The sequence below is a fragment of the Nocardiopsis metallicus genome (assembly GCF_014201115.1).
Taxonomy (GTDB): Bacteria; Actinomycetota; Actinomycetes; order Streptosporangiales; family Streptosporangiaceae; genus Nocardiopsis; species Nocardiopsis metallicus.
This window is the reverse complement of the sequence record NZ_JACHDO010000001.1, coordinates 57672-115342: the sequence shown is the minus strand read 5'-3', so window position 1 is coordinate 115342 and position 57671 is coordinate 57672. Positions and strand designations below refer to the sequence as shown.

At 71.5% G+C, this 57671-nt stretch carries 44 protein-coding genes and 1 riboswitch (2 of these 45 cut by a window edge); of the genes, 18 read left to right on the top strand and 26 right to left on the bottom strand.

What is annotated here, in order from left to right:
- From HNR07_RS35375 to HNR07_RS00440, 6 genes are all read right to left on the bottom strand, one after another.
- A protein-coding gene (locus HNR07_RS35375; protein ID WP_184360424.1) for a glycosyltransferase crosses the window boundary here: on the bottom strand, positions 1-587 show its start. The gene continues 1168 nt to the left of window position 1, outside the view; only the first 587 of its 1755 coding nucleotides appear in the window; the start codon lies at positions 585-587; the stop codon falls past the left edge of the window.
- Positions 584-2707, bottom strand: a complete 2124-nt coding sequence (locus tag HNR07_RS00460; RefSeq protein WP_184360421.1) for a glycosyltransferase — start codon at positions 2705-2707, stop codon at positions 584-586. The genes HNR07_RS35375 and HNR07_RS00460 overlap by 4 nt, the downstream gene beginning before the upstream one ends.
- A 184-nt stretch (positions 2708-2891) precedes the next feature.
- A complete protein-coding gene (locus tag HNR07_RS00455; protein WP_184371176.1) occupies positions 2892-4535 on the bottom strand; it encodes a glycosyltransferase in 1644 nt (547 codons plus the stop codon).
- A gap of 38 nt (positions 4536-4573) precedes the next feature.
- Positions 4574-6598: a glycosyltransferase gene (locus tag HNR07_RS00450; RefSeq protein ID WP_184360417.1), complete on the bottom strand. Its 2025-nt coding sequence runs from the start codon at positions 6596-6598 to the stop codon at positions 4574-4576.
- 121 nt (positions 6599-6719) lie between these two features.
- Positions 6720-7754 (bottom strand): class I SAM-dependent methyltransferase, encoded by a 1035-nt coding sequence (locus HNR07_RS00445; protein ID WP_184360414.1) that lies wholly within the window; start codon positions 7752-7754, stop codon positions 6720-6722.
- Between the two features lie 242 nt (positions 7755-7996).
- Positions 7997-10069: an acyltransferase family protein gene (locus HNR07_RS00440; protein ID WP_184360412.1), complete on the bottom strand. Its 2073-nt coding sequence runs from the start codon at positions 10067-10069 to the stop codon at positions 7997-7999.
- Between the two features lie 526 nt (positions 10070-10595).
- Here HNR07_RS00440 and HNR07_RS00435 point away from each other — a divergent pair.
- Positions 10596-11210: a superoxide dismutase gene (locus tag HNR07_RS00435; protein ID WP_184360409.1), complete on the top strand. Its 615-nt coding sequence runs from the start codon at positions 10596-10598 to the stop codon at positions 11208-11210.
- 93 nt (positions 11211-11303) lie between these two features.
- Here HNR07_RS00435 and HNR07_RS00430 read toward each other — a convergent pair whose 3' ends face one another.
- Positions 11304-12773: an aminotransferase-like domain-containing protein gene (locus tag HNR07_RS00430; protein WP_184360406.1), complete on the bottom strand. Its 1470-nt coding sequence runs from the start codon at positions 12771-12773 to the stop codon at positions 11304-11306.
- 120 nt (positions 12774-12893) lie between these two features.
- Between HNR07_RS00430 and HNR07_RS00425 the strand changes: the two genes are divergently transcribed.
- Complete coding sequence (locus tag HNR07_RS00425) at positions 12894-13385, top strand: DUF3291 domain-containing protein (RefSeq protein ID WP_184360403.1); 492 nt, start codon at positions 12894-12896, stop codon at positions 13383-13385.
- Positions 13386-13592: 207 nt separating this feature from the next.
- Here HNR07_RS00425 and HNR07_RS00420 read toward each other — a convergent pair whose 3' ends face one another.
- The 4 genes from HNR07_RS00420 to HNR07_RS00405 all read right to left on the bottom strand — a co-directional run bounded on the left by HNR07_RS00420 (position 13593) and on the right by HNR07_RS00405 (position 17004).
- On the bottom strand, positions 13593-13784 hold the full coding sequence (locus HNR07_RS00420) for a hypothetical protein (protein WP_184360400.1): 192 nt from the start codon (positions 13782-13784) through the stop codon (positions 13593-13595).
- A gap of 177 nt (positions 13785-13961) precedes the next feature.
- On the bottom strand, positions 13962-14759 hold the full coding sequence (fabI, locus tag HNR07_RS00415) for an enoyl-ACP reductase FabI (RefSeq protein ID WP_184360397.1): 798 nt from the start codon (positions 14757-14759) through the stop codon (positions 13962-13964).
- A gap of 188 nt (positions 14760-14947) precedes the next feature.
- Positions 14948-15661, bottom strand: a complete 714-nt coding sequence (gene bioD, locus HNR07_RS00410; RefSeq protein ID WP_184360394.1) for a dethiobiotin synthase — start codon at positions 15659-15661, stop codon at positions 14948-14950.
- Positions 15658-17004, bottom strand: a complete 1347-nt coding sequence (locus HNR07_RS00405) for an adenosylmethionine--8-amino-7-oxononanoate transaminase (RefSeq protein WP_184360391.1) — start codon at positions 17002-17004, stop codon at positions 15658-15660. Before HNR07_RS00405 ends, bioD begins: the two co-directional genes overlap by 4 nt.
- A gap of 341 nt (positions 17005-17345) precedes the next feature.
- Here HNR07_RS00405 and HNR07_RS00400 point away from each other — a divergent pair, with 341 nt between their 5' ends.
- The 3 genes from HNR07_RS00400 (at position 17346) to HNR07_RS34555 (ending at position 20281) form a co-directional block, all read left to right on the top strand.
- Positions 17346-18593, top strand: a complete 1248-nt coding sequence (locus HNR07_RS00400) for an 8-amino-7-oxononanoate synthase (RefSeq protein ID WP_184360388.1) — start codon at positions 17346-17348, stop codon at positions 18591-18593.
- A gap of 74 nt (positions 18594-18667) precedes the next feature.
- Complete coding sequence (locus tag HNR07_RS00395) at positions 18668-20035, top strand: SGNH/GDSL hydrolase family protein (protein WP_184360385.1); 1368 nt, start codon at positions 18668-18670, stop codon at positions 20033-20035.
- A gap of 78 nt (positions 20036-20113) precedes the next feature.
- Positions 20114-20281, top strand: a complete 168-nt coding sequence (locus tag HNR07_RS34555; RefSeq protein WP_246420012.1) for a hypothetical protein — start codon at positions 20114-20116, stop codon at positions 20279-20281.
- Between the two features lie 116 nt (positions 20282-20397).
- Here HNR07_RS34555 and rocD read toward each other — a convergent pair whose 3' ends face one another.
- Entirely contained in the window at positions 20398-21672 is a 1275-nt protein-coding gene (rocD, locus tag HNR07_RS00385) for an ornithine--oxo-acid transaminase (protein WP_184360382.1), read from the bottom strand.
- 376 nt (positions 21673-22048) lie between these two features.
- Here rocD and HNR07_RS00380 point away from each other — a divergent pair, with 376 nt between their 5' ends.
- From HNR07_RS00380 to thiD, 3 genes are all read left to right on the top strand, one after another.
- Positions 22049-23770: an acyl-CoA synthetase gene (locus tag HNR07_RS00380; RefSeq protein WP_184360379.1), complete on the top strand. Its 1722-nt coding sequence runs from the start codon at positions 22049-22051 to the stop codon at positions 23768-23770.
- A 342-nt stretch (positions 23771-24112) separates the two neighbouring features.
- The gene (locus HNR07_RS00375; protein ID WP_184360376.1) at positions 24113-25039 is read left to right on the top strand and encodes a DUF368 domain-containing protein; all 927 of its coding nucleotides are present in this window, start codon (positions 24113-24115) and stop codon (positions 25037-25039) included.
- Positions 25040-25110: 71 nt separating this feature from the next.
- Positions 25111-25211: riboswitch (TPP riboswitch) on the top strand.
- Complete coding sequence (gene thiD / locus HNR07_RS00370) at positions 25200-26003, top strand: bifunctional hydroxymethylpyrimidine kinase/phosphomethylpyrimidine kinase (protein ID WP_184360373.1); 804 nt, start codon at positions 25200-25202, stop codon at positions 26001-26003. Its footprint overlaps the riboswitch before it by 12 nt.
- 153 nt (positions 26004-26156) lie before the next feature.
- Here thiD and HNR07_RS00365 read toward each other — a convergent pair whose 3' ends face one another.
- Both HNR07_RS00365 and HNR07_RS00360 read right to left on the bottom strand, forming a co-directional pair.
- The gene (locus HNR07_RS00365; RefSeq protein WP_184360370.1) at positions 26157-27575 is read right to left on the bottom strand and encodes an alanine/glycine:cation symporter family protein; all 1419 of its coding nucleotides are present in this window, start codon (positions 27573-27575) and stop codon (positions 26157-26159) included.
- Between the two features lie 203 nt (positions 27576-27778).
- The gene (locus tag HNR07_RS00360) at positions 27779-28042 is read right to left on the bottom strand and encodes a DUF6457 domain-containing protein (protein WP_184360367.1); all 264 of its coding nucleotides are present in this window, start codon (positions 28040-28042) and stop codon (positions 27779-27781) included.
- 212 nt (positions 28043-28254) lie between these two features.
- On the opposite strand from HNR07_RS00360, the gene HNR07_RS00355 reads away from it, so the two are divergent.
- A complete protein-coding gene (locus tag HNR07_RS00355; protein WP_184360364.1) occupies positions 28255-29436 on the top strand; it encodes a glycosyltransferase family 4 protein in 1182 nt (393 codons plus the stop codon).
- Between the two features lie 94 nt (positions 29437-29530).
- Here HNR07_RS00355 and HNR07_RS00350 read toward each other — a convergent pair whose 3' ends face one another.
- Entirely contained in the window at positions 29531-30856 is a 1326-nt protein-coding gene (locus tag HNR07_RS00350; protein ID WP_184360360.1) for a pyridoxal phosphate-dependent aminotransferase, read from the bottom strand.
- A gap of 147 nt (positions 30857-31003) precedes the next feature.
- On the opposite strand from HNR07_RS00350, the gene HNR07_RS00345 reads away from it, so the two are divergent.
- Positions 31004-31954 carry a LysR family transcriptional regulator gene (locus tag HNR07_RS00345; RefSeq protein WP_184360357.1) on the top strand — a complete coding sequence of 317 codons (951 nt, stop codon included), beginning with the start codon at positions 31004-31006 and terminating at the stop codon, positions 31952-31954.
- A gap of 134 nt (positions 31955-32088) precedes the next feature.
- On the opposite strand, the gene HNR07_RS00340 is transcribed toward HNR07_RS00345, so the two are convergent.
- The 3 genes from HNR07_RS00340 to HNR07_RS00330 all read right to left on the bottom strand — a co-directional run bounded on the left by HNR07_RS00340 (position 32089) and on the right by HNR07_RS00330 (position 34659).
- Positions 32089-32418, bottom strand: a complete 330-nt coding sequence (locus HNR07_RS00340; protein WP_017579492.1) for a hypothetical protein — start codon at positions 32416-32418, stop codon at positions 32089-32091.
- A 92-nt stretch (positions 32419-32510) separates the two neighbouring features.
- A complete protein-coding gene (locus HNR07_RS00335) occupies positions 32511-33746 on the bottom strand; it encodes a glycosyltransferase (RefSeq protein WP_184360354.1) in 1236 nt (411 codons plus the stop codon).
- Positions 33747-33762: 16 nt separating this feature from the next.
- Entirely contained in the window at positions 33763-34659 is an 897-nt protein-coding gene (locus HNR07_RS00330) for a DMT family transporter (RefSeq protein WP_184360351.1), read from the bottom strand.
- Positions 34660-35094: 435 nt separating this feature from the next.
- Between HNR07_RS00330 and HNR07_RS00325 the strand changes: the two genes are divergently transcribed.
- Positions 35095-36732 carry a beta-N-acetylhexosaminidase gene (locus HNR07_RS00325; RefSeq protein ID WP_312893498.1) on the top strand — a complete coding sequence of 546 codons (1638 nt, stop codon included), beginning with the start codon at positions 35095-35097 and terminating at the stop codon, positions 36730-36732.
- 399 nt (positions 36733-37131) lie between these two features.
- Here the strand turns inward: HNR07_RS00325 and HNR07_RS00320 are convergent, their stop codons facing one another.
- From HNR07_RS00320 to HNR07_RS00310, 3 genes are all read right to left on the bottom strand, one after another.
- Positions 37132-37737, bottom strand: coding sequence for a mycothiol-dependent nitroreductase Rv2466c family protein (locus HNR07_RS00320; RefSeq protein WP_184360347.1), 606 nt, complete (start codon positions 37735-37737; stop codon positions 37132-37134).
- 33 nt (positions 37738-37770) lie between these two features.
- The gene (locus HNR07_RS00315; RefSeq protein ID WP_184360344.1) at positions 37771-39009 is read right to left on the bottom strand and encodes an alanine racemase; all 1239 of its coding nucleotides are present in this window, start codon (positions 39007-39009) and stop codon (positions 37771-37773) included.
- 147 nt (positions 39010-39156) lie between these two features.
- On the bottom strand, positions 39157-40221 hold the full coding sequence (locus tag HNR07_RS00310) for a glycerophosphodiester phosphodiesterase (protein WP_184360341.1): 1065 nt from the start codon (positions 40219-40221) through the stop codon (positions 39157-39159).
- Positions 40222-40531: 310 nt separating this feature from the next.
- Between HNR07_RS00310 and HNR07_RS00305 the strand changes: the two genes are divergently transcribed.
- The gene (locus tag HNR07_RS00305) at positions 40532-42028 is read left to right on the top strand and encodes a hypothetical protein (RefSeq protein WP_184360338.1); all 1497 of its coding nucleotides are present in this window, start codon (positions 40532-40534) and stop codon (positions 42026-42028) included.
- Positions 42029-42322: 294 nt separating this feature from the next.
- The gene (locus HNR07_RS00300; RefSeq protein WP_184360335.1) at positions 42323-44131 is read left to right on the top strand and encodes a gamma-glutamyltransferase family protein; all 1809 of its coding nucleotides are present in this window, start codon (positions 42323-42325) and stop codon (positions 44129-44131) included.
- A gap of 522 nt (positions 44132-44653) precedes the next feature.
- Here HNR07_RS00300 and HNR07_RS00295 read toward each other — a convergent pair.
- On the bottom strand, positions 44654-45856 hold the full coding sequence (locus tag HNR07_RS00295) for a C40 family peptidase (RefSeq protein WP_184360332.1): 1203 nt from the start codon (positions 45854-45856) through the stop codon (positions 44654-44656).
- 196 nt (positions 45857-46052) lie between these two features.
- Positions 46053-47741: a bifunctional 3'-5' exonuclease/DNA polymerase gene (locus HNR07_RS00290; RefSeq protein WP_184360330.1), complete on the bottom strand. Its 1689-nt coding sequence runs from the start codon at positions 47739-47741 to the stop codon at positions 46053-46055.
- Here HNR07_RS00290 and HNR07_RS00285 point away from each other — a divergent pair.
- Entirely contained in the window at positions 47740-47961 is a 222-nt protein-coding gene (locus tag HNR07_RS00285; RefSeq protein WP_184360327.1) for a type II toxin-antitoxin system RelE family toxin, read from the top strand. The genes HNR07_RS00290 and HNR07_RS00285 overlap by 2 nt on opposite strands.
- A 39-nt stretch (positions 47962-48000) precedes the next feature.
- On the opposite strand, the gene HNR07_RS00280 is transcribed toward HNR07_RS00285, so the two are convergent.
- The 3 genes from HNR07_RS00280 to HNR07_RS00270 all read right to left on the bottom strand — a co-directional run bounded on the left by HNR07_RS00280 (position 48001) and on the right by HNR07_RS00270 (position 50520).
- Complete coding sequence (locus HNR07_RS00280) at positions 48001-48921, bottom strand: 2-hydroxyacid dehydrogenase (protein WP_184360324.1); 921 nt, start codon at positions 48919-48921, stop codon at positions 48001-48003.
- Positions 48922-49044: 123 nt separating this feature from the next.
- Positions 49045-49887 (bottom strand): TrmH family RNA methyltransferase, encoded by an 843-nt coding sequence (locus HNR07_RS00275; RefSeq protein ID WP_184360321.1) that lies wholly within the window; start codon positions 49885-49887, stop codon positions 49045-49047.
- 45 nt (positions 49888-49932) lie between these two features.
- Positions 49933-50520, bottom strand: a complete 588-nt coding sequence (locus tag HNR07_RS00270) for a hypothetical protein (RefSeq protein WP_184360318.1) — start codon at positions 50518-50520, stop codon at positions 49933-49935.
- 508 nt (positions 50521-51028) lie between these two features.
- Here HNR07_RS00270 and HNR07_RS00265 point away from each other — a divergent pair.
- The 4 genes from HNR07_RS00265 to HNR07_RS35370 form a co-directional block, all read left to right on the top strand.
- The gene (locus HNR07_RS00265) at positions 51029-52762 is read left to right on the top strand and encodes a substrate-binding domain-containing protein (RefSeq protein WP_184360315.1); all 1734 of its coding nucleotides are present in this window, start codon (positions 51029-51031) and stop codon (positions 52760-52762) included.
- Positions 52763-53046: 284 nt separating this feature from the next.
- On the top strand, positions 53047-54807 hold the full coding sequence (locus tag HNR07_RS00260; protein WP_184360312.1) for a substrate-binding domain-containing protein: 1761 nt from the start codon (positions 53047-53049) through the stop codon (positions 54805-54807).
- A gap of 368 nt (positions 54808-55175) precedes the next feature.
- On the top strand, positions 55176-55904 hold the full coding sequence (locus tag HNR07_RS00255; protein ID WP_184360309.1) for a hypothetical protein: 729 nt from the start codon (positions 55176-55178) through the stop codon (positions 55902-55904).
- A gap of 99 nt (positions 55905-56003) precedes the next feature.
- Positions 56004-57671, top strand: the 5' portion of a protein-coding gene (locus HNR07_RS35370; RefSeq protein WP_184360306.1) for a DUF2510 domain-containing protein. The gene runs 444 nt beyond the window's last position; the window shows 1668 of its 2112 coding nt (coding positions 1-1668); the start codon lies at positions 56004-56006; the stop codon falls past the right edge of the window.

Below are 57671 nucleotides of genomic sequence, written 5' to 3'. Positions count from 1 at the left end.
TCGTACACGTACTCCGGGGCCATGGCGGCCGGGTCGAAGTCCACGAACATCTTGTGGCCCATGACCACGGCGTAGTCCACCTGGTGGTGCCAGCGCATCTGGGACTCCACGTGCTCGCGGTAGACCAGCATGTCGGCGTCCAGGCGCAGCACCACCTGCCCGGAGGAGGCCGCCACCCCGGTGTTGACCGCGTGCGCCGAACCCCAGCCGCCCGGGGCCGAGGGCACCAGCAGCGTGTTCCCCGGCCGGACCCGGGGCAGGGTGAGGGGTTCGGGGGAGCCGTCGTCCACCACGACCACCTCGGTGAGCTCGGCGGGGTAGCTCTGCGCGGCCAGCGAGGTCAGCACCAGGTCCAGCTTGTCCTGGTGGCCGTGGGCCGGGATCACCACGCTCACCGACAGCGTCGGCGTCCACTCCCCCAGCGGCGGCGGGGTGAGCGGGGCGTAGTCGTTGCGGAACACCCGGGGCTGGCCCGGTGGGTCCCGCCGGTCGGGGCTCCCGGCCTGGGCCGGAACCGTCCCGACCCGGACCCGGGTGTCCGGGCGCGATCCCTGACCGCGCTCTGAGACGTTGTCCGCACTGGTCACGACTGTCCTCCCTGGTAATCGGTGGTCCGCAGCAGCGCCCGTCCCGCCTGTGGGCCGGGCTTCCCCAACGGGTTCGGCCGGCCCAGCGGGGCGGGCTCGCCCTCCAACAGGGAGCTCGGCCGCCAGCCGGACCACTGCCGGGTACTCCTGCGCAGGAAGTAGCCCATGTCCGCCCCCCAGGTGTGTCCCTGTCCGGCGCGGCGCAGCAGGTAGCCGAGGCCGTGGGTGCGGTAGATCCGGCCGCTGTCGCGGCGGACCGCCAGGAGCAGCTGGCTGTCGATCGCGCGCGGCAGCGGACGGAAGCCCCCGACGTCACGCAGCACGGAGCGGTCGACCATGATCGTGCTGCCCACCACGTCCGGGGAGGGCTTCTCCGTCTGGTAGCTCCGCCACACGGTGAGGTCGAGCTCCTCCAGGTAGACGAGGTCCTGGGTGACCCCGACCAGGTCGGCGCAGGAGTAGGCCCGGGCCATCAACAGGTCGGCCAGGTGCTCGGGGCCGTACCAGTCGTCGTCGTCCCACTTGGCGACGATGCTGCCGGACGTGCGGTCCACGGCGTCGTTGAGGACCGCGCCGAACACCTGGTCGGCGGGGGCCTCGTGCACCGTGACCGGGATACCGGTAGCGGCGAGGTCCGCCACGGCCGCGCGGACCTCGGGCAGGTCGGCGGAGAACCCGTGCAGGGCCAGGACCAGCTCGAACCGCACCCCGCGCTGGCGGGCGACCTGGGCCAGGGCGAAGCCCACCAGTTCGGGCCGCCGGGTGCAGAGCATCACCGACACCAGGGGGTCGGGCGGTACCGGCACGCCCGCCCGCGCGGCCAGGGTGCGCCAGCGGACCAGCTGGCCGTGCACGCGCAGCGAGGCGCGGCGCAGCCGGACGCTGTGCTCCTCCCGGCGCAAGGGGTCGGCGAGTTCGCTCTCCGCCGGCCCGGTGAGGGTTTCGGTGAGCGCGGGGCCCAGCCCGGCGGCCCAGTCGGGGACCGGCCCGCTGATCACGGGGACTCCCCCGGCGGCCAGGGCGATCACCGCGCGGACCACGGTGACCGGCGTGGCGGGCCCGGACCAGTCCACCCGGACCCCGCGCAGGTAGCGCGCCCGCCCGATGTCCAGGTCGGTGACCGTGCCGTCCTCGGGTACCACGCAGAGGATCTTCGTACCCTCCCGCAGGACGGTGCGCCCGTCCCGGGTGCACAGGTCCCCCATGGGACCGCCCGCCTTCTTGGTGAAGCCGATCGGGTTGACGGTGTGCTCGTCGAGGGGCGCGAGGGGGTGCACCGGGTCGGGCTCGGTGACCCGGGCCCCGGCCTCCGGCCTTCGGGACTGGGTTGTCGGGGACTGGGTTGTCGGGGACTGGGTTGTCGGGGGTTGGGCTGTTCGGGACCGGGGCGCGTTCCGGCCGGGCGACTGCGGGCCGGGCACGTCCAGGTGCGGCACGACCCCGTCCTCCCAGAGCGGGAGACCGCCGTCGTCGGTGCGGACCACGAGGTCGGCCACGGGCGAGACCCGGCGCAGCGGCACCGGTCCGGTCGCGCTCACCCCGGTGGCGGCGGCGTCGCCGGACCGCCACAGCGCCGCGCCCCGCCCGTGCACCCCGGCCAGCGGAACGGGGCGCGGACCCCGCCGCCCGCCGTTGGTCCCGTGCAGGACGCAGTCGAGCGCCTGGCCGGTCTCGACGGAGTCGGGGAAGTACAGCTCGCAGATCCACCCGCGTTTGCCCAGGCGGCGCACGCGCATCTCGAGCAGGTCGTTCCACTCCTCGAGCCCCGGCGGACTGGGGACGAGGGGGCCGTGGTGGCCAGGGGTGTCCGCGACCACCACGACCAGGTGGACGGCGGGCGGCAGCGCGTTGGCGGCGGTCAGGCTGCGCCGCAGGTCGGTGAGGCTGGCCGCGACCACCGCCACCAGGCCGACCGCCTCGGGCTGGCCCTCCGCGCCCACCGAAGCGACCTCGAACGGCTCACCCAGGGTGTGGGCGTCCAGGTCGACCAGCAGGTCGTCGCGGCGCAGCCGCAGACGGGTGAGTTCCTTACGGGTCGACTCGTGGGATCCGGTGTGGCAGAGGATCGCTGGTTCGTCGCCGCGTGTGTGCAACGCCTGGCGTAGGACTGAGTGGATCATCGGGCGACCCCGGGGTCGGAGCGGGCGAAGGCGCAGGTGGGAACCGATCCTGATCGGTCACACCGGCCACCCTAGCCAATCCGGTTACACAGGGTTACACACCGTTGCGGCGTGTCTGTTTCGCGCGGTGTGCGACCGGGTGCGCAACCGCCCGCTCCCATCCCGGGGCCGATCCGGGCAGACTTCAGCGCGCCAGCTTGCGCAGCACCCTGCGGGCCAGACCGGGGGTGAACCAGCGCAGCTTGCGCTCGGCCCGCTCGGCTCGGGCCCGCAGCCGGTCAGCCTCGGCCAGGGCCTTGTCCAGTCGCTTCTGCAACACCTCGGGCTTGGTCTTGGCCTCAGGCTCCTCCTCTGCCCCCTTCACGAAGGCCTCCCCCGGGATCCAGTGGGTCCCCGCGGTCTCCTCCACCACCCGGTCCAGCTCCCGGCCCCGGGCCCGCGGCTCCAGGTGCAGCGCGCGGGCGTAGGCCGCGGTGCGCTCCAGGCGCAGCACCCCGTCGCCCCTGGTCGCCCCGGGCAGCGGTGCGCACAGCAGCCCGGCGCCCTCGCGGTCGATCTCCTTGATCAGGTCGTGCAGGGCCTCGGCGCCGGGGACCGCGCCCGCGGCGACGGTGAGCCGGAAGGGCACGCGCGGGTCGCGGTCGGGCTCGGCCTCGGCCAACCGCACCCGCGGGTCGCCGCGGAAGGTCTCGTGGATCAGCCGCAGGTCCAGGAGGTCCTCGTCCAGCGGGGAGCGGCGGTCCCCGTGCAGCTCGCCCCACGGACCGACCAGCCACAGGCGCAGGTCCGGGGTGGTCCCGGACAGCAGCGCCGAAGCGGTGGCGTCGACGTCCTCCAGGGTGTGCCCGCCGACGGTCAGGAGCACGTCCGCCAGCGGAACCTCCCACTGCCGCTCGGGGCGCTTGCGGCGCAGGTGGAAGTCGGGGACGCGGTTGGACACGTACGGCATCCGGTAGCGGGTCCCGGCATCGCGGCGGGTCTGCATCTGGGAGCGGCCCAGGTGCCAGCTGCTGGTGTCCAGGTCGGGCACGAACACCGCGCCCTGCTGGGCGACCCGGTAGGCGAACTCGGTGTCGCCGCCCAGGATGAGGGCGGCGTCCAGCCCGCCCGCGGCGTCGAAGAGGGTCCGGTGCAGGGAGCCGGTGGCGCCGATGAACACCTTGTAGGACAGGCGTCCGGCGGTGCGCAGCCGGTCGTTCTTGTTGATCAGGCGTTCCACCCAGTGCGGGTCGGCGCTCGCGAGGTCGAAGAGCTTCTCCGCGCGGCCGGCCGCGACCTCGTCACGCACGTGCTCGGGGGTCATGGCGGCCGGGTCGAAGTCCACGAACATCTTGTGACCGAGGGCGACCCCGTAGTCCACCTGGTGGTGCCAGCGCATCTGGGACTCCACGTGCTCGCGGTAGACCAGCATGTCGGCGTCCAGGCGCAGGATGACCTGGCCGGAGGAGGCGGCGACCCCGGTGTTGACCGCGTGCGCCGAGCCCCAGCCGCCGGGGGCGGAGGTGAGCAGGCGGGTGTTGCCCGGGCGGACCTCGGGCAGGGTGAGGGGTTCGGGGGAGCCGTCGTCCACCACGATCACCTCCATGAGGTGCGCCGGGTAGCTCTGCGCGGCCAGCGAGGCCAGCACCAGGTCCAGCTTGTCCTGGTGGCCGTGGGCCGGGATCACCACGCTCACCGACAGCGTCGGCGTCCACTCCCCCAGCGGCGGCGGGGTGAGCGGGGCGTAGTCGTTGCGGCGCAGCCGGGGCTGGGCGCCGAAGTCCACCTCGCCCCGGGGCAGGGGCTCCCCGGGTACGGGCGACGGTGCGCGGTCGGGCACCGGGGCCATGGCCGGTGCGGCGGTCGCGGTGTGCTCTTCGGTACTGGTCAAGGGTGTCCCCCCGTGTGCTGTGCGGCCCCGACCGGCTGCCCGGTGTCGGCCTCGCTCCCCAGCGGGGCGGGTTCGCCCTCCAGGAGGGAGCTGGGCCGCCAACCGGACCACTGTCGGGCGTAGTTGTGCAGGAAGTAGGCCATGTCCTCGGACCAGGTGTGGCCGCCTCCGGTGCGGCGCAGCACGTAGCCCAGCCCGTGGGTGCGGTGGACGCGGCCACCGCCCCGGGTGACGGCGATGAGCAGTTGGGTGTCGATGGCGCGCGGCAGCGGGCGGAAGCCCCCGGTCTCCTCCAGCACCACGCGGTCGGTGAGGATGGTGCCCCCGGCGATGAACCGGGTGGAGGTCTCCGACTCCCGGCTGCGCCAGACCATGAGGTCGATCTCCTGGAGGAAGACGAAGTCCTGGCCGGTGCCGACCAGCTCGGCGCCGGAATAGGTGCGGGCCAGGACCAGGTCGGCCAGGTGCTCGGGGCCGTACCAGTCGTCGTCGTCCCACTTGGCGATGAGGTCGCCGGAGGCGCGGGCCACGGAGTCGTTGAGCACCGCGCCGAAGACGCGGTCGGCGGGCGCCTCGTGCACGACCAGCGGCAGGCCGGTGGCGCGGTAGGCGTCGATCGCCGACCGCACCTCTGGCAGGGAGGCGGGGAAACCGTGCAGGGTGAGGACGGTCTCCGGCTCCACGCCGCGCTGGCGGGCGATCTGGGCGAGCGCGAACCCCACCATGTCGGGTCGGCGGGTGCACAGGATGACCGAGACCCGGGGGGCGGGCGGGACCGGCACCCCGGCCTCGGCGGCCAGGGCGCGCCAGCGCGAGCGCAGGCCGTGCGTGTACAGGGCGGCACGGCGCAGCCGGACGCTGTGCTCCTCTCGGGACAGGCGGTCGGACAGGTCGGCTTCGGTGGCGGCGGTGAGCAACCGTGTGAGCTCGGTACCCAGCCCGGCGGCCCAGGCGGGGACGGGGCCACTGACCAGGGGGACGCCACCGGCGGCCAGACCGGCCACGGCGCGCACGGCGGCGTGCGGGCCGGTGGGTCCGGACCAGTCCACCCGGATCCCGCGCAGTCGGCGCAGTCGGGAGAGGTCCACGTCCGTGATCGTGCCGTCCGGGGCGACGGTCACCAGGTTCTTCTTCCCCTCCCTGATCACCGCGCGGTCACCGTGCAGGGTGAGGTGGCCGAGCGGGCCGTTCTCGGCCTTGCCGAAGCCGGTGGGGTTGACGGTGCTCTCGTCGACGGGCGCGATCCGTTGGACCGGGTCGACCGGCCGGTCGGCGGCGCGCGCGTAGCCGGTCGGTCCGATGAGCTCGTCCCAGGAGTCGGTGCCGGTGGTGGTCCGGTCCAGGGCGGGTACGGCCTCGTCGGTCCAGGCGGACGGCCGTTCGCTGTCGTGTACCCGCAGGGCGAGGTCGGCCACCGGGGTGACCCGGCGCAGCGGGACCGGCCCCTCGTCCGGCACCCCGTTGGCACCGGTGTCACCGGGGCGCCACAGGGCCGCCTCGTGTCCGTTGAGGGCGACCAGGGGCGCCACCGCCGGTCCGCGGCGGCGGCCGCGGGTGCCCTGGAAGACCGCGTCCAGCACCGAGGCGGACTCGATGGCGTTGGGGAAGAAGAGCTCACAGATCCAGCCGCGGCTGTCCACCCGGCGCAGGCGCAGTTCCTGGAGGTCGCGCCACTGGCCCATGCCGGGGCCCACCGGAAGCGGGGGCTCCTGGTGACCGGGGGTGGCGACCAGGGCGACCACGACGTGCACGGCCCGGGGCAGGTGGACGGCCGAGGTGAGGACCCGGTGGAGGTCGGTGGTGGTGGCCGCGACCACCGCCACCAGACCGGCGACCGGCTCCTCGGCCGTCCCGTCCAGGATCGGCCGTCCCAGGGGCTGGGCGTCCAGGTCCAGCAGGACGTCGCCCGGGGCCGTGGGCAGACCGGCCAGGTCCGCCCGGGTGTCGGCGCCGGTGTGGCAGAGCACGGCCGGTTCCCTGCCGCGGGCGCGCAGGGCCTGCCGAAGGACGGTGGTGATCATCGTGTGGCCTTCGATCTCGGGCGGCGGCTGGGGGGCGGCTGCCGGGACTCGGTTCGGGGTCGGGACTCGGTGGTGGGCCGGGGACGGGCTCGGGCGGGCAGTGGGCCAGACGGGCAGTGGGTCAGGCAGTCTGGCGGGTGAACACGTGTGCGCCCTTCTCCGCCGGCTCCTCGGTGCGGTGCAGGCGGTGTTCGGCGACCCAACGGTCCCCGAGGGCGCGTTCGTCGGGCCGGTCCGCGTCGTCCAGGACGATGACGGCGTCGTCGGTGCAGTGCGACAGCAGGGCGGGGACCGCGGGGTACCTGGCCTGCGCGCCGGTGGCCTGCGGCGGGCCGTCGACGAACAGCAGGCCGATGCGTTTCAGGTCGCCCAGGCGGGAGAGGTCGTACCAGAGCGGGGCGGACTCCACCGGCCCCTCCCGTTCGTCCCCGACCAGATCGGGCTTGACCTCGGTGAGCGGGGCGTGCCGGACCTCGACGACGTCGTCGAGCCCGTGCGCGGCGATCAGGTCGCGGCTGAGTTCGGCGTAGCGGGCCTCGTGCTCGATCGCGACGAGTCGGCCGCTGCCCGCGCGGCGCAGCGCATAGCCGATCCACACGCTGGAGGCGCCGCTGCCGCACTCCACCACCAGCTCGGGGCGGTGGCGGTCGATCAGTTTCACGAGCAGGCGCAGCACGTCCGGAGAGGCGGCCCAACCGCGCAGCGGCGGCATGAACGGGGCCACGTCCAGGTACTCGCGCAATTCGGCCCAGGCCACCTGCTGCTCGTAGTCGTGTCGGCCCTGCGCGGTGACGGTCCGCTGGATCTCCCGGCTGACCCTGGGCAGGGCGTGGTCCTGGAGACGGGTAATGCGCTCGCCCACCCCGTCCAGGGAACCGGTGATCTCCAACCGGTCCTGGCCGAGCACCTCGGTCACCCTCCGGGTGTGGCCGTTGACACTGGTGGCGAGGGCGCTCACCGAGCGGCGGAGCAGCCACAGCCCGGCGCCGAGCGCGCACACCAACCCGCCGAGCAGCAGCACGGCTGTGGCGATCACGGCCTCTGCCCAGCTCAGCACGGCCAGGACACCCAACACCGTCGGGGTGGCCAGGACGGCCGGGCCGAGGACGGCGCCGACGGCCAGGAGGGGTTTGGCTCTGCGGCGGAGAGAGGGCAAGGGGGACCTCCACGGGGTTGCGTGGCAGCGGGTTCGGGGGGCGTTGCGTTCGAGGGGGATGGGCCCGGAGATTGCGCGAGAGACTCCCGGGCGCTTTCGACACTAACTCCCCAAAGCACCCGCGGAGCCTTTCGCTGGCGAAATCGAAACCCGCGTGGTAATCAATTCCCCCGGCGTTCACCGGGGCGTCATTCACCGGTCGGCATTTCGGTGGCCGGAGAATTCAGCAGAACTCCGTCGGCTCACCATCCGGTGGCCGCCACCAGCGCTTCCTCCATCACCGGGCCGAGGGTGCCCGCGTAGGTCGCGGTGACGTGCGAGTGATCCCAGTAGACGAGGATGTTGCCGACCACGGCGTTGCAGGTACCACCGGGGCACACGTGTTCGGTGAGGTCCATGAGGGTGACGTTGGGCGGCAGGTCGATCTGCGTGGCCGGGTCCACGTCCTCATGACTGGCCGAGACCGCGGACACGCACTGGTCGATCGGGCCCGCCTCCAGGCATTCGGCCCCCTTGTAGGGCAGCCGGGGCAGGTCGCGCAGGCCGATCACCTCGATGCCCAGCCCGTCGAGCCGCTCCCAGACGTCCAGGAAGCCGTCGTGGACGGTCTCACCGTTGAGGGTGGAACGGGTGGAGGAGGTCAGGACCGCGTCGGGGCGCAGATCCTCCACCTCGGCCAGCGCTTTGGCCTTCCACACCTCGCACTCGTCGAAGACCGCGCCGTCGCGGTAGGCGGTTTCGGTGCTGAACTGGCAGCCGCTCTTGGTGAAGGAGACCAGTCGCCACCCCTGGGCCTGGGCCGCGGCCGCCACGGCCGGATACCAGTGGGCCGCGCGCGAGGCCCCGACCAGGGCGAGCGTGTGCTCGGCGTCGGCGGGGCCGACGTCGCACACGACCAGTTCCTCCGAGGCGAGGTTGACGTGGCAGCCCTCCTGGTGGTGCCAGGACAGGTCCTGCTTGGCATCGGCCGGATCGGGGCGGACCGGAACGTCGGGCAGCACCGCGAACAGGTCGGGGTCGGAAACCACCTGGGCCCCCGGGTAGCTCTCGGGCGCGGCCAGCTCCAGGGAGCGTTCGGCCCGCTGCTGCTCCAGACGGTCGTTCCACAGCAGCGATGCGGCCAGGACCGGGACGATCAGCGAGGCGGCGATACCCAGTGCCCAGCCGGGGGTGCGGCGGCGGGCCGGTTCGGTGAAGCGGTCCAGGCCGCCCTCCACCAGGCGATGGGTGAGCCAGGCCAGGCCCAGGGACAGCCCCAGCACACCCAGCCCGCCGAGCGGACTGGCCAGGGTCCGGCCGGTGGTCTCCAGGTAGACGACCAGGATCGGCCAGTGCCACAGGTAGAGGGCGTAGGACAGCTTGCCGGTGTCGGCCAGGGGCTTCCAGGTGAGCAGGCGGTCCGCGCCGTAGCGGCTGCCGGTGGCCCCGGCCAGGATCACCAGGACGGCGGCGCCGGTCGGCCACAGCGCGACGTAGCCGGGGAAGAGCGTGGAGACCGGGAGGAGCACCCCGCACGCGACCAGGGCGGCCAGCCCGAACCAGCCCAGGAGTACCCGCAGCCGCACCGGCAGGTGCACCCGGTGGATGACCAGGGCCAGGATCGCGCCCAGCGCCAGCTCCCACAGGCGGGCGCCGGTGTCGAAGTAGGCCCAGGCCTGGTCCCGGGCGGTGATGGACACCGAGTAGCTCAGGGAGAGGGCGAACACGGCGGTGACCGCGGCCAGGACCGTCACCCGCAGGGGAAGCCGGACGCGGGTGGCCACCAGCGCCGCCAGGGCGATCAGGACGGGCCACAGCAGGTAGAACTGCCCCTGGATGGACAGCGACCAGAAGTGCTGGACCGGGCTGGCGGCGGCCTCCCTGGCCAGGTAGTCCACCGCGTTGTCGGCCAGGACCCAGTTCTCGTAGTAGAGCGCGGCGGCACGCACCTCGCCCAGGATGTCCGGCCAGCGCGAGCGGGGCAGCCACAGGTACATGGCGGCCATCGTCGCGGTGAGGACCACCGCCACGGCGGGCACGAGCCGCCGGGCCAGTCGGGTCCAGAAGGCGACGAAGCGGATCCGGCCCTCGCGTTCCACGCCCCGGACCAGGGACCCGGTGATCAGGAAGCCGGTGAGCATGAGGAAGACGTCGACACCGCCGGAGACTCGGCCGAACCAGATGTGGTAGACGGCCACGAGCAGGACGGCGACGGCGCGCAGCCCTTCGATCTCGGGCCGGAACTGGCCTGCGCCGCCCCGGACCCGCACGCTGCCGGGGCCGGACGGAACGGTGGGCGACCGGTCGTCGAGGGTCTTCGGAGTGGAGGTGTGCATGAGCGGCGGCGGCCTCGGAGAGTTGGGGAGACTTTTTACCGAACGAGGCTTCTGAACGGGTTCCGTCACTCGAATTCGGCGATGCATTATCGCCACCGCCGATGCCCAGACGGTGAATTGCGGACCAACGTCGGAACAACGTTTTCGGGTATCCCGCGCGCTCATTCGGATAGCCCGTCGCACGGTCCGGCCGGGCGAGGGCTGAAGGTGGCGGGAGCCGGGTGGCCAGCGGGCCTTCGGGAGTTTCCTGACAAAGGGTGAGGATTAGCGGGGCGGAGTCCGGGAAGGGTGGGAAGAGGTCAGAGAGGCCAGGGGGCGCGTCGGCCCCACGGGCCACGGACCCGAGGGTCCCCGGCCCGTGACACAGGGCCAGGATCCGTTGGCGCCCCATCGGCCGTTTATTCCCGGGAACGGGTGTCAGCGGCCTGACATCGGGCCGATCCCCACCTGGCTGATAGCTTTCTGCCTAGAGCGATCCCATCGCTGTAAGCCCGACGAACCTAGTCATTGGAAAGGTGCGTCAGAGATGTCTGCGCCGTACTCGCTTCCCGAGCTGCCCTACGACTACGCGGCCCTTGAGCCGTGGATCTCCGGTCAGATCATGGAGCTGCACCACGACAAGCACCACGCCGCCTACGTCGCCGGGGCCAACGGTGCGCTGGAGAAGCTGGCCGCCGCCCGCGAGGCCGACGACTTCGGCACCATCACGATGCTCGAGAAGAACCTCGCGTTCCACCTCGGCGGCCACGTCAACCACTCCGTCTTCTGGAAGAACCTCTCCCCGGAGGGTGGCGACAAGCCCGAGGGCGAGCTCGCGGCCGCCATCGACGACCAGTTCGGTTCGTTCGATGCCTTCCGCGCGCACTTCAACGCCGCGGCCACCAGCCTGCAGGGTTCGGGCTGGGCGATCCTGGCCTGGGACGCCCTGGGTCAGCGCCTGATCATCGAGCAGCTGTACGACCAGCAGGCCAACATCGCCATCGGCACGCAGCCGCTGCTGATGCTGGACATGTGGGAGCACGCCTTCTACCTCCAGTACAAGAACGTCAAGGGCGAGTACGTCAAGGCGTTCTGGAACGTGGTCAACTGGGCCGACGTCCAGCAGCGTTTCGCCGAGGCCCAGAAGGTCAAGATCGGCTAGTAGTACCCACCCGGCCGAGCACCGGGAACGGCGGAGGGCGGCACCACGTCACGTGGCGCCGCCCTCCTCTCGTCTACCGCCCCGCACCGGGGATCAGACGACCAGGACGTCCGGGTGGCTCTCCACCGGGCCGTGCCGGTCCAGTTCGCGCCAGGCCCTGGCCAGCCGCCAGACCAGCTCCTCACGGGTGGCGCGGTCGAAGGCGAACGGCAGCCGGAAGTACTCGCCGTGGCTGCCGTCGGTGGTGGCCGACATCGCGGATCCGGGCACCAGTTCCACATCGTGGCAGAGCGCGACCTGCGCGAAGGCGCGGGCGCTGGCCCCGGGCAGGCGGATCCACAGGGCCGCGCCGCCCTGGGGGGTCCGCCACTCCCAGTCCGGCAGGTCCCTGCGCAGCAACTGCTCCATGTGCTCCAGCGCCTCCCGCAGCTCCGCCGAACGATGCCGGGCGAGCTGGTCGTAGCCGTTGAGCAGGCGCACGGCGACCGCCTGGTCCAGCAGGGGGCTGGCCAGATCCGCGAGGACCTTGCGGCGGCTGAGACGGAGCGCCATCTCGGCGGGGGCGCGCAGCCAGCCCAGGCGCAGTCCCGCCCAGCCGACCTTGGACAGCGAGTCGACGGTGACGACCTCGGCACCGCGCGGGGCGTGCGCGGCCAGCGGCGGGGGCTCCTCCTCAGCCCGGATGCCCGTGTAGGCGCTGTCCTCCAGGACCGGCACCCCGTGTCGGGCCGACAGCTCGCCCAGCTCCCGGCGCCGGGCCGCGGACATCAGCGTGCCGGTCGGGTTGTGGTACGAGGGCATCACGTAGATCAGGTGCGGGTGGAGCTCGCTGATGGCGCGGCGGACCCCGTTGGCGTCGATGCCCTGCGCGTCCAGCGGAACCGGATGGATCTCGGCGCCGCGGTCGCGGAACAGGTCCAGGCAGCCGGCGAAGCTCGGGTCCTCGGCCACCACGGGTGAGCCCGGGCGCAGGTAGAGCTGGGCGACCAGGGCGACCGCCTGGTGGGCACCGGTGGTGACCACGATCTGGTCCGGGTGGGTGGGCAGCCCCTGACGTTCGTAGAAGTGCGTGATCGCCTCGCGCAGAGCGGGCAGACCGCGCGGGTGGTAGGTGCCCTCGGCCATCAGGGCGGGAAGGTCCTCGGCCACGACCTCGCGGATGGCCCGCTCGACCCCGGACAGGGCGGGGGTGCGCAGGCAGGCGGTGGAGATGACGCTGTCGTCGGTATGGAGGAGGTTGCGGTACATGGGGTTGCCGTTGGCGCTCCACCCGTCCGACCGGACCGGGGCCCGGGTGCTGCACACCCGGGTTCCGCTGCCCTGGCGGCTCTCCAGGACTCCTTCGTCGCGCAGGTGGTCGTAGGCGGAGACCACGGTGGTGCGGCTGATCCGCAGGGCGACCGCGAGGTTGCGCTCGGAGGGCAGGCGTTCCCCGGGGACCAGGGTGCCCTGGTCGACCAGCCCGCGCAGGGAGCCAGCCAGCCGCCGGTAGAGGGCTCCGCTGCCGGTGGACCAGGCCCCGAGTACGTCCACGAGCTCGTCAGTACGTCGAACAGGGTCCATTTGTGGCTCCATTGGATCTACTCGCCGCCGCCTTGGACTCCGATACTGGCACTAGTCCAACCCGGACCGCCAGAGCCAAAGTGGACTCTTCACCAGGGTCCAATCACATCGGGAGTTCCCATGCGTTCCCTTCTTCCCCGCCGCACCGACCACCACGTCAGTACGCGCACGAAGGCGGCGCGGAGCCGCTGCACCGCTTCGGAACCGGCCCGTGCCGCGCACTGGACGACCCTGGTCGAGGCCCGAACGATCACCGGCGACCGCGAGCACCTGCGCCCCCTGGTCGCGGCGCTCCGCGCACAGGCCGAGGACCACTTGGGCCACCTGGGCGAGGTCCACTTCATCGATGAAGGCGACCGGATCCGCTTGGTGGGCCGGTGGCGTTCCCCCGCCGACCTGCGTTCCTTCGTGGAGCGGTCCCACCGGGAGCTCCTCCTCTACCGCGCGGAAGCCGGTCTCTTCCCCACGGTGGAGCGGACCCTGTGGTGGTCCACCGCCGGAACCGGGGTGAGCGCGGCCGAGGCCGGGGAGCGCGCCGAGCTCCTGCGCACACGCGGCCCCGGCCCCCGCGCCTTCACCCTGGCCTCCCCGGTCCCGCCTCCGGCCGGCTGAGGTTCCAGCGCTCCTCGGCCCCGGGCCCCGGCCCCCGGCGAAAGGGCGGCGACCTCCAGAGCCAGCTCCTGAGCCTTGAGCGGCGCCGAAAACGAGGTGTCCTGATGCGGTCGGGCCACCGACCTCGCGGTCAGCTCGAAGTGCGCGCTCGCCCGGGACAGGGCGGATTCCGGACGTCGTCAAGGGGACACGTCACGGTTCGCCACCCTAGCGAACGGTCCCCTCGGACTCGCGGTCGTCGATCTGCTGACCCACCCACAGGGCACGGCGCACCAGGAACTCCCGTTCGCCCGCCTCCCGTTCCCGGAGCCGTGCCCGGTCGCGCCGTTCCGACCAGGCCCGTTCCACATCGAAGAGCCGTTGCGCGAAGGCCTCCAAGGCCTGGATCCGCACTTGCATCCGCGCAGGACCCCGCAGAGGCTCTCGGAAAGCCTGAGCATGCGGCCCTCGGCCAAGGCGGCTCCGACCGTTCCCACCGCTTCCCGCCCTTCGTTCCGGTCCCAGCCGGAAGGACGTACCACGGAAGGACCGGGGGACGCCTCGGCGCACGGCGGGGCGGGACTCGCAGGCGGCGGGTCAGGCGGAGACCGGGCCCGGAGTGGGGGCCAGCGGGGCGCCCATGGCGTGGTAGCCGCCGTCCACGTGCATGACCGTGCCGGTGACGGCGCGGGCGGCGGGCGACATCAGGAAGAGGGCCGGGCCCGCCACCACGGTGGTGTCCTTGGTGTCCCAGCCCAGCGGGGAGTTGTCGGCCCAGGAGTCGGCGATCTGGGAGAAGCCGGGGATGGAGCCGCCGGCGAGGGACTTGATCGGGCCCGCGGAGACGGTGTTCACCCGGATGCCGTCCGGGCCCAGGTCGCGGGCGAGGTAGCGGGCGGAGTTCTCCAGGACGGCCTTGGCCGAGCCCATCCAGTCGTAGACCGGCCAGGCGACGCTGGCGTCGAAGGTCAGGGAGACCACGCCCGCGCCCTCGGGGGCCTTGGCGAGCAGGTCGCGCATGCCCACGGTCAGGGCGGCCAGCGAGTAGCCGGAGATGTGGATCGCCTTGGCCACGTCCTCCCACTCGGTGTTGAGGAAGTTGCCGCCCAGGGCCGACTCCGGGGCGTAGGCGATGGCGTGCAGCAGGCCGTCCACGTGGTCCCAGTGCTCGCTGACCTCCTTGGCGGTGGCGGCGATCTGTTCGGGGTCGGTGACGTCCATGGGCAGGACGGCGACCGGCTCCCTGGGCAGCCGCTTGGCGATGCGCTCGCAGATGGAGAAGGCGCGGCCGGGCGGGTTGGTCAGGATCACCTCGTGCCCCTGGTTCATGGCCTCCTCCGCGATCGCGTAGGCGATGGAGGACTGCGTGGTGATGCCGGTGATGAGCAGGTTCAAGGGGTTCCCCTGGTGGGCGGTGTTCGGACTGGCAGTGGCAACGTATCGGCGCGGGGCGGGATCCGTCTGCCGTGGAAGGGCACAAAGAATTCGGCGTGTGCTTTGAAGAGGTCCGCCAGCAGGAGGGGGTTCCCGCCGGTTTCCGGGAAGAACGGGCCGGGACGCGATGGGCCCGGCCCGCTCCGTACTCAGACTCCGTCGGAGGGCTCCCAGGTACCGCCGAGCCCCGCGCCCAGGGAGCGGCGGGCCGCTTCGGCGAAGGCCGACGGCTCCAGCTCACCCATCCCCTCGGCCAGGACGCCCGCGAGCGGTCCGGCGCCCATGTCGGGCAGGTCGAGGAGGTTGCAGCGCATCGCCAGGTCCGCTTCCCCGGCCTCGCGCGGCCAGGAGCCCACCACGACCCCGGCGGGGACCAACCCGCGCGAGTGCAGGGCTTCGGCGGTCAGGGCGGTCGCGTTGAGGGTGCCCAGCCGGGGGTCGGCGACCACCAGCACCGGCGCGGACAGCAGTTCCGCGACGTCGGCGAGGGTCTCCCCGGCCGCGTTCAGCCGGACCAGCAGCCCTCCGGCGCCCTCCACCAGCACCAGGTCGTGTTCGCGGGCCAGGTCCAGGGCGCGGTCGGTGACCTCCCAGGCCGCGGGCCCCCCACTGCCGACCCGGGCGGCGGCCCGCGCCGGGGCGAGGGGGTCGGGGTAGCGGACGGTCTCGGCGGTGGTCGCGCTCGGGACCAGGCGGGCGACGGCCTGTGCGTCGCCCTCCTCCCCCGGGCCCACCCCGGTCTGGGCGGCCTTGAGCACCGCCACCCGGCGCCCCCGGTCCGCGGCCAGCGCGGCGAGGGCGGCCGTGGCCACGGTCTTGCCCACCTCGGTGCCGGTGCCGGTCACCACGAGCACGTCCGTCACAGCTCCCCTTCCGGCCCCGGCTCCTCGGCCAGAGTCGCCTCGGCGGCCGCGAGCATCCCCCCGGCGATCCGGGCGACCTCCGTCTCGGAGCACACGTAGGGCGGCATCGCGTACACGTGTTCCCGGAACGGCCGCAGCCACACCCCCGCTCCGATCGCCGCGCGGGTGGCCGCGCGCATACGCACCGGCCGGTCCAGTTCGATCACCCCGATGGCTCCGAGTACCCGGACCTCCCGCACGCCCGGCAGCTGCTGCGCCGGGGCCAGGCCCTCGCGCAGCCCCGCCTCGATCCTGGCCACGTCCCCCCGCCAGTCGCCCTCGGTGAGCAGTTCCACCGAGGCCAGGGCGGTGGCGCAGGCCAGCGGGTTGCCCATGAACGTGGGCCCGTGCGCGAGCACTGGGACCTCCCCCTCCGCGATCCCCCGGGCCACCCGCGCGGTGCACAGGGTAGCGGCCAGGGTCACGTACCCGCCGGTGAGCGCCTTGCCCACGCACAACACGTCGGGGACGACCCCGGCGTGGTCGGCGGCGAACATCTCGCCGGTGCGGCCGAACCCGGTGGCGATCTCGTCGAAGACCAGCAGGATCCCGTGCCCGTCCGCGATCCGGCGCAGCTCCCGCAGGTAGCCGGGGTGGTGGAAGCGCATACCGCCCGCGCCCTGGACGACGGGTTCGACGATGATCCCGGCCAGTTCCCCGGCGTGTTCACGGGCCAGCTCCGCGAACTCCGCCAGGTAGGCGGGGTCGGGCGCCTCGTCGAACCCGGTGGGCGGTGCGGGCGCGTACACCTGGCCGGGCAGGACGTCGCCCCACAGCGAGTGCATGCCGCCGTCGGGGTCGCACACGCTCATCGCGTGGAAGGTGTCGCCGTGGTAGCCGCCCCGCCAGGTGAGGAAGCGGCGGCGTCCCGGGTTTCCGGTGGAGCGGTGGTACTGGAGGCACATCTTCATGGCCACCTCCACCGAGACCGACCCCGAGTCGGCGAGGAAGACGTGGTCGAGACCGTCGGGGGTGATCTCCACGAGGGCCTCGGCCAGCGCGGCGGCGGGCGCGTGGGTGAGCCCGCCGAACATCACGTGGCTGAACCGGTCCACCTGGGCGTGTACGGCCGCGTCCAGGCGGGGGTGGCGGTAGCCGTGGATCGCCGACCACCAGGAGGACATACCGTCGATCACTCGGTGGTGCTCGCCGTCCGCCCACAGGTCCAGGTGGACGCCTTCGGCCCCGGTCACCACGTAGGGGGTCTCCGCTGCGGGAACGGTCGTGTAGGGGTGCCACAGGTGCGCGCTGTCGGCGGCTCGAACCTGTGCGGGATGGGCCGTCTCGGTGCTGGTTCGCGACATGGTCCCCCATTCTTCCCGGCGCGCGAGCTCTGGCACCCCCTACGAGTGAGCCAGGAATCCCCGCCCAATCTTTGTGGGCTTCCACTGGTGACTGCGCGCCCACGGACCGGCAGAGTCGTATACGCCTCCCTGGCACGACAAGGGACGGGTCGCCCCAGCGGGCTTGGCCGCTGCTGGGTCGGCCCGCCAGGGGGCTCTCCTCCCGGCGGGCCAGCACCCGGTACCTTTACCTTGCGCACAAGTTTTCTGCCGCATCTCCCTTGAACTCGTCTGGCCCGGGTCAGGGCCGCCCCGACCGCCCGGAGACGCGCCACCGAACTCTCCGAGGAGCTCTCATCCGCATGGAACGCCTCGACACCGGTACCAGCACCGCGCACCGTCCCTGGACCCTGCGCGCCACCCGCCCCGAGCCGGAGCCGCTGCCCGAGGGCCACCCCCTGGACTGGCTGGACCGGGCCGCCGAGGGCCGGGCCCGCGCCGGACTGACCCGTCGCACCGTTCCCCGCTCGCCCTCCGACGACCTCCTGGACCTGGCCGGAAACGACTACCTGGGACTCATGCGCCACCCCGCCGTGGTGGCGGCCGCCGCCGAGTCCGCCCACACCTGGGGCGCGGGCGCCGGGGGTTCGCGGCTGGTCACCGGGGACACCGAGCTGCACGGTGAGCTGGAGCGCGAACTGGCCGAGTTCCACGGCTCGGAGGCCGCCCTGGTGTTCTCCTCCGGGTACGCGGCCAACCTGGCGATGGTGACGGCGCTGGTGGCCCCGGCCACCGAGGATGTCGAACCGCCCCTGGTGGTGTGCGACCAGTACAACCACGCCTCCCTGATCGACGCCACCCGGCTGGCCAAGGCCTCCGGTGCCCGGGTCGCGGTGTTCCGCCACGGCGACGCCGAGCACGCCGCCGAACTCCTGCGCGGGGGCCCGGGGCGGCGGCTGCTGCTCAGCGACACCGTGTTCTCGGTGGACGGCGACCTCACCGACATCCGCTCCCTGGCCGGGGTCGCGCGGACCCACCGCGCGGCGCTGCTGCTGGACGACGCCCACGGGCTCGGGGTGGTGGGCCCGGGCGGGCGCGGCGCCGTGGGCGGTACCCCGCTGGGCGGCGCAGACGACGTGGTGGTGTCGGTGACCCTGTCCAAGTCGCTCGGTTCACAGGGCGGCGCGGTCCTGGGTTCGCGGCGGGTGATCCGGCACCTGGTGGAGACGGCGCGCACGTTCGTCTTCGACACCGGACTGGCCCCGGCGGCCGCGGGGGCGGCGCTGGCGGCCCTGCGGGTGCTGCGCGCCGAACCCGAGCGGGCCGAGGCGGCGCGGTCCCGGGCCCGCGAGCTGTCCGAGGGGCTTCGCGAGCGAGGGCTGGACGCCAGCGATCCGGACGCCGCGGTGGTGTCGGTGCTGGCGCCCTCGCCCGAAGAAGCGCTGGCCTGGCGCGCGGCTTGTGGGAAGGACGGGGTCCGGGTGGGCTGCTTCCGTCCTCCGTCGGTCCCGGACGGCCGTTCCCGGCTGCGCCTGACCGCCCGCGCCACGCTGGACAACACCGATATCCGCCGCGTTCTCGACGTCATCACGACAAACCGCCCCGGGTAGTCTGACGGGTGGACCAGGGTGTGTCGGACGAACACACCCCGCACGCCCGCGGATCTGGGAGGCGGTAGGCGACCGTGTCAGCGCGTGATGGTGACCCCCGCGAGCCCCAAGACCCTCAGGACCCCCTGGAGCAGGGTTCGGAGGGCGAGTCTCCGGCCCCCGGAACCGGTGCCACGGCGATCGGGAAGAAGGGGAAGAAGAAGTCCCCCAAGCGCCGCCGCCGTGCCCGCGTCACCCTGGTCACCGCGGCCGTCCTGGTCCTCGCACTGGTGGTCACCCTCGCCGTGCCCACGAGCCGCGACGCCCTCCTGCGCCTGTGGTGCGACACCACCGGCGGTGTGTGCCCCGCCGAACCCCTCCCCCCGATCACGGAGGAAGAGGAGGAGGACTGGCGGGTCCGGATGGAACCGGAGGAGGCCGCTCTGTGGGGCAACTACGTGGCCCTGGGCGATTCCTACTCCTCCGGCGACGGCGCGGGCGACTACGAGGAGGGCACCGCCGAACCCGGTGAGTGCTGGCGTTCCGAGCACGCCTACGCCAACCTCATCGAGCAGGAGTTCTCCTTCGAGGGTTCGCTGGGCTTCTACGCGTGCAGCGGCCACAAGGGCTCGGACATGCTCAGCCAGGTCGGCACCCCCGAATCCCAGCTCGAGCGGGTCACCGAGCACACCTCGCTGGTGACCGTCGGCATCGGCGGCAACGACCTCGGTTTCATCCCCGTCCTGCGCACCTGCATCGTGCGGATGCCGCTCCTGGAGCGGACCGCCTGCACGGACCAGGAGGACGAGGTCGACGAGAAGATGGACGCCTTCGAGGAGACCCTCACCAAGGTGCTCACCGACATCCGCGACCGCGCACCGGACGCCCGCGTGCTGGTGCTGGGCTACCCCCGGCTCTTCCCCGAGGAACCGCCCGGCATGTACTACACGCTCTCCCAGAGCGACCAGCTGTGGCTGAACACCGTGGCCCAGCGGTTCAACGACCGGATCCGGGACACCGTCTACCAGGTGGACGGCGACATATACGGCACCCGGCAGGTCGGCAGCGCGGAGTTCGTCAACGTCTTCACCGCGCTGAAGGGGCACGAGGTCAGTGAGGACGACTCCTGGCTGAACGGCATCGTCCTCGGCCAGTTGGGTGAGGGCCTGCGGGTGGACCGGGCGAGTTTCCACCCGACCGCCCAGGGTCAGCGCTCCATCGCCGAGCGCGTGCGCCTGCAGATCGAGGAGGGCCCCGAACGCGTGCTGTTCACCTCCAGGGAGACCCTGGAGAGGGTCGACTCCGACGTGCTGTACACCGAGCTCGGCGGCCCCCTGGACCCGGCCAACGTCGTGCCCGGCACCGAACCCGACGGGGACGGCCCAGAGGGGGACAGTGCCGACGAGGACGCTGATCCCGCCGCCGAGGACGATGAGGACGAGGACGACGGCGCCGACTCCTAGGGCGGACGCGCCCGCCCCGGCGACGGGTTCTCCCGGCCCGGAGGGCCGGTCCTGGTGTCAACAGCACAGGAGGGACACGTGACCCAGCTGCTGAGGGTCCAGAACTTCAGCGTCTCCAGTGGCGGGATCGCCGCTGACGAGGGCCAGAGCCCCGCAAGAGCGTTCGGCGAGCTGCTCGACCGGTTCCACCTGGAGGTCGTGCCCGGCCCGAGCGGTGTGGCGCACCAGCCGTTCTGGCGCGAGTGACCCGGGGCCGGGACACAGGGCTCAAACGCAGGCCCCGCCCGGATCGGATCCGGGCGGGGCTCCGTCGTCCCGCTACCGCCCGTGTGCGGCGGTACGCGCTACCGCTACCGGGCCTTCTACCGTTTCTGGGCCTTGAGCTCGGCGATGACCTCGGCGAAGCGGTCCAGACCCCAGTTGAGGTCCTCCTCGCTGATCACCAGCGGCGGGGACATCCGTACGGTCGACCCGTGCGTGTCCTTGACCAGGACCCCGTGCTCGGCCAGGCGCTTGCACAGCTCCTTGCCCGAAGCCAGTTCGGGGTCCACGTCCACCCCCGCCCACAGGCCGATGCTGCGCGCCGACACCACCCCGTCGCCGACGAACTCGTCCAGCCGACGCCGGAGCACCTCGCCCAGCTTGCGGGCGTTCTCCAGGTAGGGGCCCTCGGTCAGCATCCGGACGACCGTCGAACCCACCGCCCCGGCGAGCGGGTTGCCGCCGAAGGTGCTGCCGTGCTGGCCGGGCTGGATGACGCCGAGGACGTCCTCGTCCGCCACCATCGCCGAGACCGGCAGGATGCCGCCGCCCAGCGCCTTGCCGAACAGGTAGGCGTCCGGAACGACACCGGTGTGCTCGCAGGCACGGATCGTGCCCGTGCGTCCCAGGCCCGACTGCACCTCGTCGGCGATGAACAGCACCCGGTTGGCGTCGCAGATCTCGCGGACCCTGGGCAGGTAGTCCTCGGGCGGCACGATCACGCCCGCCTCACCCTGCACCGGTTCGATGAGCACGGCCACCGTGGTGTGGTCGATGGCCTCCTCGATGGCCTTCGCGTCCCCGTAGGCCACCGAGCGGAAGCCCGGCGTGTAGGGACCGAAACCCGTCTTCGCCTCGCTGTCCGAGGAGAAGGAGATGATCGTGGTGGTGCGGCCGTGGAAGTTGGCCCCGGCCACGACGATGGTCGCCTGGTTCTCCTCGACGCCCTTGACCTCGTAGCCCCACTTGCGGGCCACCTTGATGCCGGTCTCCACCGCCTCGGCGCCGGTGTTCATCGGCAGGACCTTCTGCTTGCCGACCATGTCGGCGAGGGCGCTCACCCACGGGCCGAACTGGTCGTTGTAGAAGGCACGGCTGGTCAGCGTCACCCGGTCGAGCTGGGCGTGCGCGGCCGTGAGGAGGTCCGGGTTGTGGTGGCCGAAGTTCATGGCCGAGTACCCGGCCAGACAGTCGAGGTACTTCTTTCCCTCCACGTCGGTCACCCAGGCTCCACGGCCCTCGGCGATCACCACGGGCAGGGGTGAGTAGTTGTGTGCGGACCTCGACTGTGCGAGTTCGATGTGGTCCGCGCTGGAGAGTCCCTGTCCGCCGGGGTTTCCGACGGAGTCCTGCTGTCCCAGATTCTGGGTGGTCATCTAGCCGCTCCGATCACCATTGACCGATGTCAGACAGTAGATACCCACCGTGGAGCCCGGTAGAGCCCCCGCGGCGGGATCCCCAAGAGTTGAGCAGATGATCCGGTGAGCACACAAGGGGTGGCGGAGATCACCGCTCGGCGCCCGGGCCCGAAATCCACGCGTCATCCCGACCCGCACCCGCGCTGAGCGGGCACTGTCGGGCCGGTCCGCGGCGGGGGGCGACGGGGGACGGTTACGCAGGTGACGCGGTACACAGCCCCTGCGGCGATCGAGGTGGTCCCTGAAGGGTACGTTCGCTCCTAACCAGCTACAGCCGCCGCGAGCCCGATGCGCCGAGGACGGCCGTTCACCATCGTCAGGGAGGTCATCAGACGTGCGTCCTCACGCGTCCCCGGACACCCCCTTCTCCCTCGCCAACCTCATGGCGGCGGTGACCGACGCCGTCCCGGAGCGGATCGCGCTGGTCGCCGGTCCCCGGCGGCTCACCTACCGCGCCCTGGACGACCGTTCCACCCGGCTGGCCCGGCACCTGGTCTCGGCCGGTGTGCGCCCAGGTGAGAACGTGGCGATCCTGTCGTTCAACCGCGCCGAGTGGGTGGAGTCGTTCCTGGGTGTGCTGCGCGCGGGCGCGGTACCGGTGAACGTCAACTACCGGTACGTGGCGGGCGAGCTGCGGCACGTGCTCTCGGACTCTCACGCGGTGGCCCTGATCGCCGAGGACTCCCTGGCCAGGACGGTGACGGCGGTCCTGCCCGACCTGCCCCGGCTGCGGCACGTGCTGCTGTTGGAGGACGGTTCGGAGCGTGAGGCCTCACTCGGCGGCGCGGACTACGAAGACGCGCTCGCCGCGCAGGACACGGATGGTCCGGGCTCCGACGGAGTCGAGGGACCGGTGCGGCTCCCCGAGACCAGCGGCGAGGACCACTACCTGCTCTACACCGGCGGCACCACGGGCTACCCGAAGGGTGTGCTGTGGCGTCAGGCGGACATCTTCCGCGCCGCCGTGGAGCGGCGCGCCCCGGGCACCCCGCGCGCCCGGACCCCGCAGGACGTGGCCGACCGCGCCGCCGCATGCTTCCCGCAGCGGATGCTGGTGCTCGGCCCGCTGATGCACGCGGCCGGACAGTGGAACGCGCTGAGCATGCTGCTGTGCGGCAAGCGCGTCGTGCTGTCCACGGACCGCAGTTTCCGCCCGGACCGGGTGCTGGAGCTGGTGCACCGGGAGGGCGTGCACGCGGTGCAGCTGGTGGGTGACGCGATGGCGCGCCCGTTGGCCCGGCACCTGCTGACCGAGCCCGACCTGTGCCCCGAACTCACCTCGGTGCGCTCGGGCGGCACTCCGCTCACCCCGGCGGTGCGCGGGCTGTGGCGGGCCTGGCGCGAGGACGTCGCCCTGGCCGACGCCTACGGGGGTTCGGAGACGGGCGTGTGCGGTTCGGCCACCGCCCCGGACACGAAGGACAGCGCCGCCGAGGAGCCCGTCACCGCCTCCGCCGACCGGCGCAGCTTCACCATGGGCGGCAGCATCTCCGTGCTCGACGGCTCACTGCGGCCGCTGCCGCCGGGGTCGGCCGAGGTCGGCCGGATCGCGCGCACCGGGCGGATCCCGCTGGGCTACTACAACGACCCGATCGCCACCGCGCGCACCTTCCCCACCGATCCCGAGGGGCGGCGCTGGGCGCTGTCCGGCGACTACGGCACGCGGGCCGCGGACGGCTCGATCGTGCTGCTCGGCCGGGGCAGCGTGGTGATCAACACCGCCGGGGAGAAGGTGTACCCCGAGGAGGTGGAGGCCGTCCTCAAGGCCCACCCGTCGGTCGAGGACGTGATCGTGGTGCCCTCGCCGGACGAGACGCTCGGCCAGCGGGTGACGGCGCTGGTGTCGCTGGCCCGGGACGCCGCCCCGGACGAGGACGCGCTGCGGTCGCACTGCCGGATCCGCCTGGCCGGGTTCAAGGTGCCCCGCACCGTGCACTTCGTGGACCGGGTGCGGCGCACCGCGGTGGGCAAACAGGACTACCGGTGGGCCGCGTCGGTGGCCGGTCAGACCACGGAGTCCACGGCCTCCCCGCTGTCCGGTTCCGCCCGGAGCTGAGGCCTCCGGCCGGGTTTCTTTTTCGGACCAAGGATCTAACCCACCCCTGACCGACCGAAACCCTGTTTTTTGGGGTGCTCAAACGCGTTTGGCTTCGTCGAACGACGCTAGACTTGGCGCTGCCCGGCCCGGGGCCTGACGGCTCTCCTCCCCCTCCACGCGGCCCGGGCGGCGAACATCGGCGCGGGCCCGGGCATCGGACCGGATGACGGTCGTCCTGGCGACCCGCGCACAACAGCACCCCTTTGACCGCCGGTCAGCCGTGGAAACGGGACCGGCGGCCCCATCAGGACGGAGGACGGCGCCCTCTCCCGGGACTCCACCGGGGCCGCGCCCGACAACATGGCCAAGTCAGTAGGCTCCTACATCTTCAACGCGGTGCGCGGCGGGGCCGTCGGCACCTCCGAGGCGCTGCCCGGTATCAGCGGCGGCACGGTCGCTCTGATCGTCGGCCTCTACGACAAGCTCATCGGCGGCGCGGGCCACGTGGTCAGCGGGATCAAGCGCTACGTCACCGACGTACCGCGGGGTCGCGGCAAGGACCGGGCCATGGAGCAGTTCCGCCAGGTGGACTGGCCGGTTCTGGTGCCCGCGCTCATCGGTATGGCCGTGGCCCTGGTGATGGCGCTCCTGCTCATCGCTCCGCTGGTCGAGGAGTACACCCAGTACGCCTACGCCGTCTTCTTCGGTCTCGTACTCGCCTGCCTGTGGATCCCCTACACCGGTGCGGGGCGCACCTGGCGCGCGGGACACTACCTGCTGGCCCTGGCCTTCGCCGCCCTGACCTTCTTCCTCACCGGCCTTCCCGGCGCCGACCTGCCCACCCACCCGGCTGTGGTCTTCCTCGTGGCCTCGGTGGCCATCTGCGCCCTGGTCCTGCCGGGCATGTCGGGTTCCTTCATCCTGCTGACCGTCGGCCTGTACACGCCGACCAAGGACGCGGTGGCGAGCCTGGACTTCGTCTACCTGGGCACCTTCGCCCTCGGCATGATCACGGGCCTGGCCGTCTTCGTGAAGATCCTCCAGTACCTGCTGGAGAACTTCCACCACATGACCCTGGTGGTCCTCACCGGACTGATGGCGGGGTCCCTGCGCGCCCTGTGGCCCTGGCAGAACGAGGAGCGGGAAATCCTCGCGCCCACCGACGTACCGGTGACGGTCGCGCTGATGGTGTTCGGTTTCGCCGTCGTCGTCGCCGCGATCGTGTGGGAGCGACGCAAGCGGCTCCAGCGCGAGGACGAGGTCCTGACGCACAGCACCCCCGTCTAGCTTCGACCCGGAAGACCGTCCGTTACAGTCGAAAACACCACAAACGAACATCGAGGCCGGGGCCGCGAGGCCCCGGCGGCGCGGGGTGCCGGAGAGAGTTCTCCCGGCTGAGAGCACACCCGTCGAACCTGCCCTAGTTCGTACTAGCGAAGGAACGCCAATGAGCGCGTACAACGTCGTGTCCATCGCCGGCAGCGACCCCAGCGGGGGCGCCGGCATCCAGGCCGACCTGAAGTCGTTCTCCGCGCACGGGGTCTTCGGGATGACCGTGGTGACGGCGTTGACCGCCCAGTCCACCCGAGGGGTCACCGGGGTGCACGCGGTTCCCGCCTCGTTCGTCACCGACCAGATGGACACCCTGTTCACCGACGCGACCGTGCACGCGGTCAAGGTGGGGATGCTGTCCACCTCCGAGGTCACCGAGGCGGTCGCGGCCGCCGTGGACCGCTACGAGCTGCCGAACGTGGTCGTGGACCCGGTGATGGTGGCCAAGAGCGGCGACCGGCTGCTGCAGAGCTCGGCGATCGAGGCCCTGCGCACCGAGCTGCTGCCGCGCGCGGACCTGATCACCCCGAACCTGCCCGAGGCCGCCGACCTGCTCGGCACGGCCGAGGCCACCAGCCTCAAGGAGATGCGCGACCAGGCGGAACGCCTCCTGGAACTGGGACCGCGCCGGGTCCTGTTGAAGGGCGGGCACCTGCCGGGCGAGGAGAGCGTGGACCTGCTGGTGGACGGGGAGTCGGAGCCGGTGGAGTTCCGCGCCGGGCGGGTGGACACCCGCAACACCCACGGCACCGGCTGCACCCTGTCCTCATCGATCGCCGCCCTGCTCCCGCAGCGACCGGACACGGTCACCGCGGTGGCGGACGCCAAGGCCTACCTCACCGAGGCCCTGCGCCGCGCGGACGACATCGACGCGGGCGGCGGCCAGGGCCCTGTTCATCATTTCCACCTCTGGTGGTGAAGGGCACAGCCACCTCTGGTGGTGAAGGGCACAGCCACCTCTGGTGGTAAAGGGCACAGCCACCTCTGGTAGCAACAGAAGCAGCATGAGGGGGACCGGCCTGTCCGGCCGGTCCCCCTCCTCATCCACCCCGTGAACGGACAGACGTGTGGCTCAACCCCGTACGTCGTCCATCATGACGTCCGGGTTCCGCCAGTCCGGATGAGCGAAGAACTTCCGGGTCTCGGCGGAGATGATCGGAGCCAGCAGGATCAGGCCGATCAGGTTCGGCAGAGCCATCAGGCCGTTGGCGATGTCGCTGAACAGCCAGACCGAGTCCAGAGTGGCCACCGAGCCGACGAAGATGACGCCGATGAACACCAGCCGGTAGGGCAGCACGAAGGTGCGGCCGCCCAGGAACTCCACACACCGCTCGCCGTAGTAGGCCCAGCCGAGCAGGGTGCTGAAGGCGAACACCGCGACGGACAACGCCACGATGTAGGCCCCGGCCGTACCGAGCCCGGGGCTGATCGCGCCCAGCCCCTCGGTCATGGCCTGCGAGGTGAGCAGCGAGCCGTCCTCGGGCTCCTCCACCTGCCACACCCCGGTGGTGATGATGACCAGGCAGGTCATGCTGACCACGATGATGGTGTCGATGAAGGTCTGGGTCATCGAGACCATGGCCTGACGGACCGGCTGGGTGGTCTTGGCCGCGGCGGCCGCGATACCACCGGTGCCCAGGCCGGACTCGTTGGAGAAGATGCCTCGGGCGAAGCCCATCTGGATGGCGAGCATGACACCCGCGCCGACGAAACCGCCGGTGGCCGAGGTTCCGGTGAAGGCGGACGCGAAGACCAGCTGGAAGGCGGGGAGCAGCGCGGCCCAGTTGGTGGCGAGCACGATCAGACAGATGCTGACGTAGCCGACGATCATGATCGGCACCAGGGCCGAGGTGACCCGACCGATGCTCTTGATGCCACCGAGGATGACGGCCCCGGCCAGCACCATCAGGACCAGGCCGATGATCCACGGGGCGACGCCGGTGACGCTGTTCACCTGCTGGGCGACGGTGTTGGCCTGGGTGCCGTTGCCGATGCCGAAGGCGGCGATGGCACCGAAGATCGCGAAGGAGACACCGAGGAAGGTCCCGAGGCCCCCCTTGATCCCGTACTTCAGGTAGTACATCGGGCCGCCGCTCTGCTCGCCCTTGGCGTCGGTGCGGCGGTACTTCACGCCCAGCAGGGCCTCGCTGTACTTGGTGGCCATTCCGAAGATGCCGATGACCCACATCCAGAACAGCGCGCCGGGGCCGCCGATACCGATGGCCAGCGCGGCGCCCGCGATGTTACCGACACCGACGGTGGCCGCGAGTGCGGTGCTCAGTGCCTGGTAGTGCGAGATGTCGCCCTCGACGGACGGGTCCTCCTTGCGGCGGACCAGGGCCAGCCACAGCGCGTGCGGCAGGCGGAGCAGCTGGAGGAGCCTGAGACGAATGGTGAGGTAGACGCCGACACCGAGCAGCAACGGAATGAGGACGAAGGGTCCCCAGATGATTCCGTTGAGGATGTCAGCCATCTCCAGGAGTTGGTCCACAGGGGATCTCCCTTTCGATGAGTGTGTGGGGCCGAGGAAGTCATTGGAGAAACAGGGGAACCAACGTCCCCGGAATTACGTTGGCAATGGTAAAAGCCGCACGATATCGGCAAAGAATGACACTGGTGCGTAACGAATGAATCACATGTGATCCACATGAACGTTGCGTCATGCAATGTTTTCTTCAGGGTGCCCTGAACCGGTCAGTTCTCCTGCCCCTGGGGTGGTTCCTCCCCCTGGGCCAGTGCGAGTCTGCTGAGCGCCGCGGCGGCGGCCTGCGGGTCGGCCCCCCGCCCCACCGCCACCCCGAGCAGGTAGGTGGTGAGCGGCGCCGCGGGCCTGGCCACGGAGTGCGCGGCATCGCGGGCCAGATCGAGGATGCGGTCGACGTCGGGCTTTTGGAGCGGGTCGGTTCCGGCGAGCTCCAACTCGGCGCGGACCAGCTCGGACCATTCCACGAGGGTCACCGAATGACTCCTTAGGGTGCGCATTTGATTACATAAAGCGATCATAGCCATCCCGGAGTCACCCGGCGGTCAGTTGGCCGTGCGGCGGTGTCACCACCTGATCGACCAACCCGCGTCAGCCCTTCGGGCGCGGTTCTCCCGCACGGCGATCCGGGTTCATTCACCGACCCTAGCGTCAGAGGCAGCAAGACCTCGGCGTTGGGAGCCCTCGCATGTCCCCCGCATCCCCGCTCACCCTCCACCGCCCGCCACTGCGCGTGGCGATCGTGACCGAGTCCTTCCTCCCTCAGGTCAACGGAGTCACCAACTCCGTTTGCCGAATCCTGGAACACCTCGCCGCCGAAGGCCACCAGGCCCTCGTCCTGGCCCCCGGTCACGGACCTTCCTCGTACGCGGGCTTCCCCGTCCTACGGATGCCCGCACTCCCCCTGCCCGTCTACCGCGACTTCGCCATGGGCCTGCCGGCCCGGCGGACGATGACCGCCGCGATCCGCGCCTTCGCCCCCGACGTGCTCCACCTGGCCTCCCCCGCGCTCTTCGGCGCGACGGCGGTGGACGTGGCGCGCAGGTGGGCGCTGCCGACCGTGGCGGCCTTCCAGACCGACCTGCCGGGCTTCGTCGGGCGCTACGGCCTGCCCGGCTCCGAGGCGCTCTGGTCCCTGCTGCACCGGATCCACTCCGCCGTGGACCGCACTCTGGTGCCCTCCTCCGCCACCATGGAGGCCCTGTCCGGCCGGGGGTTCCCCCGGCTCGACCTGTGGCGGCGCGGTGTGGACACCGTGCGCTTCTCCCCCGACCACCGTTCCGAGGAGCTGCGCAGCAGGTGGGCCCCCAACGGTGAGGCGATCGTGGGCTACGTGGGCCGCCTGTCCCGGGACAAGCGTGTGGACCTGCTCGCCCAGGTGGCCAAACTGCGCAACATCCGCCTGGTGGTGGTCGGGGACGGTCCGGACCGGGCCCGGCTGCGCCGACTGGTGCCCGACGCCGTCTTCACCGGTCAGCGCACCGGGGCGGACCTGTCGCGCCTGTACGCCGCCCTGGACGTGTTCGTGCACACCGGCGCGGACGAGACCTTCTGCCAGGCCGTACAGGAGGCGCTGGCCTCGGGGGTGCCCGTGGTGGCCCCGGCAGCGGGCGGCCCGATGGACCTGGTCAACGACGGACACAACGGGCTGCTGTACGCGCCGGACTCGGTCCGGGAGCTACGGGTGGCGGTCGGCCGGCTCGCGCACAACGGCGAGGTGCGTGCGCGGATGGCGGCACAGGCCCGGTCGTCGGTGGCGCACCGGACCTGGGACTCGGTCAACTCGGAGCTGGTGGAGCACTACCGCGCGGTGATCGCTCCCAGCCACGAGCTGGCGGCGGCGCGCCGGGAGCGGGTGGGGAACGTATAACGGGACCCTCCCTGGGAGAGATAGGGAGGGTCCCGTCGATGGTGACCGCCTCACCCCGTATTCGAGAGACGGGCACGTATGTGGGGTAGCCCGGTCAGTGCACCGGCTGGGCGACCGTCTTCGGGGCCGGGATCACCGTGCTGGGCGCCTCGGCGAGCAGCGACCCCAGAACCTCGGTGAGCCGGTCCAGGTGGGCGCGGATCCACGGCAGGGCCAGCGGGTCCTCGGCGGACAGCGCCGCGTACCGCTTGTCCTCGGTGTCCCCGTACAGGAGGCTGGTGGCCACCCGCATGCGCAGGGCGGCGGGGCTCTCGCCGAACTCCACGGCGGGCAGCACGCCCATGCCGTACCGCTCCAGCAGGAGCCCGGTGAGCTCTGGTCCGGTGGTCACCCCGTGCAGGGTGGCCAGGCGCTCGCGGACCGGCTCGAAGTCCGGGTAGAGGTAGAAGGCCGCGCTCGGGGCGGCGACGGCGGCCCCGGCCCGGGAGAAGACGCCGGCGACGGCTGAGGCGACGATGCCGTGCAGGCGGCGGCTGCGGTCGATGTGGTCGCGCAGCTCGGCGGGTTCGGTGAAGGCGTGCGCGGCCGCCTGCTGGACCGGCGCGGCCGGGCTGGACCAGATCTCGCTGGCCACGCCGAGCAGACCGCCGCGCAGGCGCCGACCGATCTCGGAGTCGGGCAGGCGCAGGACGCCGATCCGCCAGCCGCCCAGGGCGAGGTTCTTGCTCAGGCCGGTGGAGATGACGGTGCGCTCGGGTGCGTACTCGGCGGGGCTGTGCACGACGGCGCGGTCCGCGCCGCGCGCGTCCACGTGGACGAGGTCGCGGTAGATCTCGTCGGAGATGACGAGCAGGTCGAGCTCGCGGGCGACCTCGGCCAGGCGGCGCACGGTCTCGGCTTCGGCGACGGTCCCGGTCGGGTTGTCCGGGACGGTGACGACCACGGCGTTGACGGTGCGGCCCTGCTCGCGGGCGGCGGTGACGGCGGCGTGCAGCAGGTCCGGCTGGGGTACGCCGCCCTGGCCGGTGGCGGTCGGCACCATGACCGGGCGCTGGCCCGCCAGACGGCTCTGCGCGGCGTAGCTGACCCAGCTGGGCGCGGCGATGGCGGTGTCGCCGCCGATCTCGAGAAGAAGGCTGTAGAGAAGGGGCTTGCTGCCGGGGCCGGCGATGACCGTGTCGGGGTCGGTGGGTAGGCCCCGTCGGCTCCAGTACCCGGCGGCCGCCTCGCGCAGGTCGGTCGAACCGGCGACGGGCCCGTAGGCGTTGGCCCCGTTGCCCGCCGTGAGCTGGTCCCGCATGACCGGGTGCACCGGCAGACCGGCCTCACCGAACCCGAGCGGCAGCACGCGCACTCCCTGGCGGCGCTTGGCTTCGAGGGCTTCGTTGACAGCGAGGGTAGCGGACACAGTGACGGTCATGGATGACTCATCTCCGGCTCTTCGTTGGGCGCCGGCCACCGGTTGAGCTGGGGTCGTGTCCAGCTGGTGACCTTTCACCCACCACCCTGCCCATGAACTTCCATCAGTACAAGCGAGTCTTTTCGATGCTGAGCATAAGATGTCCTTATGCTCGATCTTCGCCGCCTTCAGCTCCTCCGCGAGTTCAGCGCTCGCGGCACCATCGTCGCGACCGCGAACGCCCTGGGCTACACGCCTTCGGCCGTCTCCCAGCAGCTCGCCACGCTCGAACGGGAGACGGGGGTCGCGCTCCTGGACCGCTCACCGCGGGGGGCCGAGCTGACCGACGCCGGCCAGTTGTTGGTGAACCAGGCCGAGGAGATCCTGGCACTGGTGGAGGCGACCGAGTCGGTGCTCGCCGAGCAGTCGAACATCGCCCTGGGGGTGGTGACCGTCACGGCCTTCCCCACGGCGGCGGTGGCCTTCGCCCCGCTGCTGGCTCCTCCCCTGCGCAGCCACGAGGGCATGCAGCTGGTCCTGCGGCAGACCCTGCTGGCGACCGGCACCCAGAAGGTGCGCTCCCGGGAGGTGGACATCGCCCTGGTCGACGACTGGACCGGCCAGCACCCGGGCCGGGGGCCGGACAGCGGCCTGCGCCACGTGCACCTGCTGCGGGACCCCATGGTGCTGGCGGTTCCGGAGGAGCACCGGCTGGCCGACGGGAACGTGCCGCTGGTGCTGGACCAGCTGCTGGGAGAGTCGTGGATCGTGGCACCGGAGGGAGAGCGCTCGCGTTACGGCACGGAGAAGCTGTTCGCTGAGGTGGGCGGGCTGCCCGCGGCCGCGTGGGAGTTCGAGGGCCTGGGCACGATCCTGAGCCTGGTGTCCCGGGGCATCGGGATCGCGGCGGTCCCGGCCCTGGCCATGGTGGGCGCCCCGGCGGGACTGGTGTACCGGCCGCTGCCCTCCTCACCGGAGCGGCACGTCTACGCGGTACTGCGCCCGGCCTCGCTACGGCGCCCGGCCGTGCAGGTGACCCTGTCGGCCCTGCGCGACGCCGCGCGCAGTGTTGAGGAGGAGCTCAGCCCCACCTCTCCGCGCGTCCAGGGGCCGAGGTAGCGGGGCAGGAGGAGTAGCGGGGCAGGAGGAGCCGGAGAAGGGGAGAGCAGGAAAGAGCTGTGGCCCGCCTCCGGTCGGAGCGGGCCACATCGGGTGTTCGGTCGGGTGTTTCCGGCGGCCTTGGGCGGTACCGGTCACGTGTCGTTTCTCCGTCGGCGCACCTTGTCGATCTTGCGGCGGAGCTTGCGACAGACATGGCGAGCTCGGTCGCGGTCGTCGCGGGCGTTCCACCAGCGCGCGTAGGCTTCCAGTCTTCTCTTGCGCAGGGACTCGAGCTCGGCCTCCATCCGGGTCACCCGGTGCTCCAGGTCGATGCGTTCACGTTCGAACGACGACATGTCACGCTCATGGAACCCCGCCTCACGTTCGGCACTGACCAGCCGATCCGTGAGGCCCTCGGTGGCGTTTCCGCCCCGGGCGATCCGGCCGACGCCGGCTTGTCCGCTAATGCCTTCGAACCACACAGTCTCTGGTCTTTCCCGAAGCGCCCCAACATCACCGATCGCTACGCAAAGAATACGGAAAGTGGCCAAAAGGGACTTTTTGCAACAAGTCCCTAGGCGACCACGACCCGTTCGACCGCCGGGCGAACCGTGCCTCGCCCCCGGACCCGGGTGTAGACCGCCTCGAACCGCTCCAGCGAACGGTGGTGGTCGTGCTCCAGCGCGATCTCCCGGCTCGCCCGCCCCAGCTGCTCGCGGATCCGCGGCGGACCCAGCACGGTCAGCAGACGGTCGGCCAGGAGCAGCGGGTCCCCTGCGGGGAAGAGGAAGCCGTTGCCGCCCTGCGCCACCAGGTGCGGCAGCGCCATCGCGTCGGCGGCCACCACCGGCAGCCCCGTGGACATCGCCTCCAGCGTGGCGATGCTCTGGAGTTCGGCCACGCTCGCGATGGCGAAGGCGTCACCGGCCGCGTACACCAGCGGCAGGTCCTCGTCTGGCACGAATCCCAGGAAGAACACCCGATCGGCCACGCCCAGCCCGGCGGCGAGCGCGCGCAGCTCCCCCTCGCGCTGCCCCGTCCCGGCCAGTGCCAGCTGCGCGTCCCGCTCGGGCACGATCCGCGCCAGTGCCCGGATCGTGTCGTCGATGCGCTTCTCCTCGTCCAGACGTCCCACGAAGACCACGGTGTCGCGGTCGGGCAGCCGCAGCCCGGCCCGGGCTGCGGCGCGGTCCTGGGGGCGGGATCGGGGGTGGAAGCGCTCCAGGTCGATCCCGCACGAGATCGCTTCGACCTCACCGGCGAACCCCTGCTCGCGCAGGAGCTCGGCGGCGCGCGGGGTCGGGGTGGTCACGTGGTCGGCCTCGGCGGCCACCCGGATCATGTCCCGCCAGGCCAGGGCGCCCGCGGCCCGCTGCATCGAACGCGGTACCCGGGCGTGCGCGTACAGGTTGTCCGGCATGAAGTGGTTGGTGAGCACGACCGGCACCCCCGCGGCCCTCCCTCTGCGCAGAGCCGAGCGGCTGAGTGGGAAGTGGCTCTGCACGTGGACCACGTCCGGGTCCAGACGCCGCAGGACGCGGTCGATGTGCCCGCCCATGCCCAGGGGCAGCGCCGCCCGCATGCTCGGCTGGAAGGGGATGGGGGCCGAGCGCAGGCGGTGTTCGGTGACGCGGCCGTTGAACGCCACGCGGGGGGCGCCCTCCGCTGAGGGGCACACCACGTGCACCCGGTGCCCGCGTTCGGCCAGACCCTCCGCCAGACGGGAGGTGAAGTAGCCCGCCCCGTTGACGTCGGGCGGGTAGGTGTCCGAGGCGATCAGAACGCTCAGCGGGCGGTTCGGCCGTGACATGTGGGAACTCCTTCGTTCAGCGAGTGCGGCTGGTGGAGACGCCGACGGTGAACGCCGGACCGCCGTCCGCCTCGGGGTTGCGGTGCCGCGACCGGGCCAGAGCGACCGTGCCCGCGAAGGCCAGGAGCGCGAAGAGGGCCGCCCCGACCTGCTCGACCGGAGTGTCGGGGACCCCCTCACCGAGCAGGAGGGCGCCGATGCCCACCCCGACCACCGGATCGGCGATCAGCAGGGTCGCGTAGGCGGCGGCGAAGTGGCCGGTGCGGTAGGCGTTCTGGAGCAGCAGGGCACCGAAGACCGCGGTGACCCCGGCCAGGAGGGTCAGCCAGCTGAAGATGTGGAGCGGGTCCTGGACGGCGTTGGCGGTGATCACCCGGGCCAGCCCCGAGGTCGTGCCGAGCGCGGCGCCGCCCGCCGCCGCGAGCATGAGGGCGCGCATGCCGCTGGGCATCCAGTGCGCCGTCAGGTACACCGCGAGTCCGGCCGCGGCCACTCCCCCGGCCAGCCACAGGGCCGTCCCGGTGGACAGGACGGGCAGGTCCGTGCCGTGCGGGAACGCCACCAGGACACCGACCAGGCCGACCATCACGGCGATCCCGGCCAGGATCTGCGAGACGCGGACCCGTTGCCGGTTGAAGGCGGCGGACAGCACGATCGCGAACAACAGCCCGGTGACGCCGATCGGCTGGATGATGGTGAGCGGGGCGCCGCTCAGGGCGATCAGGTGGAGGCAGGCCCCCAGCACGGCGGCGCCGCTCCCGATCAGCCACCGGGGCTGCCGCAGCAGGTGGAGGAGGAAACCCGCCCGCGCCACCTGTCGGCCGGGGGCCCGTACCGCGTCGCGCTCCTGCAGGGCCGAACCGAGCGCCAGGGTGAAGGCTCCCGCCACGGCGATGAACACGGACAACAGCATCAAAGACCCCGCCCCGTACCCGCTGAAGCGCTCTCCTCTGATCCCCGCATCGCCGTTTCCCCCGACACTCGGCCCTCACCCGCGTTCGCTCCGGAACCGGGTATGGGCAAAACAGTACGGACGGGAAGCGCGCTCCGGCGATAACGCCACCCCCCGTCTTACCCGTAGCGCTTCCACTACCTCGAAGGTTGGGCGAGCACCCGGTGCGGACGCTGCGCGCCCCCGGATTCGGCGCCGTGGGAATCCGTCCTCTGTTCCCACGTCCGCCTCGAAGGCGGGTGCGATAAGAGCCTTCGAGGGTCAAGCGTGAGTATCGGATGACCCTGAACGGGGGGGGGAGACAGAGAGACCGATTGCTCCTCGGCTCTGTGCCTGGCGTTCCTGGACATGGCATTATGTCCGGGATTGGTCTAGACCGGATAGGAGCAGTTACCCGTGCCTGAGAAATCCCACCCCGACCCCCTCTCCCTGGTTCCCCGCCCCTTGGAGGTGACGAGCGAGGGCCCTGGCGGCCTGACGCTGACCACCGCCACCCGGGTCTCCGCCGACCGCGAGGCGCAGGGCACCCTCGTCTGGCTGCAGCGTGAACTCGGCGCCGCCACCGGGCTGCCGCTGGCCGCCGGCGACGAGGAGGACGCCCAGATCCGGCTGAGCGTCGACCCCGGGGCCGGGCTCGGCCGGGAGGGCTACCGCCTGATCATCGACTCCGCGGGCGTGATCGTGGTCGGCAACGAGCCCGCCGGGGTGTTCTACGGGGTACAGACCCTGCGCCAGCTACTGCCCGCCGACGCCTACCGCAGTACCCCCCTGGGCGGTGCGGAGTGGCGGCTGCCAGCGGTGAGCATCACCGACGCCCCGCGCTTCCGATGGCGCGGCGCCATGCTGGACATCGCCCGGCACTTCCAGCCCAAGCGCGAGATCCTGCGCTTCATCGACCTGCTCGCGCTGCACAAGCTCAACGTGCTGCACCTGCACCTGACCGACGACCAGGGGTGGCGGGTCGAGATCCGCCGCTATCCGAAGCTGACCGAGGCCGCCTCCTGGCGCACCGAGAGCCAGGTGGGCACCAGTAGGCCACCGGTCTTCGACGGGCGCCCGCACGGAGGGTTCCTCACCCAGGACGACATCCGCGAGATCGTGGCATACGCGGATGCCCGGCACGTGGCGGTGGTCCCGGAGATCGACGTTCCCGGCCACTCGCAGGCGGCCATCCACGCCTACCCGGAGTTGGGCGAGGTCGGCGAGATCCCGGTCGGCACCCAGTGGGGCGTCTTCGACGAGGTGCTCGCGGTCACCGACAACGTCCTGGAGTTCTACAAGAACGTCTTCGACGAGCTGATCGAGCTGTTCCCCAGCACGTACATCCACGTGGGCGGGGACGAGTGCCCCAAGACCCAGTGGAAGAACAGCGCCTCCGCCCAGCAAAGAATCAGAGAGGAGGGGCTGGCCGACGAGGACGAGCTGCAGAGCTGGTTCATCCGACAGCTGGACGACCACCTCACCAAGCGCGGCCGCCGCCTGCTGGGCTGGGACGAGATCCTGGAAGGGGGTCTCGCCCCGGGAGCCACCGTGATGTCGTGGCGCGGCGAGGAGGGCGGCATCGCGGCCGCCCGCGCCGGGCACGACGTGGTCATGGCCCCCACGGCCAGTTCCTACCTGGACTACAAGCAGTCCGACAGCCCGGACGAACCGGTCCCCGTCGGTACTCTGCTGCGGGTCGAGGACGTCTACGAGAGCGAGCCGGTCCCCGCCGACCTCACCGAGGAGGAGTCCCAGCACGTCCTCGGCGCCCAGGTCAACCTGTGGAGCGAGCACATCGACTCCCAGCGCAAGCTGGACTACATGGTCTTCCCCCGCCTGACCGCTTTCGCCGAGAAGGTCTGGTCCGAGGGCGAGCGCGACTTCACCGAATTCGAGCCCCGCCTGAAGCACCACCTCGGCCGCCTGGACGCGGCGGGGGTCGAGTACCGCCCTCTGGACGGCCCCCGCCCCTGGCACACCCGCCCCGGCGTCCACGGCTGGGGCTACTACCCCGACGAGGCACCCCCGGAACAAGGGCACGCCGCCGGCTGAGGGCTGATGTCCAGGCTGAGCACTGAGGGCTGAAGACCGAAGCGGAAACTCTGGGCCGGGTCCGGGGCCCCGGGGTTCTGCCCCTGGGCCCCGAGCCCGGTTTCGGCCCCTGGTTTCGAAGATGATCTTGCTACCAGGAGCGAGTTCGGCGCCGAACTCGCTCCTGGTAGCAAGATCACCGGGAATGAAGGGGTTTCGGAAGCAGCGGACCACCCCCAGGCGCAGGTTACGGACGCCCTGGCTTCCCAGAGCCAGGACCACGACGCTGCCCCCAGCCCTCGCCGCCCCTGGTCCGATGGCACGCGTGACCGGTCACGACACCTCCCCTGAACCCCCGTGACGATCGCACCCCAGCAAGCCCAGGGCCCCGGTTCCAGTTCCAGCCCTGATCTGCCAGGCTCAGCGCTTCAGTTCGCGGAAGTTCGGGACTCCAGACAGCAGGAGGACGCCTTCCCAGAGGCGGAGTGCGTCCCGTTGGTCCGGGGCGGTGTCCACCACCGGACCGAAGAAGGCTCGCCGGGGTTCCCTGCCTGTGGGTTGAGGGCCGGTGAGCGCGAGGACGGGCGTGCCGACATCCCCCTCGACCGACCGCATCGCTTCCTCGTGTGAGGAGCGCAGCGCGTGGTCGCTGTCGGCGTCCCAGCCCGCTTCGGCCAGGTGCTGGGGAAGGCCTGCTCGGGCGAGCGCCTGCTTCGGGTCGTCGATCCACTCACGGGTGTCGCCTTCCGGCGTGGTCCACAGGGCGCGGTGGAAACTCCCGACTGCCTCGTGGCCGTGTTCGGTCTGTACCGCGGCGCAGATCCGGGCCGGGATCCACAGGTACCCGTCCTCGTCCCCCTCGGGGTCGACTTCCTTGTCCTCGTTGAGGATGGACAGACTCATGGTGCGCCAGCGGACCTCCAGTGGTCGGTGCTCGGCGACCGCGCGGATCCAGCGGGCGGTGAGCCACGTCAGGGGACAGGCAGGGTCCAGCCAGAAGTCGACGGTCCAGCGCTCCGCGTCCACGTGCCCTCCCCGGGCCGTTCTCTTCGATGGAAGCTAGAAGTAGGTCGCGATCGCCTCTCTCACGCGGTACTCGTCGTCCACCACCGGGATGACCTGCCAGCGGTCGAAGGCCGTGCACGGGTGCGAGATACCGAAGGAGAGCAGGTCGCCGGGGCGCACGGAAAGGTTGCCGGGGATAGTCAGGTAGGCGTGGTGGTCGTTGAGGTTGGTGACCTCCACTCCGTCTGCCGGGACCACGGTGTCGTCCGCGCGGCGGAGGAGGCGGGGGATCGGGAACCCCTGGTCGAAGTTGGCCTCGCGGCGGCCCATCGCGGCGATCGCCAGTCCGGGCTCGGGGGTGGAGGTGACCTGAGCCCAGAGTTCCAGGGCTCCGGCGAGGGCGTCGCCGCCTTCGGGCAGTCGGTTGTACGGGGTCGTCCGCCGGTACAGGCCGTCGTCGTGGGCGACGTAGGCACCGCTGCGCAGGATCGGCAGGACGTCTTCGCGGCCCCCGATCTCCTCGGCGACCACGTCGAACCACGCGCTGCCGCCCACGGAGAGCACCGGGCGCTCCAGGTGGTGTTCGGTGGCGAGCGCGACGGAGTCGCCGAGCAGGTCGTTCAGGAAGCCGCGGACCCCTTCTGCGTCGCCGAGGGAGCCCTCGTAACCGGCGACCCCTGCTAGTTCGAGGCCCGGGGCGCGCACGACCTCACGGGCCACGTCCAGGACCTGATCGCGGGTTCGGCAGCCGGTCCTACCTCCGGGGGTGCCGCGCTCCACCATCACCCGGAGCGGGCGGCCGCCATCGCGCTCGACCGCCTGAGAGGCCACGGACACCCCTTCCGAGGAGTCCGCGTAGAAGAGGAATTCGAAGCCGGGGTCGGCGTCGAGTTCGGCCGCCACCCAGCGCAGGACCTTGGGGTCGAGGAGTTCGTTGGCCAGCAGGATCCGGTTCACGCCGAACCGCCGGAAGTCCAGGACCTGGTTGGCGGTGGCGGCGGTGATCCCCCAGGCCCCCGCGTCGAGCTGGCGCTGGGTGAGCACGGGTGACATGGCGGTCTTGCCGTGCGGGGCGAACAGCAGTCGGTGGCGTTCGGTGAACTCGGCCAGCGCGGCGATGTTACGGTCCAGCGCGGAGGCGCGCAGCACCATGAGCGGCCAGGTGAACGGACCGGCAAACAGGTGGTCCCCCCGCGCGGCGAACTCGTCGAGGGTGACGGGCCCACCCGGCCACCACAGGCCCTTGGTGCGCCAGTCCACGATTTCCTGGGGGATGGAAAGCCGGTCGCTCACGTGGTCTCCGCTTCCTGATGGGGCTTCGGTTCGCCATTGATCATCCCATTGGGCGCACTGGAAAGCACCCTGCCAGAGGTCCGGAATTCGACTCCCTGCAGGAGCGGGACCCGCCTGGCGGTGCGGGCGGGTCCGATGGCGGGCAGGCTAGTTCGGCACCAGTTCGAGGTCCTGCTGCTGCGCCAGCTCCGGTTCCGGGTCCTCCTCCTGCGCCAGCTCCAGTTCCGGATCCTCCTCCTGCGCCAGTTCCTGCTCCTGCGCCCGCTGCGCCGCGTACTCCCGAGCCGCGGCCGAGGTCCCGGCGAGGAACTCCGCGATGGCTTCCTGTCCCACGTCCGGGAAGTCCGTGATGAATCCGTCCACACCCATCTCCAGGACCTGGCGCATCCTCGCGGGGTCGTTGATCGTGTACGGCATGATCTCCAGCCCCGCCTCGTGCACCGCGCCGACGTAGTCGGCGTCGATGGTGGTGTGGTTGGGGTTGATCATGTGCGCCCAGGTGTACTGGCCGATCTCCGCTTCCGGAACGCGCCCGAGCAGCGCGTGCGGGATCGAGGGCAGGAGCCCCTTCGAGACCCGGGTGGAGTCCCAGTCGAAGCTCTGTACCACGAGCCGGAAGGGTTCGCCCGGCGCGTTCGGGACCAGCCAGTGCGGTCGTCTGGCCAGTTCCACGGAGATCTGGTGCTCGATGCCCGGGTAGAGCTCGGGCTTCTTGATTTCGAGGAGGAGGTTCATGTCGTAGGAGTGCAGGCGGTCCAGGGCCTCGCCCAGGAGCGGTACGGGCTCGCCCGCGAAGTCGTCGCTGAAGGACGACCCGGCGTCCAGGCGCTGGATCTCGGCGAGCGTGAAGTCGGCGAGGTCGTAGGAGGCGCGCCCGGGGAAGACCTCGGCGGCGTCGGTGGTGCGGTCGAGCCGGGTGTCGTGCATGAGCACGAGGTGGTCGTCGGAGGTGAGCTGGACGTCCACCTCCACGGTCTGTGCGCCGAGCCGGTACGCCTCGTCGATCGCGGCGAGGGTGTTCTCGGGCGCGTACCCGGAGGCACCCCGGTGGGCGACCGCTATGAGGGGGCGGGACGGCGGCAGCTGTTGGGGAAGAAGAGCGCCAGCCTTGTGGGGCACCCTTTCGGCGGTGGCCTCAGCGGTGGCCTCGGCTGTGGTGTCCGCTTGTTCGGCGGCCGGGGCCGCGAGCGCGGAACCCGATCCGACTGCCAACGAGAGTGATACGGCTCCGAGTACGAATCCGATGCGGTGGTGCACCGAGCCTCCCAAGTACGCGTGGACTGGCCGACTGCTACCTCAGGGTGAGTGCTTCTGGTGACCGAGCGGTGACCGAGCGGTGACCGTCCGCGGAGTAGCCGGTGATCCGCCGCCCATCTTCTGATGGCCGCTCTCCTCGACTGACCCGTCTCGCCCTATGCATGCATTTGGTTACTTCATGTCCGATTTTTGACTGGATGCCCTCTCGATAATTACGCAGAGTCCTGACAACATCACCAGTAGTAGTCGATGGGAAGGAACTCTCATGCGCAAGCACCACACGAGGTGGGTCGCGCTCTTCAGTGCCGCCGCGATCTCCACGACGGGCCTGGTCGGCCTCGCCGGGCCCGCGGCCGCGGACGACAAGGACACGAGGGCGTTCAGCTGGCCGGTGGTGCGCCAGGGCGTGTCCACGTACAGCGTCGACGGATACGACATCGCCTACCTGCCCGCCGGTCTGGAGCGTTACGGCATCAACGCCTCCTCCACGACGGACCGTCAGGGGAACAGCCAGTCCCAGCTCTCCTGGGTGCAGGGACCCGATCAGCTGTACGGCCGGGTGGCCGTGCTGCGCTCGGAGAGAATCCAGGACCTGGAGGACCTGCGCGAGGGGCGCTACAGCCACCTCGCGGACAGCTCCCTGGAGGAGCTGGAAGCCGGTGAGGCCTTCGAACACGGCGCGTACCTGTCCGAGGAGACCGGCGACCTGTTCTGGGTGCAGAGACCAGGCGTGGCGATAGCCACCCACCTCCAACCGGAACGATGGGAGGGCCGTGAACTGCTGAAGCTCGCCGAGGCCATTACCGAGGAAGCCGGTGCGGAGGAGGCCGAGACGGAGGAGGCCGAGACGGAGGAAGAGGCCGGGACAGAGGACGCTGAGGCCGAGACTCCGACCGACGAGACTCCGACCGACGAGGCTCCGGTTGACGAAGTTCCGGCTGAGGAGGCTCCGGCTGAGGAGGCCCCGACCGACGAGGCTCCGGTTGGGGAAGCCCCGGTTGAGGAGGTCGTTGACGAGGACGGCGCGGAGAAGCCCGCCGACCCGGTCCAGGAGGCCCCGGTCGACGAGGTCCCCGCTGACGAGGACGCCACCGACGAAACCCCGGTCGACGAGGCTCCCGCCGAGGAGGACGCCACCGACGAAGCCCCGATTGACGAGACCCCCGAGGAGGAGGTCCCCGCCGAGGAGGACGCCACCGACGAAGCCCCCGTGGACGAGGAGGTCGTCGACGGGGACGAGGTCGGCGGGATCACCCCGGTCGAGGACCTGGAAGAGGTCGTTCCCCCGGTGGAAGCCGATCTCCCCGACGGGATCTCCTCACGTGAGGTGAAGACCTGTCTGACGGAGCACTTCGTTGACTTCCGTTCCGGCCAGACCGACCTGGACTCGGCGCAGATGACCCAGGCCAGTGGGAAGTTCATCGAGAAGGCGCTGTCCAAGGACGACCTCGACGACGCCGAGCGCGACCGCCTGCTCGCCACGGTCTGGTACTACGGCGACGAGAGCGACAAGGCGGCCGCCACCGACGACTGCGCTCGACAGTTCGACATCGAACGCAGCGAGGTCGAGGACGCGCTCGCCGAGATCTCCCACCTGATCGGGCAGATCATTCAGGAGGCCAACGAGAGCCTGTCCCAGGCGATGGACGAGGTCGAGAAGGCGACCGGCGAGGCCGGTCAGGTCACGGACCCGGTCGACGCCGAGGAGTGGGCCGAGCTCTGGGAGTCCCTGCCGTGGACTCTCCCCGCGGAGACCTCCTGACCTGACGTCTCGCTGAGGCGCCCTCGAGCAGCGCACGAGCGAGCAGCGCACAAGCGAGCACTACACACGGATGAAGCCCGGTCGTGACCGTATTCCGGTCATGACCGGGCTTCGTCTTGACCCGGGGCGCCCAAGACTGGTGACCAAAGACCCGAATCGCCCGAACCCGCAGCATGAGACCCAAGTCATGCTGTACCGTCACCCTGGTTCGGCCGGTGTCCGACGAGGACCCGGCCAGCACCCCCGGATCGGTGGCGACCCCGCCGTACCCCCACCCGCAGGAGGACAGCACCCATGCCCGGCTTCACCACACGACCCCAACTACGCGGCGACTTCGGCATGGTCGCCTCCACGCACTGGCTGGCCAGCGCCACCGGGATGTCCGTTCTGGAGCGGGGCGGAAACGCCTTCGACGCCGCCGTCGCCGCGGGTTTCACCCTCCAGGTCGTCGAACCCCACCTGAACGGCCCCGGCGGTGAGGTCCCGGTCGTCTTCAAGGCCCGGAACGGCTCCCCGCGCGTGCTGTGCGGGCAGGGCGTCTCCCCCGCCACGGCGAGTATCGAGGCCTTCGAGAGCCGGGGGCTGGACCGTATCCCCGGCAGCGGGGTCCTGGCCGCCACCGTTCCCGGGTCCTTCGACGCCTGGATGCTGCTGCTGCGCGACCACGGCACCATGTCCGTACGCGAGGTCCTCGACCACGCCATCGGGCTGGCCGAGCGGGGATACCCCGTCCTGGACCGGATCGCCGACGCCATCCGGACCCTCTCACCGGTCTTCTCCCGGCACTGGGCGGGTTCGGCCGCCGTCTACCTGCCACACGGCGCGGCCCCCGCCGCCGGTTCACGGCTGCGCAACCCCGCGCTGGCGGCCACCTACCGCCGCATCGTCACCGAGGCCGAGGCGGTGGGAGAGGACCGTGAAGCGCAGATCGAGGCGGCCCGCCGCTCCTGGTCGCAGGGTTTCGTGGCCGAGGCGGTCGGCGCCTTCCTGGCCGGGCCCGTGCCCAACGGGGTCGGTGAACCCCAGCAGGCCCTCTTGACCGCACAGGACCTGGCTGACTGGAGCGCGAGTTACGAGGACCCCGCCAGCGCCTCCTACGGCTCCCACACCGTGCACAAGACCGGGCCCTGGGGCCAGGGCCCCGCCATGCTCCAGCAGCTGCGGATGGCCGAGGCCCGTGGAGTGGGCGCGGACGCGCGCGAGGGGGTCAGCGCGGACTTCGTGCACCGGAGCACCGAGATCGCCAAGCTCGCCTTCGCCGACCGCGAGGCCTGGTACGGCGACCCGGACTTCTCCGAGGTCCCGCTCAAGGAACTGCTGAGCTCGGACTACGCCGCCGAGCGGGCCCGCCTGATCGACGACGGCCGGGCCTGCCTGGATCCGCGCCCCGGCTCACCGGGCGGCCGCACGCCGTTCGAGCCGCCGGTGTACCTGCCCGGGGAGACCCCGGGCGACCGCACCACCGGTGAGCCCACCGTCCGCAACGCCTCCGGTGTCCAACCCGCTGACCTGCGCGGGGACACGTGCCACGTGGACGTGGTGGACTCCGAGGGCAACATGGTCTCGGCTACGCCCAGCGGCGGCTGGCTCAGCAGTTCGCCGGTCATCCCCGAACTCGGCTTCCCCCTGGGCACCCGGGCGCAGATGTTCTGGCTCGACCCGGCCTCCCCGAACGCCCTCTCACCGCGGCGACGACCCCGCACCACCCTTTCGCCGACCCTGGTGACCCGGTCGGACGGCGAGGCCGTTCTGGCCATCGGCACGCCCGGTGGCGACCAGCAGGACCAGTGGACCACCACAGCCCTGCTGCGCGTCCTCAACGGGGTGGACGACCTGCAGGAGGCCCTGGACACCCCGATGTTCCACACCAACGCCTTCCCCAGCTCCTTCCACCCCCGCGAGACCGTGCCCGGTGACCTGGTCGTCGAGCCCGGTGTGGGCGAGGAGGTCGTCGAGGAGCTGCGCGCCCGCGGGCACCGGGTCCAGGTGGCCAACGAGTGGTCGCTGGGCCGCCTGGCGGCCGTCGCCCGCGACCCGGAGAGCGGTGAGCTGCGCGCCGCCGCGGACGCCCGGGGCGCCCAGGGGTACGCGGCCGGGCGCTGAGCCGAAGGGAGACGAAAGCGCACGGAAGTCCCCTCTTTGCTGGACAGGAGGGGACTTTGTGGCGGCCTGCGGGTACTTGCATGGCTTGAGTCAGGCTCTTGCCAAATCGGCCGGTCACTGCTTATGTAGACCTGTGCGACGGGACACCCGGCCCAGGGCGTTTTCGCGGAGGCCGCCCCGTCACAACTCCATACCACCCAAAGGGTCGACCACCGCTGTCTCCCCCTCCCTCAGCGGCGGCCCTTGCCCCCCTCCTAACCGAGGCCTGCCTTCCCCTCCCGGCGGTTTTTCGGACATGGAGAGATGAAGGGTCGTGGCGTTTTCTCCCCAGATGACGCCACGGCCCTTCCTCGTATGCGCGCCCTCCCCGTGCTCGGCTCCTTCCCGCGCCCAGCCCTCTCCCCATCCCCGGGCCTCTTCCTCGTGCCCGGCCCTTCCGGTTCACGGCTACGGAAAGGGCCGTGGCGCCACCGCAAGGGTGTGGCCACGGCCCTGTCTCGTTGTTCGGGTTCGTGTACGGGGTCAGGTGTTGACGCGCACCGCGCCCGCGTAGTTGGCGGTCCGCACCGGGGTGACACGAACGTCCAGGCCGGTGCGCGGGGCCTCCAGCATCTGGCCGTCGCCCAGGTAGATGGCCACGTGCGAGATGTAGTTCGGCGCGGTCGGGTCCGAGCGCCAGAACAACAGGTCGCCCCGCTGCAGGTCGTCCCACTCCACGCGCTGGCCCGCGTTCCACTGGTCGTGGGTGACGCGCGGGATGGACACGCCCGCCTCGCGGAAGGCCCACTGGAGCAGCCCGGAGCAGTCGAAGCCGACGTTCGGGGTGGTGCCGCCCCACACGTAGGGCACGCCCAGCTGGGTCTCGGCGTTGGCGATGACCCGTTCGATCACCGTGGAGGGCACTGCGTCGCCGTCGACCAGGGGTTCGGGGGCGTCGGCGACCAGCTGGAGCGAGGCGTCCTCGCCGAGGATCTCCTCGAGCTCCTCGTGCAGGTCCCACAGGTCCGTGTCGGGGGCGGAGATCACCAGGGCGTTGCCCTCGGGCATGCCCAGTTCACGGGAGAGTTCGCGGGAGACGAGGGCGTCGATCCCGGCGATGCCGGAGGTGGCGTGGGTCCATACCTCCAGGGGCACCTCGCCGTTGCCGCCGGCGAGGGTGACCTCGCTGCCGACGTCCAGCTCGCGTTCGGTGCCCACCTCCTTGGAGAGCGCGATGTGGCCCTCGGCGACGCCCTGCCAGATCTCGTCGGACTCGGCGGAGGGCCTGGGGGCGTGGTTGCGGAAACTGGACGGGTTGACGCCCAGCACCGAGGTCGGTTCGCCGTCGATCTCCACGCGCGCGGCGTCGACGGTGAGGACGTTCTCCACCCCGTCGATGTCGCGGACCGCGTCGACGACCTCCCGGGGCAGTTTCTCAGCGGCTACCGCGAAGTACTCGACGGAGCGCGCCTCGCGGAAGGGGGCGACGTAGGCGTCCCGCTTGAGTTCGGCGACGTCCGCGGTGTCGGGGGCCTCGGACTCGGCGGTGTCGGGGGTTTCGGTCTGGGAGTCCGTCGCTCGGGGCGCGGAGCCGCTGGGGGCGGCGAGCTCGGGCGCGACCTGCTCGGAGAGGGGCGGGCGGTCCTCGACGACGGGGGCGGCTATCGCGGGGGTGGCCCCGAAGGCCGTGAAGGCGACCGCGAACGCGGCCGTGGTGCCCGCACATGTTCTGAGACGGTTCCGCACGGGGGTCAATCACCCTTTCTCTGACCGCGGCGGGCAGGGGGAGCCGCCGCGGCGCACGGCCTTCGATAACACTGTTCGCGTCCAAGAATGGGTGTACCTGGACGCGTTTGCAAGATGCCCACGCCGTCCGATACCGGACGTCCACCTTTCAGCGGCTTGTCCGTTCCCCCGGCGACTCATGGTTTTCAGCCTGGAATCAGCGATCGGCATAACATTCCGTGACCGACACCGCGAGGGGAAACCGGACGGGGGTGTCGCCGAAAAGGATCTCCCTGGTCCGGGTCTGGGCCCGCTCGATCGCCCGGACCGTCTCCTCGGCGAGCTGAGCGGGCACGTGCAGGACGACCTCGTCGTGCACGAAGAAGACGATTCCGCCGCCCTCAGGGGTCTTCGGCAGCTCTTGGCGCAGCGCGGCGAGCAGGACCAGTGCCCACTCGGCGGCGGTCGCCTGGACGACGAAGTTACGGGTGAACCGACCGTGCGCGCGGCGCCGTCGGTCACCGTCCGTGGCTGCGGCGGTCGCCGCCCAGTCGACCGGTGCAGGCGAGGTGCGGCCCAGCCAGGAACGGACGATCCCGCCGCCCTCTCCGGTACGGGCGGCGGCGTCCACGTGTTCCAGGGCGCGGGGGTAGAGGCGGCGCATGGTGGCCAGCAGCGGGGCGGCGTCACCGGAGGTCTGCCCGTACATGGCGGCGAGCATGCCGATCTTCGCGCGTTCGCGGTCGTCGCCCACGTGCACGGCCAGGCGGGCGTACAGGTCCTCCTCCGCGGCGGCGGCCGCGAGGGCGTCGTCTCCGGAGACCGCGGCCAGCACGCGGGGTTCGAGCTGTCCGGCGTCGGCGCGGACCAGTACCCAGCCGGGGTCGGCGCGCACGGCGCGGCGGACGGACTTGGGGATCTGGAGCGCGCCGCCGCCCCGGGTGGCCCAGCGCCCGGATACCACCCCGCCGACCACGTAGTCGGGCTGGAACCGGCCCAGCCTGGGCTCCCCGTCCTCCCCCGGCAGTTCCCGCACCCAGGTCTCCAGCCAGGCCCAGCCGTTGGCCGAATGCAGTCGGGCGAGCTCCTTGTAGCGCAGCAGCAGCGGGACCAGCGGGTGGTCGACTGCCTCCAGGACCCAGGAGCGGGTGGACTCCACCGGGTGTCCGACCCACGCCATCGCCTTGAGGACCTGCGCGGGCGAGTCCGGGTTGACCTCGTGGCCGACCACCTCGCCGATCCGCGCGGCCAGGTCGGCGAGTACCGGCGGCCGCTCCCCCGCGCGCGGCCGCGGCCCGAGGATCTCGGTGAGCACCTGGTCGTGGACGTCCGGACGCCAGGGCAGCCCGTCGTGGCTCATCTCCACGGCGGCCAGGGCCCCGGCCGACTCCACCGCGGCCAGCAGCGCCATCCGCCCGGGTTCGGGGAGGTCGGCGATGCGTCTTCGCTGGTCGGCGTGGACCTCCACCAGGGCGGCGAGCCGGTCGGTACCGGGCGGCAGCGTGGAGCGGTCGGCCTCGAACAGCGCCGGTTGCGCGGCCGTGCCCTCCCCCAGCGGCCGGGCCGGGTCATCGGGCACGGGCAGGTCGTGCAACCGCGCCCAGGCCGCGCCCAGCGAGTGGGGTTCGGAGTGCCGCGCCTCGTATCCCAGCAGCAGGGCTTCGGTCAGCGCGGCGTCATGACAGCGCGCCACCCGCACCCCGGCCCGCACCAGGTCGGGGTAGAGGTCCTCGGTGTCCGCCCAGACCCACCGCGGCGGTTCGGACCCGGCCTGCTCGGCCGCCCGAACCGCCGCCACCAGGTCACCCACCCGGCGCACGGGAGCGACCGGAGTGGTCGGAGCACCCTCACCCAGCTCCGCCAGCCACCCCCCGCCGTCCCCGTCGGCGACCACCGCGATCCGCATGCCACCAGTCTCCCCCGAGGCGCCGACATACGAGTTCATCACCACGACGCTGCCGGAGAACCCGCACCGACTGGGCGAACGGCTACCGCTCCCGCCCTATGAAGGAACATGGTCAGCTCGGCGAGGCGCCTACCGCGTGCTCTACGAGATAGATGAGGAGGAGCGCACCGTCCTCGTCACCGCCATCGAGCACCGGGCTGAGGCGTACCGGTCACGCTGAACCTTGAGGCCCTGCCCGCGCCCCAAGGTCTGGCGCGCCCTACTTGCCGGGGCGGACGACGTTGGCCAGCGGTTCCCCGGCCGCCCAGCGGGCCAGCTGGGTGTCCATGAAGGCGCGGGCGCGCGGGTAGAAGGCCGCGGAGCCGCCCGCCACGTGCGGGGTCAGGTACACGCCGGGGGCGTCCCAGAGCGGGTGCTCCACCGGCGGCGGTTCGGGGTCGGTGACGTCCAGGGCCGCGCGGACCCGGCCGTTCTGAGCGAGCAGGGCTTCGGTGTCCAGGACCGCGCCGCGGCCGACGTTGACCACCAGGGCGTCGTCGCGCAGCAGGGCGAACTCGTGCGCGCCGAACAGGCCCCGCGTGTCCTCGGTGAGCGGGGTGACCAGGACGACGACGTCCACCTCGGGCAGGAGCACGTGGAGTTCGTTGACCCCGTGCACGTCCTCTTCCGGGCGGGCCCGGCTGGCCACCCGGACCACCTCCGTCTCGAAGGGCAGCAGGCGCGCCTCGATCGCCCGGCCGATGCTCCCGTAGCCGATGATCATCACCCGGGAGTCGGCCAGGGACCGCTGCGGGACCGAACCCCAGCGGTGTTCGCGCTGGTCGAGCGCCCACCGGGGCAGGTCGCGCTGCGCGGCGAGCATGAGTGCGAGCGCGTGCTCGGCGGTGCTGGCGTCGTGCAGCCCTCGGCCGTTGCACAGGGTGACGTGGTCCGGGAGGAGCCCGAGGACCTGTTCGTACCCGGCCGAGACCAGCTGCAGAACCCTGAGCTCGGGCATTCGCGTGATGATGTCGAGCCGCTCGTCGACGCCCTGGGTGGAGGGCGCGTAGGGCACTTGGTAGAAGGTGACGTCCGCCAGCCCCTCCTCCGGGGCGGGTCCCCCCGCGTAGAGGTCGACGTGGAGCGCTTCGGGCGCGTTGTCCCTGTTCTGCTCCCACTGCACCAGTGCTCGGCCGCCCATGTCGTGCGTCCTCCCTGTCCTCGGTCCGTGTCACGCGCCACACTACGGGCTCGTCGGAACCGAGGCGGGGTCGTTGCCCGACCGGACCGGGCTCCACCCCCGGCTCGGGCCCGGTGGTCCCGCTCAGCCCAGGTGGTCCCGGGCCGCCACGTTGCCGAACCTCGAGAGCTCGTAGCAGGCGATGGCGGCCGCGGCGGTGACGTTCAGGGAGTCGATGTCGCGGTCGGCCATCGGGATGTGCACGCGGGAGGTGGCCCGCTCCAGCCAGCGTGAGGACAGTCCGTCGCCCTCGGTGCCCAGCAGCAGCCCCACCCTGGCGTCGGCGTCGAGGCGGTCCATGGCCTCGCGCATCGGGAGCGAGCCCTCGCCCGGGGTGAGCGCCATGAGGTCGAAACCGGCGTCACGCAGGGTGTCCAGGCCGCCGTACCAGTCGTCGAGGCGGGTGTAGGGCAGGGTGAACACCGCCCCCATCGACACCTTCACGGAGCGGCGGTAGAGCGGGTCCGCGCAGCGCGGCGCGAGGACCACCGCGTCCACTCCCAGCCCGGCGGCGCTACGGAAGATCGCGCCGACGTTGGTGTGGTCCACCAGGTCCTCCAGCACCACGATGCCGCGGGCCCCGGCCAGGACCTCCCCGAGCTCCGGCAGGGGCTTGCGGTGGTAGGCGGCGAGGGCGCCCCGGTGCAGGTCGAAGCCGACCACGCGTTCGGCGGTCTCCTCGCTCACCACGTACAGCGGCGCCCCGGAGGCGGCGACCACGTCGTCCAAAGCCTCGGCTCGGCGTTCGGTGAGCAGGAAGCTGCGGGGGGCGAACCCGGCGGTGGCGGCTCGGCGGATCACCTTGTCGCCCTCGGCCATGAACAGGCCGTGCTCGGCCTCCAGGTGGCGGCGCAGGTTGACGTCGCGGAGCCGGGTGTAGTCGGCCAGACGCGGGTCGGCGGGGTCACTGACCCTGATGACATCCATGGTCAGCGATTATCCCGCAGCCCGAACCCCCAGCGCCCTTCCGGTTCAGGCGATCTGTTCGGTGACGGCGCGCAGCCGCTGCCAGCGGGCCTCTTCGCAGGAGCCCTTGCGGGAGAGCGTGGTCTCGATCTCCGCGCCCTCCCAGACGCCCTCGATCATGGCTTCCTGCGGGCCGTACACCTTGTCGGTGCAGACCGTGCCCTCACGGACCTCGGTGAACAGTTCGCCCGCGGAGGCTTCGCCCGGCTCCCCGTTCCCGTAGGAGCCGGGGTCACCGGCGGTCGGGTCCCCGGCGAGTTCCTCGGCGGCCTCGGCCATCACGGTGCAGGGCTCGGGGTCCTCGGCGAGGTCACCGGTGCAGTTCAGGGTCTGCACCCAGGCCAGGCCCCGGTCGCTGACGTGGATGCGCAGGTGGCCGACGGGACCGGACTCCTCCTCCGACTCCTCCCGGGGCTCGATGGCGCTTCCGAGCACCTCCGGGCTGGCCGCGTTCGCGGTCTGCACGTCCTGCGGTGGCAGCATCGACGGGCCGACCAGCACGGCGTAGGCCACCGCGCCGGCGCAGCAGGCTCCGGCGAGCAGCGCGGTACCGAGACTGCCTCGGCTGCGTCGGTCACTGTGCGAATGGGACATGCCATAACCCTCGGGGGTCGATCGGTCACGGGGGCGCCCACCGCGCGGGGTGCCTCTGATTCGCGGGGCAGCAGCCAAGCGGGCGTCAAGTATCGGTCAAGCGAATACCGGGGGCCAATGCTAGCCGGGAGTGAACAGTGGTACTGGACCGGCACCGTAACAAAGCGATCACCGGGTGCGCCGGGCAAGCCTTCGAGAACCCCTCCGACGAGCGGCGCGACGATCGGCCCGGTGTTCGTACTGTGAGCCAGGACACCCCCACCCTTCCTCCCCGACCTACCAACGAGTAAGGTCCTGGTGAGGAATCGTTCGTGTGCCAACGGCTGGTCGATCACATCCGCAGTGTGTGATGCCGTTCGCCGTACGAAGGTTCACACAGTTCCCACCGCGGGTGCCGGGCGCAGCACCCCGCGGCCGACCCCGAGCCCGCCCCCTGAGCCCGGCCCCGGAGAGGCTCCCAGAGGTTCTCAAGTCCGGGACCGGAGACAGCCACACCCCCGGAGTGCACGTGTCCAGTGGACGCCACCGTCTTCCCTCACCGACCGTCACCACCACCCGCAAGGCGGTGCGGTCGCCGCTGGGGATCACCGCGATCGTCGTCGCCCTGATCGTCGTCGCCGCGATCGCCGTGCCGGTCACCATGAACGCCCTCGGCTGCGGGGAGACCCGCTACCTGCGGGTGTCCACCACCCAGAGCATCGCACCCGTGATGCGCGAGGCGGCGGCGGAGTTCAACGCGGACCGGCCCAGCTACGGCGGGCAGTGCGTGTACGCGCAGGTGGACGAGATCGCGCCGCACCGGATCCTGTCGGCGCTGACCGGCGGCCAGCCGGGCGACTCCACCATCGCCCCGCACGTGTGGGTGCCCGAGTCCTCCGCCTGGGTCGAGCTGGCCCGGGTCTCCGACGGCGGGGCGCACGGGCTCGAGACCGACCCGCCCTCCCTCGCGAGTTCCCCGGTGGTGCTCGCGGCCCCGCCGAACACCGAGGGGATGCCGGACCCGGACGACGCCAGCTGGACCCTGCTCCTGCCCGACGGGCGCGACCCCGACCGCCCCGTGGTGATGGTCGACCCCAACCGCGGCGCCGACGGCATGACGGTCATGCACGCGATCCGCGACCACCTGGGCAGCGGGGACGACGCCGACACCGCGATGACCGACTTCGTGCGCGACGTCCAGCTGGACAGCGCGTTCGGTGAGATCGACCTGACCAACGTCTTCACCGGTTCGGCCGCGGCGCACGAGCGGGTGGCTCCGGTCATCGCCGTGCCCGAGCAGGCCGTGGTGGCCTACAACAACCGCCGCGCCGACTCCGCCCCCGCTCTCCAGGCGCACTACATCAGCGACGGCACGGTCAACCTGGACTACCCGTACGTCACCGCCACCGACGACTCCGCGCTGCAGTCGGCCGCCGCCGACCTGTACGAGGTCCTGCGCGGCAGCGAGCACCGGACGAGCCTGCGCGAACTGGGCTTTCGCGACCCGAGCGGGGAGGCGTCGGCCACCCTTGCCGCCCAGACCGGGATCATCGCGCAGCAGCCGCCCGTCCACGACGACCTGACCGGCGACGCCCTGCTCGCCTCGGTCACCGACTGGAACCGGCTGGGCATGCCCAGCCGCACGCTGGTGCTGGCCGACGCCTCGGCGAACATGGCCGACGAACTCGACGGCGGCCCGGAGCGGATCGAGGTGGCCAAGCAGGCCGCCCTGATGGGGCTGGGGATGTTCCCCGACGAGACCGACATGGGCCTGTGGCTGATGTCCGAGGAGCTCGACGGGAACGGCCGTGACGAGGCCGCGGACATGCACCGGCTGGGCGCGGCGGACAACGGCGACACCACCCGTCGCCAGGAGCTGGTCAAGGTGGCCGAGGAACTGGAGGTCGCGGGCGGCGGGTCACGCCTGTACGACAACATCCTGGCCGCCTACGACGAGGTGACGGACGACTACCACGAGGACAAGATCAACAGCGTCATCCTGCTGACCGCCGGGCAGGACGAGGGGTCCAGCGACATCTCCCACGAGGAGCTGGTGGCCGCGCTGCAGGACCGGTTCGACCCCCAGCGCCCGGTCACGATGTTCATCATCGCCTTCGGTGAGCAGGCCGACGAGCTGGAGCTGGCACAGATCGCGCGGGCCACCAGTGGTTCGTCCTTCGTGACCGAGGATCCGAACGAGATCGGCGACATCTTCCTCAGCTCGATCTCGCGGCGTCTGTGTGTACCCAACTGCGACAACTAGCCCCAACCAAGGGGTCTCGATTCGGTATCAGAATGGCTTTTCGGACAGGCCACATTTGGAACTCCAATCCGGTCCATACCGGTCGAATTTCCCAGGGTGGCCGATGCTCCGCCAGTGATCAGGTCCCACCGGCCCGAGTGCCGCCCACAACCCTCCGGGTGTGGCCCCATTCACGGCACTTGGTGCGTTGAGTAACGTTCCCATCAGTAACACCACACAACACCCCCTACCGACTCATCCCCCTTGTACGACACCTCGGCCGTACACCACCCGTGAGGAATGCTGTGGGACGTCACCGCGGAAGATACGCAGAAGAACCCTCCGGCCGGAGCAGACGCCGCCGCGGTCGCGGCGGAGCGTTCGCCGCCCTGGCCGCCGCGATGGTGATCGTGGTCGGACTCGCCGTGGCGGGCGTGTACATGTTCGGGCAGGGCGACGGCTGCGGCGGCTCCGACATCGAACTGGACGTCGCGGTCAGCCCCGAACTGGGCCCCGCGCTGACCGACATCGCCAGCGACTTCAACGCCGAAGAGCACACAGTCGACAACAGGTGCGTGCGCGCCAACGTGCGCCAGGCCGACTCGGCCAACGTCGCCTTCGGTATCACCGGAGCCGGCGCCACCATGGGCGACACCGACTCCGACGTGTGGATCCCGGACTCCTCCGTGTGGTCGCGCCTGGTCCAGAGCCAGGCCGGGGAAGCCATCATCACCGAGACCGGCACCTCGCTGGCCCGCAGTCCGCTGGTGCTGACCGAGCGCACCGAATTCGCCGAGGACGGCGACGAAGACACCACGTGGATGGACGTGGTCCCCACCGCCGCCCCCGGCGAGGAAGCCGACCGGGTCGTCCGGGTGGTCGACCCGGCCCGCAGCTCCAGCGGCCTGGGCACGCTCTACCTGCTGCACGGCGCCCTGGAGGAGGCCACCCCCGACGCCGACACCTTCAACGCGCACATGACCGCCGCGCTGCAGGCCCTGCACCAGGGCGCCTCCGCCGACGAGGACGCCGCGTTCCTGGCCCTGAGCGGCGGCAGCGCCGAGGCCCCGCCCGTGATGGTGATGTCCGAACAGGCGGTGTGGCGCTACAACGCGGCCCACTCCGACTCCGCCGCCCAGCCCAACTACCTCAGCGACGGCACCTACTTCCTCGACTACCCCTACATCGTGCGCAGCGAGGACAGCGAGATCACCCGCGCCGCCGAGGTGTTCCGCACCGCGGTGCGCACCGACAAGGCCGTCGAGCGCTTCCTCGCCGAGGGCTTCCGCGACTCCGAAGGCGGGCTCGACGCGTCCGTGCTGACCGAGGAAGCCGGGTTCCTCGCCGAGGAGCCGGGCGAGCTGCCCGCCCCCTCGGAGGGCTCCATCACCGAGCTGACCCGTTTCTGGAACCAGCTGAAGATGGACTCCCGGGTACTGACCATCATCGATATCTCCGGGTCGATGCTGGCCGAGGTGCCCGGCACCGGGCTCACCCGCATGCAGGTGGCCGGCGCCGCCTCCGCCGAGGGCCTGCAGATGTTCTCCGACAGCTCCGAGCTGGGCCTGTGGGAGTTCTCCACCAACGTCAACAACGGCATGAACTACCAGGAGATCGCCCCGATAAGGGAACTGCAGGCCACCGATGAGGCGGGGAACGAGCACCGGGACGTGATCGGTGCCGCGATCCAGAACCTGGAGCCGCTGCCGCAGGGCGACACGGCGCTGTACGAGACCTACCTGGCCGCCTACCAGGAGATGTCCCGGACCTACCGGCCCGACCGCACCAACGTCGTGCTGATGCTCACCGACGGGGACAACGACAACCCCGGCGGCCTGGAGTTCGACGAACTGATGTCCGAGCTCGACTCGCTCATCAGCCCGTCCCGGCCCATCCCGATCATCACGATCGCCTTCGGTCCGGACGTGCAGCACCTGGAGCCGTTGCAGGAGATCGCGGCGGCCACCGGGGGCGCGGCGTACATGACCGAGGACCCGACGGAGATCGGGGACATCTTCCTCCAGGCGTTCTCCCTGCGCATCGCGGACGAGAACGACGGGAGTTAGAGGGGCCCGAGGCCTCAGGGCACCAAGGGCTCAGGGGCGCCCCCGCGGGACCGATGACCGACCGACCGGGTCGTGGCCGTGTGCCGCGGCCCGGTCGTCGCTTTCATGGGGATTCCGTGGGTATTCCGGGCCGGGTCCGAGATGGGGTCAGGACAGGAGCCCGGGGGGGCGGGAACCGCGATCGGAGGACGTTCGTCCAGGACCCGCGGAACAGAAGGTGACATGAACCTATCCACCCCTCGAAGGGCTATGGACTTCTTCTCCGGGGTGGCGTACCACGGGAGGGACCTGGGTCCGGAACCCCGTCCCTCCACTGCCGTCCCGGACCTCCAGGCTTGAGACCCGCTGCGGTCGGATTGGGGAGTGCCATGGCGAAGGCGTGGATGCCCGGAGCCGAGAGGATCGACGGAGGAACCACACGGACCGCCGACGGGCTCGGCGCCCCGCGTGCCGTGTGGACGGTGACCGGAACCGACCCGAACATGTGGTCGGCCCGCGAGGAGGCGATCCGCCTGGTCCACGAGGGCAGGCCCCCGCACCTGGTGTGGAACCCGCTGACCGGCGCGGTGGCACAGATCCTGGCGGCCACCCGCCGGAGCGAGCTCCTGCTGGGCCACACCTCGCGCTACGGACAGCACCTGGACCACGGCGACGAGGGCCGGGTGTGCCTCGTGGTCGCCGTGGTGTCCACGGAGAAGGAACCTTTCACCGACGGCCCCCTGGTCGGTCTGGCACCGGTCCTGGAGTGGCTGGGCTCGTGGGGTGTGGAGAGGGGCTGGCCCGCCGGTCCGCCCGGTCTGCGGGGCGAGCGGCGCCCCAGCGAGGAAGAGCGGTCCCGCACGTGGTCCCGCGGCGGACACTTCGGCCACGACCAAGTCCCGGGGTCCGCGTCGACCGCGCCCGGTCGGGTGGACCCCGAGCAGCTCCTGATCGCGGGAACACGCGAAGTGTCCCCGGGACCGGAGTCGGGGTCGGGGTCGGGGTCGGAGCCTGGATCGGGGCTTGGGTCGGGGTCCGCCCGTGAGGCGGCCGCAACGGCAAGGGCCCCTCAGCTGTCCAGGGAACACCCCGAACCACAACCCTCGGTCATCACGTAAGCACACAAAGGGAGGGATGAAACCACCAAATCCCCTCCTTCAAGGAGAATCGGATTCCACTGGTTAAGTACAGCTCCAAAACCCCTTAGTCTGGCGCCCATGGGTGGATCTATCGAGCCGGGTTGGTACGCGGACCCGCAGGGCGACGCGCAGACGCTCAGATGGTGGAACGGTGAAGAGTGGACGAGGCATACCCGTTCACTGAGCGAACTCCAAGGCGGCGCCGACGGCTCCGACGAGGAAGCCGCCACCACCTACCTGGGCGGTCAGAACAGGGACGACCCCTCGTCCGACGACGAGGAGGAGGGGACGGTCCGGCTGGGCTCCTCCGCTCCCGCGCCGGTACCGGTCGAGGACGAGCCCAGCACCATGCGCATCGACCCCTCGTGGGCGCAGCAGGCCTCGGCCCCCGACCCCGCCCCACAACCCTCGACCACCCCGGACGACGACGAGCCGAGTACCGTCCGAATCAACCCCTCCTGGGCGCAGGACTCCTCCCCCCAGCAGCCGCCGAGCACCACCCCTCCCCCCGCTCCGATCGGGGACGAGCCCAGCACCATGCGGATCGATCCGTCCTGGGCGCAGCAGTCCTCGGCCCCGGGCAACCAGCCCCCGGTGGACGACGAGCCCAGCACCATGCGGATCAGCCCGTCCTGGAGCCAGCAGTCCGCTGGCCACCCTGACGAGATGCCCACGGCCAACCTCGCCGACGACGACGAGGCCACCGCCGACCTGAGCGGTGTCGGCACCACCATGCGGGTCGGCCCCGGCGACCCGCCCGGATCGGGCGACGACGTCCCCACCGCCCACATCCCGGACGACGATGTGCCCACGGCCAACCTCGCCGACGAGGCTATCGGCGACACCCCGCGCACCGCGGTGTTCGACCCCAACGCCGTCGGTGACACCCCCCGTACCGCCGTCTTCGACCCCAACGCCGTCGGTGACACCCCCCGTACCGCCGTGTTCACGCCCGGCGGAGACGACCGGTCCGCCGCCGACCAGTCGCCCGGCGGCACCGCCATCTTCGACCCCAACGACCCGATGTTCTCGGGCGGCGGGAGCGATGACGGGGACGACAAGGGCGGCAAGTTCAACAAGTTCCTCGGCAGTCTCAAGGAGGGCTGGGCCGACCTCTCCGAGGAGCGCAAGGAGCAGCGCCGCCAGGCCGAGGAGGAGGCCGCCAAGAAGCGCGAGGAGGAGCGGGTCCGCCGGGAGGCCGAGGCCGAGAAGCAGGCCGAGGAAGCCCAGCAGCGGGCCGAGGAGGAGCGCAAGCGCGCCGAGGAGGCCGCCAAGCACGCTCCCCCGGTCCCCCAGGCGGACACGCCTTCGGCGGCCAACGATCCCCAGTCCGCCGGCGCCCCGCCGCTCGGCTGGACCCCGCAGAGCCCGGGCCAGCCCCACTCGGGCGCCAACCAGCCGCCGTCCGGTCCTCACCAGCCCCCGTCCGGTCCGCAGCAGGGGTTCGACCCGGCGGGCGGCCCCCAGGGCGGCCAGCCGCCCTCCGGCCCACAGCCGGGCGGTTTCCCGGGCCAGCGGCCCCCGTCCGGGGCGAACCAGCCGCCGTCCGGACCTCAGCCCGGCTTCCAGCAGCAGGGGTTCGGGCCGCAGGGCCCGCCTCCCGGTCAGCCGCCGCAGCAGTTCGGCCCGCCCGGGAGCTTCCCGCCGCCGCAGCAGATGGGCAGCCGCCCGCCGATGCCGCCGCAGGGCGCACCCCCCGGCCAGCAGCCGCCCCAGCAGTTCGGCCCGCCGCCCGGAGGCCCCGGC

Coding starts and splice junctions, on each gene's coding strand:
- HNR07_RS00255 (WP_184360309.1), top strand. CDS start 55,176: ATGGCGAAGGCGTGGATGCCCGGAGCCGAGAGGATCGACGGAGGAACC.
- HNR07_RS00305 (WP_184360338.1), top strand. CDS start 40,532: ATGCGCAAGCACCACACGAGGTGGGTCGCGCTCTTCAGTGCCGCCGCG.
- HNR07_RS00435 (WP_184360409.1), top strand. CDS start 10,596: ATGTCTGCGCCGTACTCGCTTCCCGAGCTGCCCTACGACTACGCGGCC.
- HNR07_RS00330 (WP_184360351.1), bottom strand. CDS start 34,659: ATGCTGTTGTCCGTGTTCATCGCCGTGGCGGGAGCCTTCACCCTGGCG.
- HNR07_RS00405 (WP_184360391.1), bottom strand. CDS start 17,004: ATGTCGCGAACCAGCACCGAGACGGCCCATCCCGCACAGGTTCGAGCC.
- thiD (WP_184360373.1), top strand. CDS start 25,200: ATGAGCGCGTACAACGTCGTGTCCATCGCCGGCAGCGACCCCAGCGGG.
- HNR07_RS00285 (WP_184360327.1), top strand. CDS start 47,740: ATGCCACCAGTCTCCCCCGAGGCGCCGACATACGAGTTCATCACCACG.
- HNR07_RS00425 (WP_184360403.1), top strand. CDS start 12,894: ATGCGTTCCCTTCTTCCCCGCCGCACCGACCACCACGTCAGTACGCGC.
- HNR07_RS00375 (WP_184360376.1), top strand. CDS start 24,113: ATGGCCAAGTCAGTAGGCTCCTACATCTTCAACGCGGTGCGCGGCGGG.
- HNR07_RS00350 (WP_184360360.1), bottom strand. CDS start 30,856: ATGACCGTCACTGTGTCCGCTACCCTCGCTGTCAACGAAGCCCTCGAA.
- HNR07_RS00355 (WP_184360364.1), top strand. CDS start 28,255: ATGTCCCCCGCATCCCCGCTCACCCTCCACCGCCCGCCACTGCGCGTG.
- HNR07_RS00270 (WP_184360318.1), bottom strand. CDS start 50,520: ATGTCCCATTCGCACAGTGACCGACGCAGCCGAGGCAGTCTCGGTACC.
- HNR07_RS00440 (WP_184360412.1), bottom strand. CDS start 10,069: ATGCACACCTCCACTCCGAAGACCCTCGACGACCGGTCGCCCACCGTT.
- HNR07_RS00455 (WP_184371176.1), bottom strand. CDS start 4,535: ATGGCCCCGGTGCCCGACCGCGCACCGTCGCCCGTACCCGGGGAGCCC.
- HNR07_RS00420 (WP_184360400.1), bottom strand. CDS start 13,784: ATGCAAGTGCGGATCCAGGCCTTGGAGGCCTTCGCGCAACGGCTCTTC.
- HNR07_RS00430 (WP_184360406.1), bottom strand. CDS start 12,773: ATGGACCCTGTTCGACGTACTGACGAGCTCGTGGACGTACTCGGGGCC.
- HNR07_RS00335 (WP_184360354.1), bottom strand. CDS start 33,746: ATGTCACGGCCGAACCGCCCGCTGAGCGTTCTGATCGCCTCGGACACC.
- HNR07_RS00275 (WP_184360321.1), bottom strand. CDS start 49,887: ATGGATGTCATCAGGGTCAGTGACCCCGCCGACCCGCGTCTGGCCGAC.
- HNR07_RS00280 (WP_184360324.1), bottom strand. CDS start 48,921: ATGGGCGGCCGAGCACTGGTGCAGTGGGAGCAGAACAGGGACAACGCG.
- HNR07_RS00345 (WP_184360357.1), top strand. CDS start 31,004: ATGCTCGATCTTCGCCGCCTTCAGCTCCTCCGCGAGTTCAGCGCTCGC.
- HNR07_RS00300 (WP_184360335.1), top strand. CDS start 42,323: ATGCCCGGCTTCACCACACGACCCCAACTACGCGGCGACTTCGGCATG.
- HNR07_RS00400 (WP_184360388.1), top strand. CDS start 17,346: ATGGAACGCCTCGACACCGGTACCAGCACCGCGCACCGTCCCTGGACC.
- HNR07_RS00460 (WP_184360421.1), bottom strand. CDS start 2,707: ATGATCCACTCAGTCCTACGCCAGGCGTTGCACACACGCGGCGACGAA.
- HNR07_RS00290 (WP_184360330.1), bottom strand. CDS start 47,741: ATGCGGATCGCGGTGGTCGCCGACGGGGACGGCGGGGGGTGGCTGGCG.
- rocD (WP_184360382.1), bottom strand. CDS start 21,672: ATGACCACCCAGAATCTGGGACAGCAGGACTCCGTCGGAAACCCCGGC.
- HNR07_RS00450 (WP_184360417.1), bottom strand. CDS start 6,598: ATGATCACCACCGTCCTTCGGCAGGCCCTGCGCGCCCGCGGCAGGGAA.